The sequence below is a fragment of the Citrobacter amalonaticus Y19 genome (genome assembly GCF_000981805.1).
Classification (GTDB): domain Bacteria; phylum Pseudomonadota; class Gammaproteobacteria; order Enterobacterales; family Enterobacteriaceae; genus Citrobacter_A; species Citrobacter_A amalonaticus_C.
In genome coordinates, this window is record NZ_CP011132.1 from 2,531,546 (window position 1) to 2,589,216 (window position 57,671).

The following is a 57,671-nucleotide window of genomic DNA, read 5'->3' on the forward strand; positions in this document are numbered from 1 at the left end:
GAATTTGAGAGTATGGTGCGTAACCTCGATGTTAAGTCGCGGATTATGGATCAGTATGCTGACTGGAAAGGCGTGCGCTATCGTCTCGGCGGCAACTCCAAAAAAGGTATTGATTGTTCCAGCTTTGTACAACGTACATTCCGTGAACAATTCGGTTTAGAACTCCCACGTTCGACCTACGAACAACAGGAAACAGGTAAATCTGTTTCACGCACGAATCTGCGTACCGGCGATCTGGTTCTGTTTCGTGCAGGTTCGACGGGCCGTCATGTTGGTATCTACATTGGCAACAACCAGTTTGTTCATGCCTCTACCAGCAGCGGTGTCATTATCTCCAGCATGAACGAGCCATACTGGAAAAAGCGCTACAACGAAGCGCGTAGGGTTCTGAGCCGCAGTTAATCGTTTGGTTGCTATCCCTTGGCTACCCTGACGAGACAAACGAAAAGCATCGCTTCGGCGGTGTTTTTTTTTGGTTCCCCTCTACTCTCTGTGGAAAAGCATGACTCGCTGAATCAATCCAGGCTATAGTCTTGTTATTCCATCACATTTATCATCATCGTCAACCTCAGGGTAAAGCCAGGCATCATGTTCACACGCGCCTTAACGACTGGTCGAAAAATCGTGCTTACCTGCCTGATTACCGGGGTTGTCGTCGCTATTGTTATCAGTAGTCTACAGTTCGTAATGGCGTGGCATAAGCGGGAAGTCAAATACGACACGCTGGTTTTCGACATTCAACATTATCTGGTCAGCTATTTCGCCGATCTCAAAAGTACCACCGATATCCTCCAGCCGCTGACCTTAAATACCTGCCAACAAGTCGGCGCGGAACTCACTTCCCGTGCCGCGTTTAGCCTGAACGTTCGCGCTTTTTTGCTGGTTAAGGATAAGAAAGCCTTTTGCTCATCAGCAACTGGCGGAATGGATGCGCTACTGGCTGAACTGGTCCCCAGCCTCGATATCAGTAAAGATATCGATATGGCGATTATCCCGGGAACGCCGATGATGCCCAACAAACCGGCTATGGTAATCTGGTATCGCAATCCTCTGATGCTGAACAGCGGCGTTTTCACCTCCCTGAATATCAACCTCACGCCGTATCTGCTGTATACCGCCCGACAGGAAGACTTTGACGGGATCGCCATTATCGTTGGCAACACCGTGTTATCGACCTTTTCGGACCATCTGCTCACCGTTGGTGAACTCGACAGTTCGCCGGAGCGCGAAGCAAAAATTAGCGGTGTTCCGGTGACAATCAGGCTATACGCCACCAACTGGACCTGGCCCGACTTATGGTATGCCCTGCTTCTCGGCGGGATGGGAGGCATCATTGCAGGTTTACTCTGCTACTACATCATGTGCATCCGCTTGCGGCCTGGGAAAGAGATCCTCACCGGAATCAAACGCGATCAATTCTATGTCGTCTATCAACCCGTCGTGGATACGCAGTCGCTGAAAGTCACCGGGCTGGAGGTGCTGCTGCGCTGGAAACATCCAACAGCGGGGGAAATCCCGCCTGATGCGTTTATTCATTACGCTGAAGCCCAGCACATGATTGTGCCATTGACCCAGCATCTGTTTAAACTGCTGGCGCGAGATGCCCCTGAACTACAAAAAGTCCTCCCTGTTGGTGCAAAGTACGGTATCAATATTGCGCCTGACCACCTGCACAGCAGTAGTTTTAAAGACGACGTTCGCCAGTTAGTCGCCGCGATGCCTCCCAACCACTTCCAGATCGTGCTGGAAATTACCGAACGCGACATGATCCAGCAGCATGAAGCCTCACAGTTGTTTGAATGGTTGCACGCCGCAGGCTTCGAAATTGCAATAGATGACTTCGGTACCGGCCACAGCGCGCTGATCTATCTGGAGCGCTATACCCTGGATTATCTGAAAATCGATCGCGGTTTTATTCACGCCATTGGTACCGAAACCGTCACTTCACCGGTGCTGGATGCAGTACTAACGCTCGCTAAGCGCCTCAATATGATGACGGTGGCCGAAGGGGTGGAAACGCCTGAGCAGGCGAAATGGCTGCATGAACACGGGGTTCGCTTTCTTCAGGGCTATTGGGTCAGCCGCCCAATGCCGCTCGACGAGTTTGTCCAGTGGGTTTCGCAGCCACACACGCTGAAATGGTAAAGCGCCGACGCGTGGATTCACAACAGACGCCACCTGCCCTATTATTCAGGCATAAGTGTGACCTGCGCTGGCAGGTAAGCAAAAGAAGGAATCCCTTTGCAGATAATCGTTCGCATATTGCTGCTGTTTGTCATGTTGATGAGCGCGGGCGCCCAGGCGCAGGCAATCAAAGAGAGCTATGCCTTCGCCGTATTGGGAGAGCCTAAATACGCGTTCAATTTTGATCATTTCGATTATGCCAACCCCGCGGCCCCCAAAGGCGGTCAGATCACGCTTTCCGCCCTCGGCACATTCGATAATTTCAACCGCTATGCCCTGCGCGGTAATCCCGCCGCACGGACCGAACAACTCTACGACACCCTGTTTACCACGTCTGATGACGAACCCGGCAGCTATTATCCACTGATCGCCGAGAGCGCACGCTATGCGGAGGATTATTCGTGGGTTGAAATCACGATCAACCCTCGCGCCCGCTTTCATGATGGAAAGCCCATCATGGCAAAAGATGTCGCCTTTACCTTCAACAAATTTATGACTGAAGGCGTGCCGCAGTTTCGTCTGGTCTACAAAGGCACAACGGTCAAAGCCATTGCGCCGCTGACCGTACGTATGGAACTCGCGAAGCCGGGTAAAGAGGATATGCTCAGCCTGTTCTCGCTGCCCGTAATGCCACAAGCGTACTGGAAAGATCACAAACTCAGCGACCCGCTGTCCAGACCTCCACTGGGCAGCGGTCCTTATCGCATCAGTCAGTGGAAGATGGGCCAGTATATTGTCTATTCGCGCGTGAAGGATTACTGGGCCGCCAATCTGCCGGTCAATCGCGGCCGCTGGAATTTCGATGTCATTCGCTACGACTATTATCTCGACGACAACGTGGCTTTTGAGGCCTTTAAGGCTGGTGCGTTCGATTTGCGCCTGGAAAGCGACGCCAAAAACTGGGCGACACGCTATGTCGGTAAAAACTTTGATAATCAGTACATCATCAAAGATGAACAGAAAAATGAATCGGCGCAGGATACGCGCTGGCTGGCTTTCAACACTCAGCGCCCCGTTTTCAGCGACCGACGCGTCCGTGAAGCCGTTACGCTGGCGTTCGATTTTGAGTGGATGAATAAAGCGCTGTTCTACAACGCCTGGAGCCGGGCAAACAGCTATTTCCAGAACACCGAGTATGCCGCCAGAAACTACCCTGACGCGGCTGAACTGGTACTGCTGGCACCGATGAAAGAGGACCTGCCGCCGGAAGTCTTCAGCCAGATTTATCAGCCTCCCGTGTCTAAAGGTGACGGTTACGATCGGGAAAACCTGTTAAAAGCCGATAACTTACTGAAAGACGCGGGCTGGGAACTGAAAGGTCAGCAGCGGATTAACACCGCCACCGGTAAACCGTTGAGCTTTGAACTGCTCATTTCCGCCGCCAGTAACAGCCAGTGGGTCCTGCCCTTCCAGCATAATCTCCAGCGTCTGGGGATTACGATGAACATTCGCCAGGTGGATAACTCACAACTCACCAATCGCTTGCGCAGTCGGGATTACGACATGATGCCAACCCTGTGGCGCGCGATGCCGTGGCCCAGTTCCGATCTGCAAATCTCCTGGGCGTCCGAATACATCGACTCAAGCTATAATGCCCCCGGCGTGAAAAGTCCGGTGGTCGACAAACTCATCAATCAAATCATCGCGGCGCAAGGGGATAAAAACAAACTGCTGCCGCTTGGGCGCGCGCTGGACAGAGTGCTGACCTGGAATTACTACATGCTGCCGATGTGGTACATGGCGGAAGACCGACTGGCATGGTGGGATAAATTCTCTCGTCCTGCCATTCGTCCAATTTATACCCTCGGTCTGGATAACTGGTGGTATGACGTGAACCGGGCGGCGAAGTTGCCTGCCGCCAGACGACAGGGAGAATAAATGGGCGCGTACCTGATTCGCCGTTTGTTGCTGGTTATCCCGACGCTCTGGGCGATTATCACCATCAACTTTTTCATCGTGCAAATTGCCCCTGGCGGCCCGGTCGACCAGGCGATTGCCGCCATTGAATTTGGGCAGACGAGCGCACTGCCCGGTGCCGGAAGCGAAGGCATTCGCGCCAGCCACGCCCGGACCGGGGTGGGGAATATCAGCGACAGCAACTATCGCGGAGGGCGCGGCCTTGACCCTGAAGTGATTGCCGAAATCACCCAACGCTACGGTTTTGATAAGCCACTGCACGAGCGCTATTTCACCATGCTGTGGAATTACATTCGCTTCGATTTCGGCGACAGCCTGTTTCGTAGCGCCTCGGTGCTAACGCTCATCAAAGAGAGTCTGCCGGTGTCAGTTACCCTGGGGCTGTGGAGTACGCTTATCATCTATCTGGTGTCGATTCCGTTGGGGATCCGCAAGGCCGTGCATAACGGCAGCCGGTTCGACGTCTGGAGCAGCGCGTTTATTATCATCGGCTACGCTATCCCGGCGTTTCTGTTCGCAATACTGTTGATTGTCTTCTTTGCCGGCGGCAGCTATTACGATCTCTTCCCGCTGCGTGGTCTGGTCTCGGCGAATTTTGACTCCCTGCCCTGGTATCAGAAGATAACCGACTATCTGTGGCACATCACCTTACCCGTCCTTGCGACCGTCATTGGCGGGTTTGCCGCATTGACCATGCTGACCAAAAATTCCTTTCTCGATGAGGTCCGTAAACAGTACGTCGTCACCGCCCGAGCCAAAGGGGTGAGTGAGGGGAATATCCTGTGGAAGCACGTTTTTCGCAACGCCATGCTGCTGGTGATCGCCGGTTTTCCAGCCACGTTTATCAGTATGTTTTTCACCGGTTCGCTGCTGATTGAAGTGATGTTCTCACTCAATGGTCTGGGACTGTTGGGCTATGAGGCAACGGTTTCACGAGACTACCCGGTGATGTTTGGTACGCTGTACATCTTCACCCTGATTGGCCTGCTGCTGAATATTCTCAGTGATATCAGCTATACGCTGGTCGATCCGCGTATTGATTTTGAGGGACGCTGATGGCCCATTTAAGCCCCGTCAATCAGGCCCGCTGGGCACGTTTTCGCCATAATCGTCGTGGTTTCTGGTCGCTGTGGATTTTTCTCGTCTTGTTTGGTCTGAGCCTGTGCTCTGAGCTGATTGCTAACGACAAACCGTTACTGGTGCGCTACGACGGAAGCTGGTATTTCCCGCTGGTCAAAAACTACAGTGAGAGCGATTTCGGCGGCCCACTGGCAACGAGGGCGGATTACCAGGACCCGTGGCTGAAGCAACAACTGGAAAACCGCGGTTGGGTTCTCTGGGCACCGGTGCGCTTTGGGGCGAACAGCATCAACTTTGCGACCGACACCCCCTTCCCCTCTCCCCCTTCGGCGCAAAACTGGCTGGGTACCGATGCCAACGGCGGCGACGTGCTGGCGCGAGTGCTTTACGGCACGCGTATTTCCATTCTTTTTGGCCTGATGCTTACCCTGTGTTCAAGCGTCATGGGCGTGCTGGCCGGGGCGCTACAGGGCTATTACGGTGGCAAAGTGGATCTCTGGGGCCAGCGGTTTATTGAGGTCTGGTCGGGTATGCCGACGCTTTTCCTGATCATTTTGCTCTCCAGCGTTGTGCAACCCAATTTCTGGTGGCTGCTGGCAATTACCGTGCTGTTTGGCTGGATGAGCCTGGTGGGCGTGGTGCGCGCAGAGTTCTTACGCACGCGCAATTTTGACTATATCCGGGCCGCCCAGGCGCTCGGCGTCAGTGACCGCAGTATTATCTTTCGCCACATGCTACCCAACGCGATGGTTGCCACCCTGACCTTCTTACCGTTCATTTTATGCAGCTCTATCACCACCCTGACGTCGCTGGATTTCCTCGGCTTTGGTTTGCCGTTGGGCTCTCCTTCGCTGGGCGAGTTGCTCCTGCAAGGTAAAAATAACCTGCAAGCGCCGTGGCTGGGCATTACAGCCTTCCTGTCCGTGGCCATTTTACTCTCGCTACTGATCTTTATCGGCGAGGCCGTCCGTGACGCATTCGATCCCAACAAGGCGGTGTAACATGACGCAACCTTTGCTCGCCATTGACAATCTGACGCTGGGATTTCGCAAGCAGGAGACGGTCCGCACCGTGGTTAACGCGATTTCCTTGCGCGTGGAGGCCGGCGAAACGCTGGCGCTGGTGGGAGAATCCGGCTCCGGCAAGAGCGTTACCGCGCTGTCGATTCTGCGCCTGTTGCCTACCCCGCCCGCAGTGTATCTCGGCGGCGACATCCGTTTTCACGGGGAATCCTTACTGCATGCCAGTGAGCAGACCCTGCGCGGCGTACGCGGCAACAAAATCGCCATGATTTTCCAGGAGCCGATGGTGTCGCTGAACCCGCTTCACAATCTCGAAAAACAGCTCTATGAAGTGCTTTCCCTGCACCGGGGAATGCGTCGGGAAGCGGCACGTGCGGAGATATTGAGCTGTCTCGACCGGGTCGGCATTCGCCAGGCGGCAGCACGGCTGGGTGATTACCCGCACCAGCTTTCCGGCGGCGAACGCCAGCGGGTGATGATTGCAATGGCGCTGTTAACGCGACCCGAGTTGCTCATCGCTGATGAGCCAACCACCGCGCTGGATGTCTCGGTACAGGCGCAAATCCTGCAACTGCTGCGCGAACTCCAGCACGAGCTGAATATGGGGATGCTGTTCATCACCCATAACCTCAGTATTGTCAGGAAGCTCGCCGACTGCGTGGCGGTGATGCAAAACGGGCAATGCGTTGAGCAAAACCGCGCCGCTCCCCTTCTCCGCGCACCGACACATCCCTACACGCAGAAGTTGCTCAACAGCGAACCGGCAGGCGATCCGGTTCCATTGCCGCAGGGGCAGTCCCCCCTTCTCAGGGTTGAGGATTTGCGCGTCGCGTTCCCCATTCGTAAGGGTATCCTTAAGCGCGTGGTGGCGAACAATGAAGTGGTGAAAGGCATCAGTTTCAGTCTGCAACCGGGTGAAACGCTGGGGCTGGTGGGGGAATCAGGCTCGGGAAAAAGCACTACCGGGCTGGCGCTCCTGCGGCTTATTACCTCTCAGGGCAGCATAGAATTTGACGGTCAACAGTTACAACATCTTAAGCGCCGACAACTGCTGCCCGTGCGTCATCGTATCCAGGTGGTCTTCCAGGATCCCAACTCCTCGCTGAATCCGCGACTGAGCGTACTGCAAATCATTGAGGAGGGACTGCGCGTTCACCAGCCAGCGCTCTCAGCCGAACAGCGTGAGCAGCAGGTCATGGCCGTGATGGCCGAAGTGGGACTGGATGCCGACACGCGTCACCGCTATCCGGCGGAGTTTTCCGGCGGTCAGCGCCAGCGTATCGCGATTGCCAGAGCGCTGATCCTCAAGCCGTCATTGATTGTTCTTGATGAACCCACATCGTCTCTCGATCGAACCGTGCAGGCGCAAATTCTCGCGTTGTTGAAATCGTTGCAGCAAAAGCACCGCCTGGCCTATATCTTCATCAGCCACGATCTGCACGTGGTACGCGCGTTATGCCATCAGGTGATTGTGCTGAGACAGGGAGAGGTTATCGAGCAGGGGCAATGCGAGCACGTTTTTAGCGCACCGCAGCAGGCGTATACGCGTCAGCTTCTCACGCTAAGCTGACGCTCAAAATGGATTGTTGTTAGAAAATGGTTCGGCAATGGCCACGCCAAAGTTCTTCAGACGACAGGTCGCGGCAAACTCGTCCTGACGATTTACAAACAGGCACGGCTCGCCTTCACACTCCAGTACAGAGCAAGGGACTTCGATATCGCTGAGCGCCTGACTCAGTTTATGCATCACCGGCCAGGCGCTGTCGCCATCCGGACTCAGCAGTTTAAGTGCGACCAGACTGTTTTCGACGCTCTGGCCATTTTGCGGAATCGGTTCAACTTTCGAACCTGCGAAACCCGCTGACCAACGATAGTTCTGTGGTAAGCGATGAACGATTGAGAGCTGTAATGTTGTCACTTTCTTTCCCCGGAAGCACAATCACTTCACAATTTATTTACATCCATATTAACACATCATTGACAATCCGTCCTTAAACGGTTGCATAACGTGACGATCCTTATCCCGCGTGGCCTGTATAGTCGGTATGGCCTTTATTAAAATAGCGGTTTCCAGTCGGGACGGGAGCGCGGGCTATATGTACCCGTTTCTGCGATCTAACTCAACCTTTTTAACTACAATGATGTGACTTTTTACATAAATTGATTTTACATAAAATAAACATATATCGGGGAAATGATGGAATTGTCGTTGACGTACATCAACAAAGGAAGCCGAACGGCTCCCATGTTGTGTCTTTGATCACCGTTTTTTCGGGCGGCTCGCATAGAGATAGAACAAAATTGAACAACTTGCACAAAAAGCAATGGACCAAATCATCGGCCAGGCCGAGTTAAACGTCGCCAGTGAGAGCAACGCGCCGACGAGCGCGCCAATGCCAAAGCGGAAGGTGCCTGCCAGCGACGAGGCCGTTCCCGCCATATGGGGAAACTCATCGAGGATCACCGCCATCGCGTTGGAGGAGATCATCGACACGCAGCCGACAAAGACCGCCACACCCAGCACCAGCGCCCAGAAACCGACGCCAAACAGCGCGCTGAGCACCATCCACACCGCCATCACCAGTTGGATCCACAAGCCGGTACGGAACATGTTCAGCGCCCCGATCCGACGCACAAAGCGACTGTTAAAAATCGTCATAATGAACAAAAAGACGATGTTCAGGGCGAAATAGTAGCCAAAATCCTGCGGCGATACGTGGTTGATTTCGATATACACGAAAGGCCCGGCGCTGAGAAATGAGAACATCCCGGCAAAGCTAAAACCGCTGGCCAACATATAGCTCAACACCCGCTTATGGCGAAACAACGAGGCGAAGTTACCTATCGTCGTGCGAATATGAAACGGCTGGCGCTTTTCAACCGGCAGCGTCTCTTTAATGAGTGTCGCGATCATAACTGAGGCCAGCACCGCTGCGATCGCCAGGATCCAGAAGATGTAGTGCCAGCTCAGCCATACCAGCACCCAACCGCCGATAATCGGCGCCATCAGCGGCGCAATCGTGGTCACCAGCATGACGAATGACATCATGCGGGAGAACTCTTCTTTCGGGTACATATCGCGCATCAGCGCATTGATCACCACGCTGGCCGCGGCTGCCGCCAGGCCGTGAAAGAATCGCATGACAATCAGTTGATCGATGGTCTGCGCCAGCGCGCAGGCCACAGCCGCAGCGGCGAACACCAGCGTGCCGCCGAGGATCACCGGTTTGCGCCCGAGGCTATCCGCCATCGGTCCATACAGCAACTGCCCTACGGCGAAGCCCAGTATATAGGTGCTGAGTGTCATCTGCGCACTGCCTGCCGGCACGCCAAACTGCTCGGAGATCACCGGTAGCGCCGGAAGATACATATCGATCGACAGCGGCATCAGCATAGCCAGCAGACCGAGAATAAAAACAATGGCAAAAGACGAGTGCTGCCGGGTGGTCACAAAAAACTCCTGAATTTGTCAGAGGGAGGTTAAAAACCTGGCCTGTCTGGCTTAGCCAACGCTGGCAATTTCCGCGTCAGTCAATGGACGATACTCACCCGGTTCAAGGTCAGCATCGAGAGTAATGGCGCCGATTCGCTCGCGGTGCAGTCCGACAACATGGTTGCCCACGGCGGCAAACATTCGTTTCACCTGATGATAGCGCCCTTCGCTGATGGTCAGACGCACCTGCGTGGGAGTCATAACCTCAAGCACCGCCGGTTTCGTGAGATCTTTCTCGTTATGTAGCTGCACGCCTTTCGCAAACTGCGCGGCGGTATCATCAGCAACCGGCGACTCCAGCGTGACCAGATAGGTTTTCTCGCAGTGATGACGTGGCGAAGTGATACGATGCGACCACTGCCCATCGTCGGTCATCAGCACCAGACCGGTGGTGTCGATATCCAGGCGACCCGCAGCGTGTAATTTATGTGCGACCGGCTCATCCAGGAAGTAAAGGATCGTCGGATGATCCGGGTCATCGGTCGAACACACGTAGCCCTGGGGTTTATTAAGCATAAAGTAACGAGGGCCGTTTTGCTGAACCAGCGTGTTGCCATCATATTCTACGTCGTGTTCTGGCAGCAGTTTGAACGCGGTATTTCGGATGATTTCACCATCCACGGTAACACGGCTACCGCGGATCTCGCGCCCGGCAATAGCGCGGCTGACGCCGAGTTGCTGAGCGATAAATTTATCAAGTCGCATGAGTGTGATTTTGCCTGTAAAAATACGGGAATCGGGCCATTGCCCGAAAAGTGGAGCCGTTATCTGCCCAGTATAGCGGGCTAACAACATCCCTCAAGGGAAAACGATTCGTGGCATACTATACCCGAGTTCGTTACGTATTGTGAGACCATGATTTTTACACTTCGCCCCTACCAGCAAGAAGCTGTGGATGCCACGCTCAACCATTTCCGCCGCCATCGTACGCCTGCGGTGATTGTTCTCCCCACCGGCGCCGGTAAAAGCCTGGTGATTGCTGAACTGGCGCGCGTCGCCAGGGGGCGTGTGCTGGTGCTGGCACATGTGAAAGAGCTGGTGGCGCAAAACCATGCCAAATACTGCGCGCTGGGACTGGAGGCCGATATTTTTGCCGCCGGACTCAAGCGCAAAGAGAGCCACGGCAAAGTGGTGTTTGGCAGCGTCCAGTCCGTGGCCCGTAACCTGGACGCCTTCCAGAGCGAGTTTTCGCTGCTGATTGTCGATGAGTGCCATCGCATCGGCGATGACGAAGAGAGCCAGTATCAGCAGATCCTCACTCATCTGCGCAATGCCAATCCCCATATTCGCCTGCTGGGGCTGACCGCCACGCCTTTTCGTCTGGGTAAAGGCTGGATCTATCATTTCCACTACCACGGTATGGTACGCGGCGACGACAAGGCGCTGTTTCGCGACTGCATTTATGAGCTGCCGCTGCGCTATATGATTAAGCACGGCTATCTCACACCGCCGGAACGACTCGACATGCCAGTGGTTCAGTACGATTTCAGCCGCCTGCAGGTGCAGAGTAATGGTCTGTTTAGCGAAGCCGATCTGAACCGGGAGCTGAAAAGGCAGCAGCGCATCACGCCGCACATCATCAGCCAGATTGTCGAATTTGCCCAGACCCGCAAAGGGGTGATGATATTTGCCGCCACCGTCGAGCACGCCAAAGAGATTGCCGGACTGCTCCCCAAAGAGGATTCTGCGCTGATTACTGGCGACACTCCCGGCCCTGAACGCGACGAACTGATAGAGGCGTTCAAAGCCCAGCGTTTTCGCTATCTGGTCAACGTTTCCGTCTTAACCACCGGCTTCGATGCCCCGCACGTCGATCTCATCGCGATCCTGCGCCCCACGGAGTCGGTCAGTCTGTACCAACAAATTGTGGGCCGCGGCCTGCGCCTCGCGCCAGGAAAAACGGACTGTTTGATTCTCGATTACGCCGGTAATCCGCACGACCTCTATTCCCCGGAAGTGGGCAGTCCGAAAGGCAAGAGTGACAACGTGCCGGTACAGGTCTTTTGCCCGGCCTGCGGCTTCGCCAACACCTTCTGGGGAAAAACCACCGCTGACGGTACCCTGGTAGAACATTTCGGACGCCGCTGTCAGGGCTGGTTTGAAGATGATGAGGGACACCGCGAGCAGTGCGATTTTCGCTTTCGCTTTAAAAATTGCCCGCAGTGTAATGCCGAAAACGACATTGCCGCCCGCCGATGCCGGGAATGCGATACGATCCTCGTCGATCCGGACGACATGCTGAAAGACGCGCTGAAGCTGAAAGACGCGCTGGTGCTCCGTTGTAGCGGCATGACGTTGCAACACGGCCATGACGAGAAAGGTGAATGGCTGAAAATCACCTACTACGACGAAGACGGCGCGGATGTCAGCGAACGCTTTCGCTTACAAACCCCGGCCCAGCGTACCGCGTTTGAACAACTGTTTATTCGCCCGCATACCCGCACACCCGGCGTGCCGCTACGCTGGATTACGGCGGCGGATATCCTCGCGCAGCAGCCATTGTTACGTCATCCCGACTTTGTGGTGGCGCGAATGAAAGGTCAGTACTGGCAGGTGCGGGAAAAAGTGTTCGATTACGAGGGACGTTTCCGTCGGGCACATGAATTACGCGGTTAATCGTACTTTTGATTGATGTAACGGGCGTTTGAGGATAGAATCTCGCCCGCTTTTGCATACGCAAAGCAGATCACTTACCTGTTGCTGGGTCGCCTGTAACAGGAATTATTAAAGAGAGATTTAAATGTTTACTATCAACGCTGAAGTACGTAAAGAGCAGGGTAAGGGTGCGAGCCGCCGCCTGCGTGCCGCTAACAAGTTCCCGGCAATCATCTATGGTGGCAAAGAAGCCCCGATTGCTATCGAACTGGACCACGATTCCATCATGAACATGCAAGCTAAAGAAGGTTTCTATAGCGACGTTCTGACTATCGTTGTTGACGGTAAAGAAGTGAAAGTTAAAGCTCAGGCTGTACAGCGTCACGCGTTCAAGCCGAAGCTGACTCACATCGACTTCGTTCGCGCGTAATCGCCAACAGGTTGAAGAAAAACCCCGCTCCGGCGGGGTTTTTTTATGGCGCTTAGTTACCGCCTGAGGTGCGACGCTGAAGCTGATCGCGCAGGTTCGGCGGCGTGCCTTTAATGGTCAACGTATCGGTGGCTGGGTCCCAGAAAATGCGCTCGCCCAACAGCATCGCGTCAAAGTTAATGGTTAACCCACCGCCGCTACCGGCATATTTGGTCAGTTGACGCAGCGTGCTGCGATCGGCCGGGAAGCTCTCTTCCAGTTCATAGCCTTTCTCTGCCGTAAACTCGCTAAAGCTCACTTCACTGACGCCGGAAAGCTCTTTTGACAGCGACTCCAGCTCAATCTCTTCACCAGCCTGGAGCTGCTCGTTGCAGTAGCTGTACACCTGCTGACGCACGTTCTGACGCTCGGCCTTATCCAGTTGCGCCTCGGCGGTGAAGTCATCGACCGCCTGCAGCAGTCCGCGGTTTTGCGCCTTCGCGTTGAGACCTTCGCTGGCACCGAGGAAATCCATAAAGAAGTCAGCCACTTTGCGCCCTACCCGGCCTTTCAGGAAGGTCAGATAGCGAGTGGATTCCGGATTGGTTTCCCATTCAGTCAGATCGATACGCGCGACGATATCGGCATGGTTGATATCCAGATAGTGCGTCGGGTTGATATCCAGGTTTTCATTGACGCGCATGCTGCTTAAGTTGTTCAGCACCGCCACCAGTAAATACTCTACCGCCAGGTAGCGATAATGACAGAACAGCACAATGCCGCCGTCCGCGAACGGGTATTTAGCAAGTTCGTCACGCAAACGTCCGGTTGCCGCACGGCTAAAGGCGAGAAAATCCTCCTCACCCTGACGCTGCAAGCGCAGCGCTTGCGCCAGTTCACTCTCTTCGCTGAACAGGCCATACGCTTTGTTTTTCGCGCTATAGACCCGATGCAACTCAGCCATCATATCGACAACGGTGTTTGTCGGTTCCAGTAATGAATCGCGCAGGACCAGCTCAAGGTTTTGCTCATCACGCTTGATAAGCTGGTGCAGGGCAATCTGGTTGATATCCAGACTCATGATAAACTCTCCTTAAAGACCGGGCAGTATTCAACCACCACCGGCGAGGCGACGCAACAGAAGATGCAGCGCCATTTTACCTGTCGCACGGTAACGCGAATTATTGAGGATAAAAAAGCGGAAAAAAAACTGTTGCTACGGTAATATGTTGCCCTTTCATGAATAAACTGATTTCGATTTATGCCACAAATCTCCCGCTATAGTGACGAACACGTTGAACAACTGCTCACCGAGATGCTCAACGTACTTGAAAAACATAAGGCACCGACTGACCTTTCCCTGATGGTGTTGGGAAACATGGTCACCAACCTTATTAATACCAGCATTGCCCCGGCTCAGCGCCAGGCGATTGCGAACTCTTTTGCCCGCGCGTTGCAGTCCTCGGTAAACGACGACAAAGCGCACTAAAAGCCGACTTCGGGGAAACGAACGACAAGTTATGGTAACTCACCGTCAGCGCTACCGTGAAAAAGTCTCCCAGATGGTTAGCTGGGGGCACTGGTTTGCACTGTTCAACATTCTGCTGGCCATTGTGCTCGGCAGCCGTTACCTGTTTGTCGCCGACTGGCCGACAACGCTGGCAGGTCGCGTTTACTCTTATCTGAGTATCGTCGGTCATTTCAGCTTTCTGGTGTTTGCCACCTATCTGCTGATCCTGTTCCCGCTGACGTTCATTGTGATGTCCCAGAGGCTGATGCGTTTCCTGTCAGCCATTCTGGCGACGGCCGGAATGACGCTTCTGCTGATCGACAGCGAAGTGTTTACCCGTTTCCACCTGCATCTTAATCCCATCGTCTGGGAACTGGTGATTAACCCCGACCAGAATGAGATGGCGCGCGACTGGCAGCTGATGTTTATCAGCGTGCCGGTTATCCTGCTGATTGAAATGCTGTTTGCGACCTGGAGCTGGCAAAAACTGCGCAGCCTGACGCGGCGTCGCCACTTCGCCAAGCCGCTGGCCGCCTTCTTCTTTGTGTCATTTATTACCTCGCATGTGGTCTATATCTGGGCGGATGCCAATTTCTATCGCCCGATCACCATGCAGCGCGCCAATCTGCCGCTCTCTTATCCGATGACCGCGCGCCGGTTTCTGGAAAAACATGGCCTGCTGGATGCGCAGGAGTATCAGCGCCGTCTGGTTGAGCAGGGAAATCCGGAAGCCGTGTCTGTGCAGTATCCGCTGAGCGAGTTACGTTATCGCGATATGGGCACCGGGCAAAACGTCCTGCTGATCACCGTCGATGGCCTGAACTACTCGCGCTATGAAAAACAGATGCCTGCCCTCGCCGGATTTGCCGAGCAGAACATTGCCTTCACGCGCCACATGAGTTCCGGCAACACCACCGATAACGGCATTTTTGGCCTGTTCTACGGCGTGTCGCCGAGCTATATGGACGGTATTCTGTCCACCCGAACGCCTGCGGCACTGATTTCGGCGCTGAATCAACAAGGCTATCAGCTGGGGCTGTTCTCCTCCGATGGCTTTACCAGTCCGCTGTACCGCCAGGCACTGCTGTCTGACTTCTCGATGCCAAGCGTTCAAACGCAGTCCGACGAGCAGACCGCCAGCCAGTGGATCAACTGGCTGGGCCGTTACGCACAGGAAGATAACCGCTGGTTCTCGTGGGTTTCGTTTAACGGCACCAACCTTGACGACAGCAACCAGACGACTTTCACCCGCCGTTACGCCCGCGCGGCGGGGGATGTGGATAAACAGATCAACCGCGTGCTCGGTGCGCTGCGCGAGTCCGGCAAACTGGATAACACGGTGGTGATTATTACTGCCGGTCGCGGCGTCGCGCTAAGCGATGAAGAGAGAAACTTTGCCTGGTCACGCGGCCACCTGCAGGTTCCGCTCATCATTCACTGGCCGGGAACCCCCGCGCAGCGGATCAACAGCCTGACCGATCATACTGATGTCATGACCACGCTGATGCAGCGTCTGCTCCACGTCAGCACGCCTGCCAATGAGTATTCGCAAGGACAGGATCTGTTCAACGCCAATCGTCGCCACTACTGGGTGACGGCGGCCGATCTCAGTACGCTGGCGATCACTACGCCTGAGATGACGCTGGTGCTGAACAACAACGGCAAGTACCAGACTTACGATTTACGCGGTGAGAAGATTAAAGATCAGAAACCGCAGTTGAGTCTGCTGTTGCAGGTGTTGACAGACGAGAAGCGTTTTATCGCTAACTGATTTATTATTAATCAGTTAGCCAGATGTCCCCTTGCATTCGGTGCGGAAAGCGGTAGTATTACCTCCCACGAGTCGGCACGTAGCGCAGCCTGGTAGCGCACCGTCATGGGGTGTCGGGGGTCGGAGGTTCAAATCCTCTCGTGCCGACCAAAATTCCCCAAAAAAGCCACGCCCATCAGGGCTGGCTTTTTATTATTCCTTCTCATAAGCGTTGAATTCGATTCGAGTTAGGGAAAGGAATAATGTTACAATCCCGGTTTTTGCACAGCCGAACCTATTGCTTATGTGGCATCACTTCATTAAGTACACTTCCGTAGGCGTGATCAACACATTGATTCACTGGGTAGTTTTTGCTATCTGCATCTACGTTTTTCATACCCATCAGGCGCTGGCAAACTTCCTGGGCTTCAGCATTGCGGTGAGTTTTTCTTTTTATGCCAATGCCCGATTTACCTTCAAGCAATCGACCACAACGCGTCGCTATCTGCTGTATGTCGGTTTTATGGGCCTGCTCAGTATTCTGACGGGCTGGGGGGCTGAGAAGTGCGGTTTCCCGCCGCTGGTGACGCTGGTCGCGTTCTCAGCCATTAGCCTCATTTGTGGATTTATCTATTCCAGATTCATTGTATTCAAGGACGCACGATGAAAATTTCACTGGTCGTTCCTGTCTTCAACGAAGAAGAAACCATTGGTCTCTTTTACAAAACGGTGCGCGAATACGACGCGCTAAAAGAGCATGACATCGAAATTGTGTTCATTAACGATGGCAGTACCGATGCGACGGAATCCATCGTTAACGCCCTCGCCGTTGCCGACCCACTCGTTGTCCCGCTTTCGTTTACGCGAAATTTTGGCAAAGAACCGGCGCTGCTTGCCGGACTCGACAACGCCAGTGGCGACGCCGTGATTCCGATGGATGTCGATCTCCAGGACCCTGTCGAAGTCCTCCCTCACCTGATTCAAAAATGGCAGGAAGGGGCGGACATTGTGCTGGCTAAACGTTCCGATCGCTCCGTCGATGGCCGCCTGAAGCGTAAAACCGCCGAGTGGTTCTACAAACTGCACAATAAAATCAGTACACCGCATATCGAAGAAAACGTCGGCGATTTTCGGCTAATGAGTCGTGAAGTGGTGGACAACATTAAACAAATGCCAGAACGCAATTTGTTCATGAAAGGGATTTTGTCCTGGGTTGGCGGCAAAACTGACATCGTCCTCTACGCGCGCGCCACTCGCTGTGCCGGGAAGAGTAAATTTAACGGCTGGAAGCTGTGGAACCTGGCGCTGGAAGGGATCACCTCTTTTTCCACCTTTCCTCTGCGTATCTGGACCTACATTGGCCTCGCGGTTGCCCTGTTTTCTTTCACCTACGGCGCGGGAATGGTAATAGATACGCTTCTGTGGGGAAATCCCGTGCGTGGCTATTCTTCCCTGATTGTGTCAATCCTGTTTCTGGGAGGCGTTCAACTTATTGGTATCGGCGTACTGGGTGAGTACATCGGGCGAATCTATGTCGAAACCAAGAAGCGGCCCCGATACATCCTGAAAAAACGTAAAACGATGGACCACGATTCAGACAAGGATAACTGATGTTAAAGCATGTTAATAAAAGCATTCTTTTAATTGCCTTTTTTGCCGTATTTGTTCTGGAGTGGTTCACCCCCATTCACTCCGATGATTACCGTTATGCCCTGCTGGGCATCTCGTTTGATGCGCACCTGCATCACTACCTGACCTGGAGCGGGCGCGTGGTGGCTGATTTTGTCAGCGCGCTGTTACTCGCCACCGGGTCTCGTGGTTTCGTCTCGACCATGACGGGTCTTGTCGTTGTCGCGTTCTGCTATTTCATTGTGAAAACACCGACGGGCACGCTGAAATGGCAAAAGCATGATGCGCTGATTTTTACCCTTGTTTTTCTGACCTTTTGGGTCGCTAACCCGAATATTGGACAAACGGTTTTCTGGATCGTTGGCAGCGCAAACTACCTGTGGACGAATCTGTTCGTCGCCGCATGGATATGGAATCTGTACCGCATACAACGACAGCGCGAAGAGCGTATGCATGTTGGTATGCTGTTGCTCGGACTGCTGGCGGGCTGTTCCAATGAAAGCGTCGCACCTTTTGTCGTTGGCCTCGCCCTTCTGGCTATCGTGTACGATTACTGGCAAGAGAAACGCGTCATTGCGAATAAAATTGCTTACTTTTTGTCCGCACTGGTAGGTGCCAGTATTTTGATTTTCTCACCCGGCAATTTTATTCGCGCCCAAGGCGCGCATACCGTCTGGTACGATAAATCGATCGTTGAAAGAATCACGATTCATCTGAGCGATCGCTTCTTTAGCCACCTGGCGCTGGTCTGGATTTCGTATGTGGTGCTGGTTTTACTGGCGATTCTTTTGTTCGTAGCGAAACGACAGGGACATCGCATTAAAAGTGCGAATCTCAGCATGGTCGGGTTAATGCTGCTGGTGGGACTGGGGACCTCGTTTATCATGGTGGCCTCTCCGTCGTATCCCGACCGGGTCATGCTGTCGACATTTTTATTCTTCCTGCTGGCCCTCTCTTTCCTCGCGAGGGAAGTCGTCACGGTAGCCGGCCCGGGCGTCATGAAGGGTGTCTATGCCGTTACAGGCCTGATGGCCACGGTATTCCTCTGGTCATACGCCTTAATGTTTGCCGCTTATACGCGCGTTTATCAGCAAGATTTTGTTCGTGTGAGTATCGTTAAGAACCAACTCAGTCAGGGGCACAAGGACTTTACCGTGCCTGATTTCCACTTTTTGAAAATGCAAAACAGCGGCGGGCATTTCGGTTTCTTTCACGATCCGCAGGTCTATGGCCGTTATTTTGGCGCAGGGAATGTGGAAAAGGAAAAGGTCAACTTCGATTACTCCGTGCGGGCAAACGGTAAGCAGCAAGCGCTCGGTGACGATGCCACGGCCTGGTTCAATAACCGTGGCGATTTAATGCTGGTGAGCAAACGTCCGTTAGCCGGCACCGTGCAGGTGAAGAGCGCATCGTCCGACTCGTCGCTCTCGCTTGCGCGCTTTAGCGCCGCCAAAATTAACGATGAATACTGGTATTTCAGCGCGATACCAAAGGAAGACGTGACTCACGTCGCGCTACACCCTTAAATCGCATAGCCTCTCATGACGATGAGAGGCTCCCTCTCCCCCCTTTTCCCGACAGGTTTTACTTCTTACCCATGCGTAATCTGGGGTAATATTTCACCCTCTTATCGATGCGGTGAATCTGGACGATTCGTGATCGAATAACAATAATGATTCTACTAAAATCTCGGGAGATAATTATGCCTGAATCACTGCCTTTTCAGGTGCTGGTGGTAGATGACCACCCTCTTATGCGTCGTGGTATCCGTCAGTTACTGGAACTGGATCCGACATTTGAGGTGGTTGCCGAAGCGGGCGATGGCGCAACAGCGATTGATCTGGCAAACCGTCTCGATCTGGATTTGATTCTGCTTGATCTGAATATGAAAGGATTGAGCGGTCTGGATACGTTGAACGCCCTTCGCCGCGATGGGATCACGGCGCAGATCATTATTCTCACCGTTTCGGATTCAGCCAGCGACATTTATGCCCTGATTGATGCTGGCGCGGATGGCTATCTGTTAAAAGACAGCGATCCGGAAGTCCTGCTGGACGCCATTCGCACAGGTGCCAATGGCGGTAAGGTGTTCAGCGAACGCGTCAGTGACTATCTGCGTGAGCGTGAAATGTTTGGTGAGGAGGACGATCCGTTCAGCATGCTGACCGAGCGTGAGCTGGATGTCCTGCACGAACTGGCACAGGGACTGTCCAACAAGCAGATTGCCTCGGTCCTCAACATTTCCGAACAAACCGTGAAGGTGCATATCCGCAACCTGTTACGCAAGCTCAACGTACGCTCGCGCGTTGCCGCCACCATTCTGTTTTTACAAACCCGAGGGCTACAGTAATTCAGCAACACCCGGCCAGAGCGTTCAATCCAGCCGGGTGGTGGTTACTCACTCTTTGGTGATAAGTGCTGCATTGCCTGCGCGATACTGCGCTCAATCACCGCACGACGCGTATCGTTCGCTGGCAGCATCTTCAGCATCATCTCCCAGGCGGCAACCGCATCGCCAAAACGTTCCTGCTCGTAGGCATTGAAAGCGTACATGCTCAGGACCCGCACATTGGCGTGATCGCTACGGACCAGCTCTCGCAGCAGCTCCCCTCCCCGACGGTTATCATCAGGATCGGAAGAGCGGGTCAGCGCCTCAGCATAGCCCAGCGCCGCATCGCTGTTCTTCGGATCGAGTCGATAGGCGTTGGCATACGCCTCGGTAGCGGTACTGGCATTGCCGAGCACCATGCCTATCCGCCCGAGCATTATCCAGCCTTCAACGTTTGTCGCATCACTTTGCAGACGGGTGCGCAGCCCCAGCGCCAGACGCGTCATCTCTTCCTCATCCAGCGGCTGCGCTTTGGGATCCAGCGCGCGCTCCAGCAAGGCCGGGCTTTGCGCCGTCGCCTGCTGCCAGATTGCCACCTGTTTATAGCTCCCGGTCTGGTAATAACTGACGGCACTCACGATGACGGCAATCACAATTCCCGGCAGATAAACCGCCAGCCCGGCGCGTTTGCCCTCCGCTAACGTCATCTCATCCGGGAACACCTCCCGTTTCAGACGTACCCGTCGACGCGAGCGGGCAACGATAATCCAGCCGCCCGCCCCAATTGCCGCTACCGGGAGCACCCACAGCAGGACAGTCAGCGGTGTCAGCGGCGGATCATAGGTGACGAAGTTGCCATAGCGCGCCACCATGTAGTCGACAATCTCTTTCTGACTTTTCCCTTCCTGCATCAGTTCATAGACTTTCTGCCGCAGGTCGGTCGCAATCATTGAGTTGGAATCCGCAATGCTGTTGTTCTGGCACTTCGGGCAGCGCAGTTGTTCAGTCAACTGGCGGAACTGTTGCTCCTGGGTTTCATCTTTAAACTGCATCACGTCAATGGTGGCCAGCGCGTTGGCAGAAAGCAGCAGCATCAGCACACTCAGCAAAATTCTCATTGCGCGGCCTCCTTGCCGTATTTCTCCCACAGCGGCTTGATCTCATTCTCCCAGACGCGGGCGTTCAGATCCCCGGCATGGCGATAGCGAATAATGCCTTTACCGTCGATCAGGAAGGTTTCCGGCGCGCCATAGACCCCGAGATCGAGGCCCAGCATGCCGTCGCCGTCAAACAGGCTCAGCGCATAGGGATTGCCCAACTCTTTCAGCCAGACGATCGCTTTCTGGCGGTCGTCCTTATAGTTCAGTCCCACCACGCGAATCCCCTGCGCCGACAGCTGGTTCAGATACTGATGCTCAGCGCGGCAGGTCGGGCACCACGTCGCCCAGACGTTAAGTAAGACCGGTTTGCCCTGCGTCAGCACGTCCGCCTCATAATGCTTACCGGGGTTCTCCAGCGACTCGAGTCGAAAGGTCGGTACCGGTTTACCAATCAGCGCCGACTCCAGGTTCGTCGGCGTGTCGCCTTCTGCATTACGCGCCAGTTGCCACAACAGCGCCGCGGCAATCACGAGGAAAATCACAAAGGGAATCAAAAGTACGTTGCGCTTCATACCGCCTCCGACGCCGATTTTTGCGGTTGTACGCGTTTGCGATAACGTGGGTCAAACAGACACAGCAGCCCACCCAGCGCCATCAATATTCCACCCGCCCAGATCCAGCGAATAAACGGTTTATAATACAGACGAACGGCCCACGCGCCGTTATCCAGCTCTTCGCCGAGCGCCGCGTACAGATCGCGGGTGATCCCGCCGTCAATCGCCGCTTCCGTCATCATCGAACTGGTGCTGTTATAAAACCGTTTCTCGGCATGCAGCGTCGCTTCCATCTTGCCATCACGGGTGACGTCGATGATCCCCACCCCGCCGCGATAGTTGGGGCCGGTGACCTCTTTCACATCGCGGAAGGTAAAGCGATATTCATGAATATCGACGCTATCGCCCGCTTTCATGCGGACATCGCGCTCGACGCTGTAGTTCTGGCTGAAGGCGATCCCGACAATGGTCACCGCCAGGCCGACGTGCCCGGCCACCATCCCCCAATAGCTGAGCGTCATTTTCGTGCCACGCGAAATTCGCTGTGCAAGCTCCGCCATCGCCAGCACAAACACCCAGCAGGCCATTGCCAGCCCGACCACCGTCATGGCGACAATCTTGTTCTCAAACAGCCACGGCAACAGCAGAGAGAGCACAAAAGTGCTGACCAGCGCGATGACCAGTAACCGTTGCAGTTTACGCGGTCGATCGCGTCCCCAGCGCACCAGCGGGCCAATGCCCAGCAGCAGGGCAAACGGCGCCATTAGCCAGGTAAACATAGTATTAAAGAACGGTTCGCCGATGGAGATACTGCCCAGCCCAAGCTGCTTATGCACCAGCGGCAGCAGCGTTCCCAGCAGCACCACCAGCATGGCGGCAATCAACAGCACGTTGTTACCGAGCAGCAGCGATTCGCGTGACCAGAGGGCGTTATTCACCCTCGAGCGAACCTTATGCCCGCGCGTGGCAAACAGCAGCAGCGAGCCGCCGATCACCAGTACCATGAAGGCCAGAATAAACATCCCGCGAGACGGGTCGGAAGCAAACGCATGCACCGACACCAGCACGCCCGAGCGCACAAGGAATGTCCCGAGCAGACAGAGCGAGAACGCGCAAATGGAGAGCAGCAGCGTCCACGCTTTGAAACTACCACGCTGTTCAGTGACCGCCAGCGAGTGCATCAGCGCGGTTCCCACCAGCCACGGCATAAACGAGGCGTTCTCTACCGGGTCCCAGAACCACCAGCCACCCCAGCCGAGTTCATAGTAAGCCCATGCCGAGCCCAGCACGATCCCCAGCGTCAGGAAAACCCACGCCGCCAGCGTCCACGGACGCGAAAAACGGGCGAAGGTGCTGTCCAGACGACCGCTCATCAGCGCCGCAATAGCGAACGCGAAGGCGACTGAGAAACCGACATAGCCCATGTACAGCAGCGGCGGATGGAAGATCAGTCCCGGATCCTGTAACAACGGATTCAGATCGCGCCCTTCAATCGGAAAATCCGGCAGCGTGCGGGTAAAGGGATTAGAGGTAAACAGGATAAATAACAGGAAACCGACGCTGACCATCCCCATCACCGCGAGCACGCGGGCAACGATATCCAGCGGCATCCGCTGAGAAAACAGCGCGACGGCAAACGTCCAGCCGCTCATCAGCAACACCCAGAGCAGTAGCGAGCCTTCGTGCGCGCCCCAGGTGGCGGCGACACGATACCAGACGGGCAGTTGCGTATTGGAGTTACTGGCGACATAGAGCACGGTAAAATCATTCACCACAAAGGCGTTGATCAGCACCATAAAGGCACCCATCACCAGGATGAACAACAGCCAGGCGAAAGGTCTTGCCGATGCCATCATCCGCGCGTCGCCGCGTGCCACGCCCCACAGCGGATAGACCGAGAGTAACAACGCAACGCCCAGTGCCAGGCATAACAGCGCATTGCCAATTTCAGGCATCATGGTGTCGTATCCTTATTGACGCTTGCCGGGCGACGATGGTTTTCCTGCATCGCTTTTTCGACTTCCGGCGGCGTGTAGTTCTCATCATGCTTGGCGAGAACCTCTTTCGCGAGGATGTGATTTTTCTCGCCGAGCTCTCCCTGCACCACCACGCCCTGCCCTTCACGGAACAGGTCCGGCAGAATGCCTTCGTAGGTGACATCCACCACCCCTTCGGCGTCGTAGATGCTGAAATTCACCTTCAGCGAATTCGCATCACGCTTCACGCTGCCGGGCATGACCATGCCACCCACCCGCAGCCGTTGCCCCACTTCCGGCATCTGCTGCGTCTCACGTTTACCGTAGATAATCTCACCCGGCGTATAGAACAGGTCGATGTTGGCGCGCAGGGCGTAAAGCACCAGCGTAATCGTCAGCGCTAACCCGACGAGCACGCCGCAGGCAATCCATAAACGGTTTTTACGTCGTATATTCACGCCGCCTCCCGTTGTGTCTGCGCCGCTTGCAGGCGGGCTTCACGCGCCCGTTGTCGGGAAACATCACGCAAGATGGCGCGATGCTGCGTCACGGTATGAATAACCAGTACCGCCAGCGGGATGACGCTCAGCGCCACGGCCAGCCAGACGTAAAAGGCGTAGCCGCCCATCGCAAAAAATTCACTCCAGGATGCAAATGCAGTGGTCATTGGCGGCCCCTTTTTAAAATCAGTTCACTCACCCACGGGCGACGTTTTTCCATCATCAGAATCAGGTTACGCATGCGCATCAGCGACAGCGTGATGAACAGCAGCAGGTAGCCGACAATCGCCAGCCGCAGCGGCGTGCGCATGGCCGGGTCGATGCTTTGCTGCATGCGGGTGGAACCCTGATGCAGCGTGTTCCACCACTCTACCGAATAGTGAATAATCGGCAGGTTCACCACGCCAATCAGCACCAGGATCCCTGCTGCGCGCCCCGCCATTTTACGGTCGTCAAAGGCATGCCACAGGGCAATCGCGCCGACGTAGAGAAACAGCAGCACCAGTTCCGAAGTCAACCGCGCATCCCACACCCACCAGGTGCCCCACATCGGTTTGCCCCAGGTGGAGCCGGTGACCAGTGCGATAAACGTAAACACCGCGCCAATCGGTGCCATCGCGGCCAACGCCAGGTTCGCCATCTTCATCTGCCAGACCAGGCCAATAAACGCCGCCACCGCCATCGAGGCATAAATCCCCATTGACCAGATCGCCGCCGGGACGTGCAGATAAATAATGCGGTAGCTCTGCCCCTGCTGGTAATCCGCTGGCGCAAAACCGAATCCCCAGATCCAGCCTGTTGCCAGCACCACTGCACTGGCAATCGCCAGCCATGGGACAAACCAGCCGCAGATCTGATACAGCCGCGGCGGCATCGCCAGTTGATGAAGTGTTTTCCACATAATTCAGTCACCAGACTCAAACGAATAAAGTTACCGTCATGCCGGATGGCGGCTGACGCCTTATCCGGCCTACATACTGCATACTCTGCCCCTGTAGGCCTGATAAGCGCAGCGCCATCAGGCAACAGGTGGATGGCGGCTGATGCCTTATCCGGCCTACCTTCTTGCTCTTGTAGGCCTGATAAGCACAGCGCCATCAGGCAACGCATTACTGCAAACTAATGCGTAACGCCGCCGCCGTCGCAAAAGGACTCAACGTCGCGCTACCCGCCAGCAGCGCGCCTAAAATCGCCATGTATCCATCCACAGGAAGATGCATGGATGCCGCATCCATTGCGGCGGTCGCAAAAATCAACAACGGGATAGTCAACGGCAGCACCAGTACGCTCAGCAGCACGCCACCGCGCTTTAGCCCAACCGTTAAACCCACCCCCGGCGCACCGAGAAAGCTCAGCGTCGGCGTCCCCAGCAGCAAGGTCAGCGCCATAATTTTCCAGCCGTAGATGTCCATCCCCAGCAGCAACGCCACCAGCGGAGAGAGGATTAACAGCGGCAAACCGGTGACCATCCAGTGGGCCATGACTTTTGCCAGCACCACCATCGGCAAAGGGATCGGCAGCAACATCAGTTGCTCAAGACTGCCGTCCTGCAGGTCATCGCGAAACAGTCGCTCCAGCGCCAGCAGCGAAGCCAGCAGCGCAGCGACCCAGATAATGCCCGGCGCAATACGCGCCAGCAGTTGCGGTTCCGGCCCAATGCTCAGCGGGAACAGCGTAATGACAATCAGAAAGAACCACAGCGGATTAGCAATTTCCGCGCTATGGCGAAAGGCAACGCGCAGTTCGAGACGAAAGATACGCCACATCATTGCCCGCCCCTCTCGTGAGTCAGCGCAATCCGGCGAATGCGGTCCGTGGCGACGTTCATTGGCTGGTGGGTGGTGAGGATAACAATCCCCCCCTCTTCGGTATGCTGCGCCATTCGCTGCGTCAGGCGTTCTACGCCGTTCACATCAATGGCGGTAAAGGGTTCGTCGAGGATCCACAGCGTGGCGTGGGTCAGCCAGAGACGCGCTAACGCCACCCGGCGCTGCTGTCCGGCAGAAAGTTGGTTAACAGGGATATCTTCATATCCGGCAAGGCCGGCCTGCGCCAGCGCCGCGAGACATTGCGCACTGTCACCGTCCTGGTGGAAAAAACGCAGGTTCTCCAACGCCGTCAGCCGGGTTTTGATCCCCGGCTGATGTCCAATCCACAACAGATTTTGATGGTAGCTGTCCCGCACCCGATGCAGCGGTTGCTCCCGCCAGCACACCTCCCCGGCATCAGGACGAGAGAGTCCTGTCAGCAACCGCAACAGGGTCGTTTTCCCTGCGCCGTTGCCGCCGGTGACCTGTATCCACTCCCCTGCGTTGACCTGGAACGACAAATCACTAAACAGGACTCGTTCATCCCGCTCGCAGAGGAGCTTTCTGGCTTCAAGCATACTACCCACTCATTACCACCCCGTCAGAAGCCCGGTTTGACTTCGCGCATATCAGGAAGCTTGTGCGCAATCCCTTTATGGCAATCAATACAGGTTTGCCCGTCTTTCACCGCCTGATCGTGCATTTTCGCGGCGACACTCTTCTGGGCGGTTAAGTCCATGAACTCAAAGTTGTGACAGTTACGACACTCCTGAGAATTGTTATCTTTCATTCTTCGCCATTCATTCTGTGCCATCGTCAGACGATGTGCTTCGAACTTCTGCGGGGTATCAATGAGCCCCAACGCTTTGGCATATAGCTCTTTGCTGGCTTTGATCTTACGGATCATTTTCGGCACAAATTCGTGCGGTACGTGGCAGTCAGGACAGGTCGCGCGTACACCGCTGCGGTTGTTGTAGTGCACGGTTTCCATGTACTCCTGATACACCGTATTGCGCATTTCATGACAGCTAATGCAGAACTCTTCGGTGTTGGCTTTTTCCATCCCGGTGTTAAATCCACCCCAGAAAATAATCCCGCCGACGAACCCGATTAACAGCAGCGTACCCAGCGCCAGGCGACTGGGGCGACGCCACCATTGCCAGAGGCGCTTAATCCGGCCTGGTTTACGGTTAGAATTTTCCATAATGACCTCTTATTTCCCGTAACCTTTCGATGGGGTAAAGGTGTTACCCACAATCGGCGGGGCGTCAGTCTGTGGCACATGACACTGCAAACAGAAATAACGACGCGGCGCCACTTCGGCCAGTACTTTGCCGTCGCTGTCCATAAAGTGAGTTGGACTAATACGCGGCGCACCGGTGGTGCGATAGCTTTCGACACCGTGGCATTGCAGGCAGCGGTTGGTGTTGGTGGTCACCTGGTAACCATCGACGCTATGGGGAATCATCGGCGGCTGATTCACGTAGTTCAGCGGCATACGCTCCTGCTCTTTTTGCATGCGAATCGCCCCTTCCTGTGTTCCCGACACTTCCGGGGACTGGCTAAGATCCACTCCGTTTGCCGCCCAAACCGCACCGCTCACCACCAGGGCCAGCAGGGCTGTCCATTGACACAGCGCTTTCTTCAGGTCATGGCTTTTCATGATTTCGCTCCCGAACTCCATCGTGTAGTTATTGTAAATACGTCCTCAGAACAGACATCCACGCAGCGACCGCAGGCCATGCAATCGCGGCTGGTGACCTGCACCGGGCTTTGCTCATCCAGCACCGGTGCACGTAATACATGCGGTTCCGGGCAAACATGAAAACAGTCCATACAGCGGTTACATTTCTGTCGGTCTTTTGCCGCAACGGTTAACACGCCCTGGCTACCCAGCACGCCATACAGTGCGCCTAAAGGACAAAGATGCCCGCACCAGCCGTGTTCAACGACCAGCAAATCAAATAAAAACAGAGCGATAATCAGCAGTGCGCCGCTACCGAATCCTATCACCAGGCTACGCCCCAGCAGTGAAACAGGGTTAATCCATTCCCACAGTAGCGTCCCGGTCAGCGCTGAACCCACCAGCACGACAACCAGAAGTACGTACCGTATATGACGCGGAATGGTTGCGGACTGATTCAGGTCAAACCTTCTACGTAGCCAGGCCGCAAAATCGGTAATCGGGTTCAGTGGGCAGACCCAACTGCAAAACAATCGCTTTCCTGCCAGGACGTACAGCACCGTAATAATCGCTGCGCCCGTGAGCCCCACTGCAGCGGGCAGATGACCGCTCGCCAGGCTTTGCAGAGTAATCAACGGATCCGTCAGCGGGATCGTATCCAGCAGCACGCTACTGCTGTAGTTCCCGTGCAGGATCCACACGCCAAACCACGGACCACTCAGAAACATTCCCAGCACAATAAGCTGGCTAAGACGGCGGAAAATCAGCCAGCGGTGACTCCGCCACACGCCTTTTTTCGCCTGCGCTTCGCGCCCGGCGTCACGCTTACGATTTGCCATCGTTCCCCTCCAGCCAGCCGAAGCGGTAATGGTGACCTAACTCCCCTTTCGCCAGCGTCAGCGGCAACACTTTGATTGCCGGCTGTTCCAGCACGCAGACTTTTTCACATTTACCGCAGCCCGTGCAGGCGTCGCTGTGAACGGTCGGGATAAATCGCGCATGTTTGCCGGTTCGCATATTGCGATCCAGTTCCAGCGTGATGGCCTCATCGATTTTCGGGCACTCGCGGTAGCAGACGTCACAGCGTAAGCCCTGGAAGTTCAGGCAGTTTTCCTGATCCAGCAAAACCGCCAGCCCCATTCGCGAATCATCAATGGAGGCAATCTCCCGGTCGAGCGCCCCGCTGGGGCACACTTTGGCGCACGGAATGTCTTCGCACATTTCGCAAGGGATATCGCGGGCAACAAAATACGGCGTACCGGCCGACAAACCCGACGCGAGCGTCGCCAGTTTTAAGGTGTCATACGGACATGCCTGAACGCACTGCCCGCAGCGCACACAGGCGCTGGCAAAGGCGTTCTCGTTCACGGCCCCAGGCGGGCGCAACCGCACGCCTGTAGCGCGTGCGGTTTGCTGCTGTAACCCCAGCGCCACGCCAACGGCAGCCAGTCCACCCGCTGTGCGTACAATATCGCGCAGAAAGCGGCGGCGGCCGTTTTGGGGTTTCGCTGACCGGGACATGGCGTGTTACACCTTCGCCAGTTTCACGGCGCACTTCTTGAAATCCGTCTCTTTAGAGAGCGGATCCGTCGCATCCAGCGTCAGGTTATTCACCAGCTGTGCGGCATCGAAGAACGCCATGTAAACCAGCCCCTCTGGCGGACGGTTACGTCCACGGGTTTCCACAATGGAAACCATCTCGCCACGACGTGAGATCACTTTGACTTTATCGCCACGGCGCATGTCGCGTTTTTTCGCATCCAGCGGATGAATAAACAGAACCCCTTCCGGGAAGGCGCGGTGCAGTTCAGGCACGCGGCGCGTCATACTGCCGGTATGCCAGTGCTCCAGCACACGCCCCGTGGAAAGCCACAGATCATATTCTGCATCCGGGGCTTCAGCGGCGGGTTCAAACGGCAGCGCGAAAATCACCGCTTTACCGTCTGGTTTACCGTAGAACTTGTAGCCTTCGCCCGCTTTGACGTACGGATCGTTACCTTCGCTGTAGCGCCACTGCGTCTCTTTCCCGTCAACTACCGGCCAGCGCAGACCGCGCGCCTTGTGGTAATCATCGAACGGTGCCAGATCGTGACCGTGGCCGCGACCAAACCAGGCGTACTCTTCAAACAGCCCTTTTTGCAGGTAGAAGCCCAGATCGCGGGATTCGTCGTTAAGCTGATCCTCTTTCAACTCGGTCAGCGGGAACTTGCTCACCGCAGGCGTGGCAAACAGTACGTCATACAGCGTTTTGCCACGCAGTTCCGGTTTTTGCGCCAGCAGTTCTTCAGGCCAGACCTCTTCCGTTTTGAAACGACGTGAGAACTGAACCAGTTGCCACAGGTCGGATTTCGATTCGCCCGGCGCTTTAATCTGCTGACGCCAGAACTGGGTACGGCGCTCGGCGTTACCGTAAGCCCCTTCCTTCTCCACCCACATCGCGGTTGGCAGGATCAGGTCCGCTGCCAGCGCGCTGACGGTCGGATACGGATCGGAGACAATGATAAAGTTGCGCGGATCGCGCCAGCCCGGCAGACGATCGGCGTTGATGTTCGGACCGGCCTGCATGTTGTTGGTACACATCGTCCAGTAGACGTTCAGCTTGCCGTCTTTCAGCGCCCGGTCCTGGGCCACCGCGTGAAGACCGATTTTCGCCGGAATAGTCCCTGCCGGGATATTCCAGTGCTTTTCGCAGATCTCACGGTGTTTTTCGTTGGTGACCACCATGTCCGCTGGCAGACGGTGAGCAAAGGTACCCACTTCACGCGCAGTGCCACAGGCGGAAGGTTGACCGGTCAGCGAGAACGGTCCGCAGCCCGGTTGTGCGATTTTGCCGGTCAGCAGGTGAATGTTGTAGATCAGGTTGTTGGCCCACACGCCGCGCGTATGCTGGTTGAAGCCCATCGTCCAGTAGGAGATGACCTTCTTGTTCGGGTCGGCGTACAGCTTCGCCAGTTGTTCCAGTTGATCTTTCGGCACGCTGGTCATTTCAGCGGTTTTTTCCAGCGTGTACTCGGCAACAAACGCTTTGTAATCTTCAAAGCTCATCGGCTCAGAGGCGTCAGAACCTGGGTTTTTCGCCGCTTTTTCCAACGGATGCGTCGGACGCAGGCCATAGCCGATATCCGTTGCCCCTTTGCGGACGTTGACGTGCTTGCTGAAGAAGTCCTGGTTAATCGCGTTATTCTGAATGATGTAGTTGGCGATGTAGTTGAGGATCACCAGGTCAGACTGCGGCGTAAAGATCATCCCGTTGTCCGCCAGCTCAAAGCTACGGTGCTGGAAGGTGGACAGCACGGAGACGTTAACATTCGGATCGGAGAGACGACGGTTGGTGATGCGCGACCAGAGGATCGGGTGCATTTCCGCCATATTGGCGCCCCACAGAACAAACGCATCGGTATGCTCGATATCGTCGTAGCAGCCCATCGGTTCGTCCATACCAAAGGTTCGCATGAAGCCAACTACCGCTGACGCCATGCAGTGACGCGCGTTTGGATCGAGGTTGTTCGAGCGGAAACCGGCTTTAAACAGTTTGGAGGCGGCGTACCCTTCCCAGATGGTCCACTGACCGGAACCAAACATGCCGACAGACTCCGGACCTTTCTCTTTCAGTGAGGTTTTGAATTTCTCTTCCATCACGTCGAAGGCCTGCTCCCAGCTGATCGGCGTAAATTCGCCGTCTTTGCTGTACTTACCGTCTCTCATACGCAGCAGCGGCTGCGTTAAACGGTCATCTCCGTACATAATTTTCGGCAGGAAGTAGCCCTTGATGCAGTTCAGACCCCGGTTAACCGGGGCTTCCGGATCGCCCTGACAGGCGACAATACGCCCCTGTTGAGTTCCGACCAGTACGCCACAGCCCGTACCACAAAAACGGCACGGGGCTTTATCCCACTTGATGGCTTCCTGTTGACCAACCACTGCGCGGGCAACGCCCGGCACGCTTAGCCCGGCAGCCGCCGCAGCGGCCGCAACGGCGTTAGCTTTCATAAAGCTACGACGACTGAGTTTCATGGTGTTTCCTCACCTTGTTCTTCCTGCTGGTGATAAACCAGCGACACCGCCAGCACGCCCGCTACGTTGCGTACTGACTCAATTGTTTGCATCAGCGTTTCGCTGTGTTCTGCCTCAACCACGGCAATCATCTGACCGCTTTGCGAATCGCTTACGGCCACTTCGCAGCCCGGCAATGCGTTTAACTGCGTGCTGATATCCTGTACATGTTCGCCTTTGGCCTGGACAATTAGGCTGCAGACCTGCCAGTTATTGTGCATGGTTATACTCCGCGGTAATGGCTGACACCGGGCAACTGGCGACACACGCGCCGCATCCGTTACAGTTCTGGTTATCGAGTTGTGGCTGATAAATGCCGGACCGCGTTGGGCGAAACATAATCGCCTGCGGCTCACAGCTATCCTGACAGCGGCGGCACTCTACAGACTGAAACGCCAGACACGCTTGCCCAAGGGTAAAAATCAGATCCCATGCCCTGGTGTGGCGCGGAGAAAAGAGAGATTCGGGGCAAGCCTGCGCACAGGCGTAGCAGAAGGTACATTCGCTTTGTTGGAAATTAACGCTCGGATAGCCACCCGTGCCACGCTGCAAAACATCGTGTTCACAAGCCTGGATACAGGCGTCGCAACGGGTGCACTGGGACAGAAACTGAGAGGCTTCCATGCTCCATGGCGGACGGATCCCACGGTTAGCATTACGCCAACTGCCAGTCAGTATGCCTCGACGGGATAGATCAACCATGGCATCGCCCTTCCATAAACGACGCTCCCCCGGCTGGGTGAACGACAATAAAAACCGTGTTACTACTAAGTCATTATTATGATCGGTAAGATAGTAAAGGATGTGTTCCAGGAGCATACCCCAATCGGGGTAAAACCAGTGGTTGGATCAAAAGAGTGTGAATGAAGCTTGTCGGAATGTGCTTCTCCGCACATATCAAAGGGTTATGTAGTTATTTATATATCGAAATTATTTTTAGGATAATTACCCAATAAAAAATAAAATATAAGCATAATAAACCAGTCAACTTACACATAAGCAGTTATCACACTTAAAATATACGTAAAGACAGATCAATAACTCTGGTGAATATGCTAATCTGCCGTGAATCGTTCATAAGATAAAAAAGGAAAACCTGTGAACTCTAAAATGAAGACAATGGTCCCTGCCGTTTTGTTCGCTGCGTTCGCCAGCACCTCTGCGTGGGCGGCATCCGCTGAGACTACTCCGCAACCGCTGGAAAAAATCGCCCCTTATCCGCAGGCGGAAAAAGGGATGAAGCGCCAGGTCATTCAGTTACCCCATCAGGAAGATGAATCTACTCTGAAAGTGGAACTGATGATCGGCCAGACGCTGGAAGTCGACTGCAACCAGCATCGCCTGGGCGGTAAGCTGGAAAGCAAAACGCTGGAAGGCTGGGGTTATGACTACTATGTCTTTGACAAAGTCACCTCCCCGGTATCGACCATGATGGCCTGCCCGGACGGCAAGAAAGAGCCGAAGTTTGTGACCGCGTATCTGGGTGATGACGCAATGCTGCGTTACAACAGCAAGTTGCCGATCGTGGTGTATACCCCGGCAAATGTCGATGTGAAATTCCGCATCTGGAAAGCGGAAGATAACGTGCAGAACGCGGTAACGCGTTAAGTCCCTGATGATGCCGGATGGCGGCGTACCGCCTTATCCGGCCTACAACAACCTGAAGTAGGCCTGATAAGCGCAGCGCCATCCGGCAATACCGTTACAGCGCGATATCCGCGACGGCTTTACGCTCTGGCTGCGCCTGAGGTTTCAGTTGCGGTGCGGGCAGCGAGTCTGCCACCTGCTGTTTGTCATATTTCAGACCCAGCACGTCACTGGTGTATTGCAACTCCTGCTGCGTCGCCTCAACGTTGCCGTTCAGTTTTGTACCGTAAGACGGAATAATCGTTTTCAGCTTCTCCTGCCATTGCGGCGTGCTCACTTTATCTTTGAAAACCGTTTCCATCAGGTGGAGCATGATCGGTGCGGCGGTGGATGCGCCCGGTGACGCGCCCAGCAGGGCGGCAACGGTCCCTTCTTTGTCGCTCACCACTTCCGTTCCCAGACGCAGTACGCCCCCTTTGTCTTCATCACGCTTGATGATCTGTACGCGCTGACCCGCTTGCCACAAACGCCAGTCCGCTTTCTTCGCCTGCGGGTAGTACGCTTTCAGCGCGTCGAAGCGGTCGTCATCGCTCAGCATGACCTGGCTAATCAGGTATTTCACCAGATCGAAGTTATCGAGCCCCACGTTGACCATCGGCATAAAGTTGGAAGGCGTGGTTGAACCCAGCAGATCCCACAACGAACCGTTTTTCAGGAATTTGGTGGAGAAGGTGGCGAACGGCCCAAACAGCACGACGCGTTTGCCGTCCAGAATACGGGTATCAATGTGCGGGACCGACATCGGCGGTGCGCCCACGGAAGCCTGGCCGTAGACTTTAGCCAGATGGCGATTCACCACGTCCGGGTTTTCTGCGACCAGGAACTGACCGCCGACCGGGAAGCCCGCATACTCTTTGGCTTCAGGAATACCGGTTTCCTGCAGCAGTTTCAGCGCTGCGCCGCCTGCGCCGATAAAGACGAATTTTGCTTTGATGTTATGTTCCGCCTCACCGTTTTTCAGATCGGCGACGGTCACCGTCCAGGTATTATCGTCGTTACGTTTAAACCCGCGGACTTCGGTGCTCAGTTCCAGCGCAAAGTTGGGCTTTTTCTGTAACGAGGCAATCAGCTGGCGTGTAATTTCGCCGTAGTTCACATCCGTTCCCATTTCGGTACGCGTGGCGGCGACTTTCTGTTTCGGATCGCGCCCTTCCATCACCAGCGGCGCCCACGCTTTAATTTGCGCGTGGTCTTCAGAGTAGCGCATGCCACGGAACAGCGTGCTCTGTTGCAGTGCCGCATAGCGGGCGCGCAGGAAGTTGACGTTCTCATCCCCCCAGACGAAGCTCATGTGCGGAACGGTGGTGATGAAGGAGTGCGGGTCATGCATCACACCGCGATTGACCTGATGCGCCCAGAACTGGCGGGAAATCTGGAAGGCTTCGTTAATTTCGACTGCCTTTTCGGTGCTGATACTCCCGTCGGCTTTCTGTGGCGTGTAGTTCAGTTCCATCAGCGCGGAGTGCCCTGTACCGGCGTTGTTCCAGCCGTTTGAACTCTCTTGTGCAACACCGTCCAGGCGCTCCACCATCGTCATCGACCAGCCGGGTTCCAGTTCCTGTAAATACGTTCCCAGTGTCGCGCTCATGATGCCGCCGCCGATCAACAGCACGTCCGTTTCCTGCTCTTCCGTCGCTTTCGCTTTTGCCGCCATCGAGACAGCATTCAGCCCTACGGCCATCGAGAAGAGCATGGCAGTCACTTTTTTCATATTGTTAATGCCTTACTTTTAGTATCGTTTTTTGCTTTTTTGCAGGTGAAAATCGAGCGGCATCAACGTTAACATTTCAGTAATAACATTTAAATATTGTTTATAAATTATATTTAGATTTTAAAAATGTTAAAAATACGTTGAATCTTTATAGGGTTATTCGCAATATTTTCTGGAAACTGACGCTCCAGAAAGGTACTATGCGGCGCGCTGTTATTCACCGCACGGACGCCTGCCGGTCTGCTGTTATCAGGCCCTTTCCGACCTGAGAGTAAATATGTCTGTAACCCCTTCGTCTCCTGCCCTGGCTGCGGAACACACCGTCAGCGGCGTTCTTCGCACTCCCCATCTGCTGGTACGCGAAACGCTGGCGGGTGTCATCACCGCGCTGGCGCTGATCCCGGAAGTGATTTCCTTTTCAGTGATTGCTGGCGTTGACCCGAAAGTCAGCCTGATTGCCTCAGTGGTTCTCTGTCTGGCCATGTCTTTCATGGGCGGTCGTCCCGCGATGGTCACGGCGGCAGCGGGTTCCGTTGCGCTGGTGATTGGCCCGATGGTGCATCAGCATGGCGTACAGTACATCCTGCCTGCGGTGGTACTGGCCGGATTCATTCAGATTCTGTTTGGCGTCACCGGGATGGCGCGCCTGATGCGTTTTATTCCCACCGCCGTCATGACCGGGTTTGTGAACGCCCTCGGCATTCTGATTTTCTTCGCCCAGGTTCCCCATTTCTGGAGCAAAAGCCCGCTCATCTGGGGACTGTTTGCCTTAACGCTGCTGATTGTGCTGTGGGTGCCGCGGGTGATTAAAAGCATCCCTGCGCCGCTGATTGCCATTGTCTTGCTGACGTTGTTTACCGCGACCACCGGGCAACTGCTGCCGACCGTCGGCGATGAAGGCGCAATGAGCGGTGGCCTGCCAGGACTGACGCAACTGTTGGTGCCGCTGAATTTGCACACACTGGCGATTATCTGGCCCTGCGCACTGAGTATCGCTTTCGTCGGCCTGATGGAATCGCTGCTGACGGCGAAACTGGTTGATGACCTGACGGTTACGCCGTCGAATAAAAATCGTGAAAGCACGGGTCTGGGACTTGCCAACATTCTGGCGGGTTTTTATGGCGGCATTGCCGGTTGTGCGATGATCGGGCAGACCATCGTGAACGTGGAGATGGGGAAAGGCCGCAGCCGCGTATCGACGATCGCCGCCGGGCTGGTTTTACTGCTGCTGGTGACCGCGCTGAGCGACGTGATGGCGAAAATCCCGATGTCGGTTCTGGCCGGGATCATGGTGATTGTGGCAGTGAAAACATTCAGTTGGCACAGCATTCAGCCTGCCACCCTGACGACACTGCCCGTGGTGGAGACGCTGGTGATGGTCATTACCGTTGGCGCAACGGTCTCCACCGGCAACCTGGCGATTGGCGTGGTTGCCGGGGTGGTGGCAATGGGATTACTGCCCCGCATCGTGAAGCGTAAACGACGCACTACATCAGAAACAGCGTCGCCAGCCCAAGAAAAATAAAGAACCCGCCGGTATCAGTAATCGCGGTGATCATCACGCTCGAACCGACCGCCGGGTCGCGTCCGAGCTTCACCATCGTCATTGGGATGATCACCCCCATCAGCGCCGCCATTAACAGGTTCAGCATCATTGCCAGGGTCATCACCCCGCCGAGCGCCATGTCGTCGTACAGCCACCAGGTGATCCCGCCCATAATCCCGCCCCAGACAAGGCCATTGACCAGCGCCACGCCCATCTCGCGCAGAATAAGAAACGTCAGGTTACCCGGCTGGATGTTTTGTAGCGCCAGCGCCCGGACAATCATGGTGATGGTCTGATTACCGGTATTTCCGCCGATCCCGGCGACAATGGGCATCAGCGACGCTAACGCCACCAGTTGTGAAATGGTGTGCTCAAAGCCATCAATCACACGCGAGGCGATGAACGCGGTACACAGGTTGATAGCCAGCCACGCCCAGCGCGTTTTCACCGCTTTGGGAACGGGCGCAAAAACGTCCTCTTCAGCGCTCAACCCGCCCATCCGACGCAGATCAGTGTCGGTTTCTTCATAGACCACGTCGACTATCTCGTCGATCGTCAGGCGTCCCATCAGTTTGCCGGATGAATCAACCACCGCGGCGCTGACCAGGTTGTCACGTTCGAAGGTACGCGCCGCGTTTTCCGCTTTGTCTTCCGGGGCGAAGGTCAGCGGATCGTCATCCATCACCTCGCTGACTTTGCGCTGCACGTCGTTGAGCAAAATACAGGTCAGGGTAAGCTCCCCGACCAGCGTTTTGTCACGGCGGGTGACGAACAGTTTATCGGTGTTTTCCGGCATCTTGCCCAGACGGCGCAGATAGCGCTGTACGACTTCCAGCGTCACGTCCGGGCGGACGGTAATGACCTCGAACTCCATAATCGCACCGACGCGATTCTTTTCGTAATGCATGACCTGACGCACGCGGGCCCGTTCTTCGGGCGGTAGCGTCGCCAGCAACCGGCCGGTGAGGTTACGCGGCAGGTGTTGAACCAGGTAAATCTGTTCGTCGATATCGAGATATTGCAGCGCCTCGAGCAACTCCCGGTCGGTCATTTCATCGATCAGGTCGTCCCAGACGTTTTCCGAGGCTTCGAGCAGCACATAGCCGCGCTTTTCGCTTTCGATCAGCCGCCAGAGGGCGTGACGCTCTTCCGACGGGAGCGCTTCAAGGGTATCCGCGAGATCGGGCGGCGGAAGATGGTCGACCAGCGCGCCTACCTCAGCAATATCGTCGGATAACGTTCCGACATCATATTGCTCAGCCAGGGTGAGCTTGCCTAACAGGGTGGAAACAATGGCTTTATCGGTAGTGAGCAGCCAGATCAGCCGCGCACGTTCTTCATCGCGCAGCCTTGCGCTGTTTTGGTGTTTAGCGAACATTAATCATAAATCCATGATATGAGATGCCATTAAGCATGGCGCGAGGTTATGTAAATAACAATAAACGGGGGCGTCAGATGGATAAAAAAAGAGCCGTTGCCCCGAAAAGCGTTGCGCCATCGGGACAACGGTCAGATAAATCAGGCCGTGCGCGCGACCGCATCGCGCGACGCGGCGTCACGTTCATCGCCCACCAGTTCACTCAGTTGTCCGTTACGCATTTCCAGCAGACGGTCGGCGTGAATAAAATAGTGGTCGTCGTGGCTGATGGCGAAAATGGTTTTCCCCATCTCCTGCATCAGCGGCAGTAGCACCTGGTAAAACTCGCGGCGAAAGTGCGGATCCTGATCGGCGGCCCATTCATCGAGCAGAATAATGTCGCGATCTTCCGCCAGCGCCAGCAGCAGCGCCACGCGCTTTTTCTGCCCCTTCGACAGCTTCAGATTCAGGATCCGGCCATCGCTCAGTTCCAGCTTGTGCGCCATTTTCAGGTGCGCCAGCCACTTCTCAACCAGTGCAGGATCGGCCGGTTTACCTTCCGGCCCCAGCAGTCGGTCAAACAGCCAGACGTCGGTAAACACTGCCGAAAAGAGCTTGCGATAATCTTCCGGCTTTTCGGCGCTGACAGGTTTTCCGTCCAGCAGGATCTCCCCGGACTGTGGCTGATATAGCCCCGTCAGCAGCATCGCCAGCGTCGATTTCCCGCTGCCGTTGCCGCCGATTAAGAACAGCAGTTCACCCCGGTTAATCGTCAGATTCACTGGTCCCACGGAGAATGCGTTGTCCTGATAGTGGAACATGACGTTACGCAGTTCGAGGGTTTTCCATCCCGGGAACGCCTGCGGGCGCGGGAATTGTGCCTTAAACGGCGCCAGCGCGAATGTGTTCAGCTTGTTGAATGCAACCTGCGCCGTCAGCAGCGTGGGTAATGCTCCCACCGCCGACAGCAGCGGTGTCCGCAGGAACAACAGCGTTAACGAGTAAGTCGCCGCGACGTTGGTATCCGCCCAGCCGAGGCTGTTTGCCATCCAGAACACCAGGCCAATCGCGCCGAGCATCATGATATTTGACCAGTTTACGGCGCTGAGGTGGAAGGTATCGGCACGAATAATATGGTGGCGATACGCTTTGGCATCCGGAATATAGAGGTTGTTGAAGATATGCTCCGCCCGCTCGCGGTTGAGCGTCAGCTCTTTGCGCCCTTCCAGCACTGTCTGATAATCGTTATACAGCTTATCCTCGGTTTCACGCAGCGTCGCCATATGCCGGTAAACCCGCGACACCAGCATAAAACCGCCCCAGATGGTAATAATCATCCAGATAGCCGTCACCAGCAGCATTTTGGTCGACAGCATCGCCAGATACGCCGCCGAACCGACGGTCAGGATGATCCCCTGTACCAGTTCAGGCAGACGGACAAAGGCAATGGTGATGTTGCGCACGTCGCTGGTCAATCCGGCCAGCAGAGAGGCGCTGCCCAGTTGCTCAATACGTTCAACGTGGGTATCAAGAATACGTTTGATGAATTCACTGCGCAGGCGGAAGACAAAGTGGTGTCCCAGCGTGGTGAGCGCCAGTTGTGAGCCCAGCGTCACCGCCATCAACAGTAACAGCAACCCGAGAAATTCCGGTAAAACCAGCAAAGAGGGATCCGCGGTCTCAATAAGACGCTGGTTGATAAAGGCGATAAGACCAATCCCCAGCGCCGCGCTGACGAGGCTGAGCGCCATCACGCTAATAAATGGCCAGCGATACTGCCGCCAGACAAGAAGAAGTAGTTCCATTCATACAACCCGGACAAGGAATAACAGCCCGCAGTTTAAACGTCTCAACGCGTTCAGCAATAATAATTCTTATTTTTATTCTTTTTTACCCGCCTGACGAAAAGTCAGATTGTAGCGACAATCCGCGGTCGCCGGATGGAACCCGGCCTTCAGCGGCTGAATACCGTGGTAAAACAGACGTGATTCTCCGCCCCAGACCACCACATCACCATGTTCCAGCAGAATGCGCGTCAGCGGATCGCTACGCTTCAGGCCGCCAAACTGAAAGACAGCCGGTAAGCCCAGCGAGACAGAGACAATTGGCGCGCGCAGATCCGGCTCGTCTTTATCCTGATGCAAAGAAAGCTTTGCGCCAGGCACATAGCGGTTGATCAGACAGGCGTCCGGCTGATAATCCGCGTAGCCCGCCGCCGTTGCCGCCTGCTGACTCAGACGCAGAAAGGACGGCGGAAAGTCTGGCCAGGCGAGGCCCGTCAGCGGATCGACAGGCGAATAGAGGTAGCCGTGGCTGTCGGTCGTCCAGCCCAGCCGTCCACAGTTGGTCATCGCCACCGACATCGTGTAACCGCCGGGGGTGACCATCTGCCGAAACGGCGACCGGTGGGCGACCGTCTCAATCTCCTGCACCAGTTGCGGCGCCGCGCTGAAGGCAAAGCGGCGCAAAATGACGGCGCCGGGTGCCAGCGGTTCCTGCCAGGGCTGCGAATCGGCAAACAGATCGAGCATTATGTTCCCTCATCAGGCGATTCACGCCGCAGGATCTGCGCCTTGCGCGACACGCCCCAGCGATAACCGGAAAGAGAACCATCGCCGCGGACAACGCGGTGACAGGGGATCACGATCGCCAGTTTGTTCGCGCCACAGGCGCTGGCAACCGCACGAACCGCTTTCGGCTTGCCGATCGCTTTTGCCAGTTGCTGATAGCTGACGGTCTCGCCGTAGGGAATCGTGCGTAGCGCCTGCCAGACCTGCTGCTGAAACGCGGTGCCCTGTATATCCAGCGGCAACGACAGTGCGGCGTCGCGCCCGTCAATACTGGCAATCACACGGTGAATGCGCTGCTGAAAATGAACGTCAGCGGGGCTATCCTGAGCGGCCGGGAACAAGGTCTGCAGTTCAGCAATCAGCGCCGCATCGTCATCGCCTAACAAAATGGCGCAAATTCCCCGCTCGCTCTCCGCCACCAGACAGCGTCCAAGTGAGCAATCAGCCAGCGCATAGCGCACGGCCAGTTTGTCACCGCCACGGCGGAACTGTTTTGCCGTCATCCCAAGCGCCGCATCGGCGTTACGATAATAGCTGCTGCTGTCAGGAAAACCGGCATTCAGAATCGCCTGGGTCACGCTTTCGCCGTGACTCAGAGCGTCACGCAGGCGGCGGGCGCGATACGACTGCTGCCAGGCTTTTGGCGTCATCCCGGTTGTGGCTTTGAACAAGCGATGCAGATGATACGGGCTCATCGCCACCTTCTCAGCCAGAACCGTGAGCGTTATTGGGTTCTCCTGCTCCAGAAGCTGGCAGGCATGCGTGATTTTATCCAGCCGGTGCTGCTGGGCGTTAGCTTTATCCGGCTGACAGCGTTTACATGGGCGAAACCCTGCCATCAGCGCGGCCTGCGCATCGGGAAAGAAGCGGACATTTTTACGCAGCGCATGTTTGGCCGTACAGGAGGGTCGACAAAAGATCCCGGTCGTTTGCACGGCAAACACAAACTGACCGTCGACGTCAGAATCGCGTTCTAACACCGACTGCCAGCGTTGATCGTCATTTACGCGTTGATAATTTTTCATTCTGGACTCCTTCATTAAGCATAGTGCCTGCTTAGCTGCAGTGTGTCCGAAACCCGTCACCCGAAAACCCGCAATCTTGCTTTTTAATTTTGTTCACGGATGAGGAAGCTTTCAAACTGCGGAGACATCCAGGTTTTGAATCCCTCCCCCTCTTTGGTGATCATATACACCGCCAGCCCTTCCTGGCGTACGACCTCTTTGGCTTTCTCCGTACCGAGCACCATCAGCCCGGTATCCCAGCCATCCGCCTCCAGCGCCGTTGGCGCAATCACCGTCACCGACACCAGATTATGCTCGATGGGACGACCCGTTTGCGGATCGATAACATGAGTGAGGCGCTTGCCGTTCAGCTCGTAGTAGTTGCGGTAACTGCCGGAGGTACTGATGCCGTGTCCGTTAATATCCACCACCGCCTGAACGGCATTCTCACGGTCGGTGGGTTTCTGGATAGCCACCCGCCACGGATGCCCTTCGGCATTCATCCCGCGACTGTTCAGCGCCCCGCCGACCGAAACCAGATAGCGGGCGATACCTTCCCGCTCCATCAACTGTGCCAGGTGATCGGCGGCGTAGCCTTCACCGACGGTGGAGAGATCGACAAACAAATCCGGCAGATCTTTTTGCAGATATTGCTGTTTCGCCTGGTTGATCACCGTCAGGTGCTGCAACCCGCTGTTAGCTTTTGCCGCGTCAATTTGCGCCTGCGTCGGGATCTGGACCGGCTGTTTGTCGGGACCAAATCCCCACAAATTCACCAACGGCCCGACGGTGATGTCCATCGCGCCCTGCGTTTTTTGCCCAATACGCAGCGCTGAGGTAACAATATCCGCCATCGCCTCGCTGACAGGCCAGGGAGAAAGACTTTTCGACAGGTTAAAGCGCATCAGCGCCGAATCATTTTTATAGGTTGAGAGCAGTTGGTCGTCGGCATCCAGTTGCGTCTGAATTTTTGTTTGTAGCGCCGCTGCCGATTTAGCATTGACCCCGACCACGCTTACACGCCAGAAGGTGCCCATCGTTTTCCCTTCCAACACGACCGGAGCCACCGCCGGCGTTTGCGCCGCGTCTGGTGCGTTATCGCACCCGGTAAAAAAGACGGTCACAGCCAGTAAGGCCACGCGAGCAATGTTCATTTCCATACGTGATTGTCCTCCTGCGAAAGAAGCGCAAGAGTACACCAAAAACCAGCAGTTGTGCGCCGTAAAACCGCATAAAAAAAGGCCCCGAAGGGCCTTTTATCGACATTAAGCAAACTTAGAACTGGTAAACCAGACCCAGTGCAACGATGTCGTCGGTGCTGATACCCGTGCTACGGGTAAAGGCGTTGTCATCCAGCAGGTTGATTTTGTAATCAACGTAGGTGGACATGTTTTTGTTGAAGTAGTAGGTTGCGCCAACATCAACATATTTCAGCAGATCTTCGTCGTTGTAGGTACGACCGTTAACCGTTGCGCCGAGGTCTTTACCTTTGGACTGCAGGTAAGCAACGGACGGACGCAGACCGAAGTCGAACTGGTACTGAGCAACCACTTCGAAGTTCTGTGCTTTGTTAGCCCAGCCCTGGCCGCCTACGCGTGTTGCGTTGTAGGTCTGGGTGTACTGTGCTGCCAGGTAAACGTTGTTAGCGTCGTATTTCAGGCCGCCAGTGTAGGTTTCAGCACGGTCGCCGTTACCGAGGTTCAGCTTGTTCTGCTCATCAGTACGTTTGGAGCTGCTCACTGCCGCACCCAGACCGAAGCCTTCGCCGATGTTATAGGTTACGGAACCGCCGACACCGTCGCCGTTCTGACGCAGTGCTTCACGACCGTTGTTCGTTACGCCGGTGTAATCAAGGCCATCAGGACCTTCGCCAGACGGGCTACCGTTTTTACCCTGATACTGCAGGGCAAAGTTCAGGCCATCCACCAGACCGAAGAAATCCGCGTTACGGTAAGTCGCAAAGCCGTTACCACGCTGCTGCATGAAGTTGTCAGAACCGTAGGTGTCGCCACCGAATTCTGGCAGGACGTCGGTCCAGGACGTAACGTCATACACAACGCCGTAGTTACGACCGTAGTCGAAAGAACCCGCGTCGCCGAATTTCAGACCCGCGAATGCGACACGAGTCCAGGAGTTGTTTTCGGATTCAGGTGCGTTACCCTGGATCTGATACTCCCACTGGCCGTAACCGGTGATCTGATCGTTAACCTGGGTTTCGCCTTTGAAGCCGATACGCATATAGGTCTGATCGCCGTCAGCGCTCTTATCATCGGAGAAATAATGCAGACCGTCGACTTTACCGAACAGGTCTAATTTGTTGCCGTCTTTGTTGTAAATTTCAGCCGCATTTGCTGCGCCTGCTACCAGCAGTGCTGGTACCAGGAGGGACAGTACTTTAACTTTCATTTTATTAACCCTCTGTTATATGCCTTTATTTGCTTTTTTATGCCACTGCATACTGATTAACCCTCATTAACCAGTCGGCAAGTTCATTCTCCTCAAAATTGCAGAATAATCCAACACGAATATGATACTAAAACTTTTAAGATGTTTCATTTATCCACATAGGTGTTTCAAAATGTAAATATGAGGGAACTTTTTTTTTGCTTCAAAAAGACAAAAAATAAGCACAATCACTCAAGAAATATAAAAATAACAACAAAAACAATAAGTTATTTAAATAAATTTCATAGCACTGAATGACAAAACAAAATCGTCACGCATCATTAAAATATCTCTTGCTATCATCATTAACTTTATTTATTACCGTCATTCATTTCTGAATGTCTGTTTACCCCTATTTCAACCGGATGCGATGCGTCCGGTTTTTTTTTACCCTTCTTTACACTTGTTTTCTCTTTATGTGCTACCGCACAAAAATAATAACAACTATTAACTATTTACCTTCATTCAGTCACTGGCTGATATCAGAAACCGATTTCTTGTTATTTCGTGCTATTTGACATCACACGTCGGGTAATATTTGTACGCAGGCGGCGGGTCTGTACACTTTTACATCATCTAGCTGATGAATTCTTTTTGGCAAAAAATGCAGAACATCAATGAGTAGAGAATGTGGAAATTCACACCGTACCCTTTATACTGCCCTTTCACCTTCGGCGTTGTTTTACAGGTCATAACCACGAATGAGTCAGTCTGATACAACGGCTACGTCCCGATTCTCCCTCCTGCCGGGAAGCATTACCCGTTTCTTTTTATTACTGATAATCGTGTTGCTGGTAACGATGGGCGTGATGGTGCAGAGCGCGGTTAACGCATGGTTGAAAGATAAGAGCTATCAAATCGTCGATATCACACATGCTATCCATAAGCGTATCGATACCTGGCGTTACGCGACCTGGCAAATCTATGACAACATCGCAGCGACCACGAACCCGTCGAGCAGCGAAGGATTACAGGAAACGCGCCTGAAGCAGGACGTTTACTATCTCGAAAAACCGCGTCGTAAAACTGAAGCGCTGATCTTTGGCTCGCATGACAGTTCAACGCTGGAAATGACGCAGCGGATCTCGACCTATCTCGATACCCTGTGGGGTGCCGAAACAGTGCCGTGGTCCATGTATTATCTCAACGGCCAGGACAACAGTCTGACCCTCATCTCGACGCTGCCGTTGAAAGATCTCTCGTCGGGATTTAAAGAGTCGACCATCGGCAGCATTGTCGATTCACGCCGGGCAGAGATGCTTCAGCAGGCCAATGCGCTGGATGAACGGGAAAGCTTTTCGTCGCTGCGTCGTCTGGCTTGGCAAAATGGCCACTACTTTACCCTGCGGACCACCTTTAACCAGCCGGGACATCTGGCGACCGTTGTCGCATTTGATCTGCCCATCAATGACTTAATTCCCCCCGGCATGCCGCTGGACAGCTTCCGCCTTGAACCTGACACCACGCCGGTCAGTACACGCAATCCGGATAAAGAATCGCCAGATAGCGTAAACATCAGCTTTAACAGTTCGAAAATTGAAATCTCTTCGGTGCTGAACTCGACGGGAATGCGACTGGTCTGGCAGGTGCCGTTCGGAACCCTGCTGCTCGACACGCTGCAAAACATCCTGTTGCCGCTGTTGCTGAATATCGGCCTGCTGGCCCTCGCGTTGTTTGGCTACACCACCTTCCGTCACCAACCCGGACGCACAACCGAAGTCGCGCCGAATACCGCAGCCAATAATGAGCTACGTATTCTGCGCGCCATTAATGAAGAAATTGTCTCCCTGCTGCCGCTGGGTCTGCTGGTGCATGACCAGGAGGCGAACCGCACGGTGATGAGCAACAAAATTGCCGACCATCTGTTACCGCATCTGAATCTGCAAAACATCACCAGCATGGCGGAACAGCATCAGGGCGTTATCCAGGCGACCGTCAATAATGAGTTGTATGAGATACGCCTGTTCCGCAGTCAGGTTGCTCCGCGTACCCAGATCTTTATTATCCGCGACCAGGATCGTGAAGTACTGGTGAACAAAAAGCTCAAACAGGCGCAGCGGTTATACGAAAAAAATCAGCAGGGCCGCGCTGCCTTTATGCAAAACATCAGCGAGACGTTAAAAGACCCGGTTAAAAAGTTGGCGGCCGAGGTTGCCCAAGTGCAAACACCTGATGCGCAGCAACTGGCGAATCATGCCGACGTATTGGTACGCATGATCGATGAAATTCAACTGGCGAATATGCTGGAAAGCGATACCTGGAAGAGCGAACCGACCCTCTTCTCGGTTCAGGCGCTGATTGACGAAGTCGTGCCACACGTGCTGCCGGCCATGAAACGCAAAGGGCTGCAGTTGCTCATCAACAACCATCTGAAGGCAAACGATGAGCGGCATGGCGATCGCGATGCGCTGCGGCGGATCTTACTGTTGCTGATGCAGTACGCGGTGACAACCACCCAGATTGGTAAAATCACGCTTGAGGTAAGTCAGGATGAATCGGTGGCCGAACGCCTGACATTCCGCATTCTGGATACCGGTGAAGGCGTGACGTTGAGCGAAATCGACAACCTGCATTTCCCGTTCATCAGCGAGACGCAGAAAGATCGTTACGGCAAAGCCAATCCGCTGGCCTTCTGGTTATGCGATCAGCTGGCGCGTAAACTCGGCGGACATTTGAACATAAAAGCGCGAGAAGCACTGGGTACACGCTACACAGTCCATGTTAAAATGACGCCGCTCGACCAGCATAGAGAAGACGAAGAGCGTCTGCTGGATGATGTCAGCGTCATGATCGACGTGACCTCTAACGAGGTTCGCAACATCGTGCTTCGTCAGTTGGAAAACTGGGGAGCGACCTGCATTACCCCGGATGAGAGACTCATAAGTCAAGAATATGATCTCTTTTTAACGGATAATCCGTCTAATCTTACTGCCTCCGGCTTGCTTTTAAGCGATGATGAGTCAGGCGTGCGGAAAATTGGTCCTGGCCAGCTTCGCGTCAACTTTAATATGAGCAACGCTATGCAGGAAGCTGTACTACAACTAATTGAAGAACAACTGGCGCAGGAGGCTATCCCGGAATCCCCTCTGGGAGGTAATGAAAACGCCGAACTTCATGCCAGCGGCTATTACGCGCTATTTGTAGACACAGTACCGGATGATGTTAAGAGGTTGTATACTGAGGCAGCAACCAGCGATTTTGCTGCGCTAGCCCAAACGGCTCACCGCCTGAAAGGCGTGTTTGCCATGCTAAATCTGGTACCCGGCAAGCAGTTATGTGAAACGCTGGAACATCTGATTCGCGAGAAAGATGCTCTAGGAATAGAAAAATACATCAGCGACATTGACGCTTACGTCAAGAGCTTGCTGTAGCAAGGTAGCCTTTACATGAACAATATGAACGTAATTATTGCCGATGACCATCCGATTGTACTGTTCGGTATTCGCAAATCACTTGAGCAAATCGAGTGGGTGAATGTTGTTGGCGAATTTGAAGACTCCACAGCACTGATCAACAACCTGCCAAAATTAGATGCGCACGTGTTGATTACCGATCTCTCCATGCCGGGCGATAAGTACGGCGATGGGATCACGCTGATCAAATATATCAAGCGCCACTTCCCGAGCCTGTCGATCATTGTTCTGACCATGAACAATAACCCTGCCATCCTGAGCGCGGTTCTTGATCTTGATATCGAAGGGATTGTCCTGAAACAGGGCGCGCCAACAGATCTGCCGAAAGCGCTCGCGGCGCTGCAAAAAGGCAAAAAGTTCACCCCGGAAAGCGTCTCTCGCCTGCTGGAAAAAATCAGTGCGGGTGGCTACGGCGACAAGCGGCTCTCTCCGAAAGAAAGCGAAGTTCTGCGTCTGTTTGCTGAAGGTTTCCTGGTGACTGAAATCGCCAAGAAGCTGAACCGCAGTATCAAGACCATCAGCAGCCAGAAGAAATCCGCGATGATGAAACTGGGCGTTGAGAACGATATCGCACTGCTGAACTATCTCTCTTCCGTGACCCTGAGCCCGGCAGATAAAGACTAATTTCTCTTTCCGTTGCAAAATGCCTGATGGCGCTCCGCTTATCAGGCCTACTCCTTACGGAAAACATCCCCGTTCTGTAGGCCGGATAAGGCAAAGCCGCCATCCGGCATTTTTAACCTCGCGTTTTCCTGACCCGATCCGCATACACCGCCAGCGTCTGCCTGATAACGTCCAGCGTGACCGGTTTCGACAGGCAGCTGTCCATCCCCGACTCCAGACAGCGCTGCTTCTCTTCGGCTAAGGCATTTGCCGTCACCCCAACCACCGGCAGAGTCAGCCCCAGTTGACGAATACGCTGCGTCAGACGATAGCCATCCATATTCGGCATGTTAACGTCGCTCAGCACGATATCGATGTGGTTTTTGCTCAGCACGTTCAGGGCGTCCACGCCGTCATTCGCCGTCTTGCACTGATACCCCAGCGATCCCAACTGATCGGCCAACAGGCGACGGTTGATAGGATGATCGTCAACCACCAGGATCATCATGTCATCATTGGTGGCCGCCGCTTTTTCCGGGGCCGGTAACGCGGAAGAGAGCGCGCCATCGTCCAGCTCAATACGGTAGATCCGGGCCAGCAGCGCCGGCAGTTCATGCGGCGACGCGACGCTGTGCACCCATTCCCCCGGCACCCTTTCCAGCGGAATACCAATATGGCGACGACAGAAAATGACCGCCGCACGCCCCTGCCACGGCTGTTCCAGCGCATCGTCAGTGATCAATACGTCGTCACTCGACGGAGGCTGGCCTTCATAACGCATCACCTCGACGCCGCTGCGCGTCAGGCTGTTTTCAACAAATTGACACAGCGAGGCATTACGCACCGCCAGCCAACAGCGTGTTCTGGCGAGTCCATCGAGACCTTTTTTCGCCGGATACTGCGCGCCATACAGCGGAATACGCACCGTAAACTGGCTGCCCATCCCCGGTTCGGAATCGACCGAAATGTCGCCGTCCATCATGCTGATCAGCTTTTCGCAAATCGCCAGTCCGAGCCCCGTTCCCTGGAAATTGCGCTGCACGCCAGTACCGACCTGGAAGAATGGGTCGAACAAGCGCACCACCTCTTTCGCCGGGATCCCAACGCCGGTATCCCGCACCCGAATACTAAGGTAATCATCGTCACGGCTGACATGCAGTACGATGCAGCCAATGTCAGTGAATTTAATCGCATTGCTCAGCAGGTTAGAAATCACCTGCTGCAGGCGCATCGGATCGCCATTGAGCGCCACCGGCACATCCGGTTCGATAAAGCAGTACAGTCCTATTTGCTTGCGCACCACCAGCGGCAAATAGTTCGCCGTAATATGGCTCATCACCTCTCGCGGTGAGAATTCACGCGGCTCAATTTTCAACTGCTCAGATTCAATTTTCGAGAAGTCGAGAATATCGCTGATGATTTTCAGCAGCAGACTGGAGGAGTTATTCATCGCCGTCACCAGACGATCGACCCCTTTTGGCAACGCTTTGGTTTGCAGCAGATCAAGGTTACCGATGATGCCGTACAGCGGGGTGCGCAGCTCGTGGCTGACGGTCGCCAGGAACATCGATTTCGACTGACTCGCCTGCTCAGCCGCCTGCGCCATCTCCTGCAATGACTCCTCCATTTTGACGCGGGCGGAGACATCCACCAGCACGCAGATCGCCACGTTTTCATTGCGATAACGGGAATGGACGAAGCTGATCTGCAGGTTGGTGTTATTGCTGGTCAGCACATCGACAAAGTTCACTTGCTGTCCGCAGATGATTTGCGTCAGCCGCTGTCGATCCTCATGGGTGAGCATGTTCAGATAGGTGTGCGCCAGTTCGTTACTGAGAATGTTAATACCGTCAACAGTGCGCAGAATACAGATCCCGACCGGCGCGGAAGCGACAATCTTACGGTTAAACTGCTCATGCTCTTCCAGACGCTGGGCGTCGCTTTCCGCCGGAATAAAGATCCGCCGTTCGTACATCCGCGCGAGGGTAAACAGTGCCGCGCCCACCAGCACGTTCAGCAAAATAGCATTCAGGATCAGCATCCGGATCCGTTCCAGCACCAGATCAACCGGGACGGAATAGACAATGCTCAGCGAGGACGGCGGCAGGTTTTTCTTCAGCACCAGCTCACGAAAGCCCGGCGTATAGCCAAACCAGGAACGCTCCTGCATCCAGCGAGGCTCCGCCTTAATAGTGCCTTCCGGCCCGGTCAGTGAAATCAGCGCATGACCATTTTCATCCAGAATGGTCACCCCCATCGGCAGACTGCCCGGCGTAAAGAAGTTTTCCATCCGAATGGACTGTTCGACGCCTAACAGCGCCTGCAAGCGGTTTGCCAGATAGACCGGCGTCAGCGCGTAGAAATAACCAATCCCCGGACGCGGTCCCTGCCCCACCCAGTAAAGATTGCTTCCGGACTCATCCTTCGACGCATTGCGGTACTTCATAATCCGCTCGTGCAGCGTTTTCAGCGCGTTATCGCGCTCGACGGACATATCGCGCAGGCCGAAATTCGCCATGCAGAGATTATCGCTACCAATGAGAAAAACGCGATTCAGGTCGTATGCCGCAGAGAAGTTGTCGCGCCAGTAGCGCATAAACCACGCCAGCGACTCCAGCGATCCGCGCCAGGCGTTGCCCATTGCCGCACAGTCCGAATCCGCAAACAGCGGCTGAAAGGTCGGGACCACGGTTTTATCGTCACGCGCCCGCGACGTCAGCACGCCGTTCTCCGCCGTCAGGCGATTCTCCGCAATATACTTGAGCTCTTTCATCACATCCGCCGTGCGCTGAATATAGCGCTGGGCCTGATCGGAACTGAGATTAAACTCCTGGCGAATCTCTGATTCCCGCTGATGCAGGGCGTTCACGATGTAGAACACCGAAGCAAAGGCAATGAGCAGCCAAATCAACAGCGCCAACGCTCTGAACAGGTAGCGCGAGATTTTCAGGGTTGTGCGAAAGGAAGCAAGGTATTTCAAAAGGGCGAAGCTCCGCCTCAGGCGATAAATGGAGTGTGGTTAAGGTAGCGGTAAATGCGCGGCGTCGCAATGCCCGCGCCTCTGTTTGCGGGAATATGATACACCGCTGAGAAACCATTGCCGCAACCATCGATAATCAGCATTTGCCGTACAGAGCCACAGGGAAGTCAGCATGCGCTTTTTGAGAGGGTTATACCCGCGACGCTTACGCAATCAAATGATACTGATGGCGATCCTGATGGTCATTGTGCCGACGCTGTCGATTGGTTATATCGTAGAAACCGAAGGACGGTCAGCAGTCTTATCCGAAAAAGAGAAAAAATTATCTGCCGTCGTTCACCTGCTCGATCAGGCGTTGGGCGAACGCTTTGACGATTTCACGACGTTGCCGCGGGAGGAGCGGATCCGGGCGCTGAATGCCGAACTCGGCCCCATCACCGAACAGATAACCCTGGCGTTTCCGGGCATTGGCGCAGGCTACTATAACAAAGCGCTGGATGCGATTGTGACCTACGCCCCTTCCGCGCTGTACCAAAATAACGTCGGCGTGACGATTGCCGCCGATCACCCCGGACGTGAAGTGATGCGCAACAATGCTCCGGTGGTTTTTTCCGGTCGCCAGGTGCGCGGCGATATTCTCAACTCGATGATCCCCATCACCCGCAACGGCGAGGTGATGGGTTACATCTGGGCAAATGAGCTAACGGAAGATATTCAGCGTCAGGCCTGGAAGATGGACGTGCGCATTATTGCGGTACTGGCGGCGGGCCTGCTCTGTAGCCTGTTACTGATTGTGCTGTTTTCCCGACGTCTTGGTGCCAATATCGACATTATCACGGACGGTCTGTCGACGCTGGCGCAGAAAACGCCGGCGCAACTTCCCAATCTTCCCGGTGAACTGGGGCAAATCAGTCGCAGCGTCAACGCCCTGGCGCAAACGCTGCGTGAAACCAAAACCCTTAACGACCTGATCATTGAAAACGCCGCTGACGGCGTGATTGCGATCGACAGACAGGGCGACGTCACCACCATGAATCCCGCTGCGGAAATGATTACCGGCTACACGCTGAATGAACTGGTCGGTCAGCCTTATGCCACGCTGTTTTCCGACCCTCATTTTTCCAGCCCGGTTCTCGATACCCTGGCGCACGGTACGGAACATCTGGCGCAAGAAGTCAGTTTTCCGGCGCGCGATCGCACCATCGAACTCAGCGTCACCACCAGTCGTATTCATAACCCCAATGGCGAATTGATCGGCGCACTGGTGATTTTTTCCGACCTGACCGCCCGTAAAGAAACACAACGTCGCCTGGCGCAGACGGAGAGACTGGCCACGCTAGGTGAACTGATGGCCGGGGTAGCGCATGAGGTGCGTAATCCGCTTACCGCCATCCGCGGCTATGTGCAGATCATTCGTCAGCAAACCAGTCTGCCAGTACATCAGGAATATCTGTCCGTGGTACTGAAAGAAATTGACTCCATCAACAGAGTCATTCAGCAGTTGCTGGATTTTTCCCGTCCGCGACAAAGCCAGTGGCAGCAAGTGCTGCTCAACTCGCTGATCGAAGAGACGCTGATTCTGGTGCAAACCTCCGGCGTACAGGCGCGGATCGCGTTTAACGTCGAACAGGATAAGGGACTGCCTGCCATCGTTGCCGATCGCGAACTGTTGAAGCAGGTGATCCTCAATATTCTGATTAATGCCGTGCAGGCCATCAACGCGCGCGGTGAAATTCGCATTCGCACCTGGCAATACTCAACCACACAACAAGCGGTGACGATTGAAGATAACGGCTGTGGGATTGATATCACGCTACAGAAAAAGATCTTTGATCCCTTTTTCACCACCAAAGCCTCGGGAACGGGGCTTGGACTCGCGCTCAGCCAGCGCATCATCAATGCCCACCAGGGCGATATTCGCGTCACCAGCATGCCCGGATGCGGCGCGACCTTTACCCTTATTTTGCCCATTAACCCGCAGGGAAACGTGTCAGTATGAAAACCCGCTATCGTATCCTCATCGTGGATGACGAAGACAACGTTCGTCGCATGCTCACTACCGCATTCTCGCTACAGGGACATGAAACGCACTGCGCCAGTAATGGTGAAGAAGCCTTGCAGCGCTTTGCCGACACCCCGCCGGATGTGGTGCTGATGGATATCCGTATGCCGGAAATGAACGGGATTGACGCACTGAAAGTCATGCGCACCCAGCAGCCGCGCATCCCCGTGATCCTGATGACCGCTTACGCCGAAGTCGAAACCGCCGTCGAAGCGTTACGCAGCGGTGCGTTTGATTACGTGATCAAACCCTTCGATCTCGATGAACTCAATTTACTGATCCAACGTGCACTGCAATTGCAGGCGATGAAACAGGAGATCCGCAGCCTGCATCAGGCACTGAGTACCAGTTGGCAGTGGGGGCATATCCTGACCAACAGTCCACGGATGATGGATATCTGCAAAGACACGGCGAAAATTGCCCTGTCGCAGGCCAACGTCTTGATCAGTGGCGAAAGCGGCACCGGTAAAGAGTTGATTGCGCGGGCCATTCACTACAACTCGCGCCGGGCAAACGGTCCGTTTATCAAAATCAACTGTGCCGCGCTGCCGGAGTCGCTGCTGGAAAGCGAGCTGTTTGGTCATGAAAAAGGCGCTTTCACCGGGGCACAGACTCAGCGTCAGGGGCTGTTTGAACGCGCCCATCAGGGAACGCTGCTGCTCGATGAAATTGGCGAAATGCCGCTGGTGCTGCAGGCGAAGCTGCTGCGCATCCTGCAGGAAAGAGAGTTCGAACGCGTGGGCGGACACCAGACCATTCAGGTGGATATCCGCATCGTCGCCGCCACCAACCGGGATCTCCATACGATGGTGAAAGAAGGCGCCTTCCGTGAAGATCTGTTTTACCGTCTGAATGTCATTCATCTGCAACTTCCCCCGCTGCGCGAACGACGGGAAGACATTGCGCTGCTTGCTAACCACTTCTTACAGAAATTCAGTTCGGAAAATCAGCGCGATATTATTGAGATCGATCCTGCGGCCATGTCGATGCTCGTCACCTGGCCCTGGCCCGGCAACATCCGGGAGCTGTCGAACGTCATTGAGCGGGCGGTCGTAATGAATACCGGGGCGGTTATTTTTGCTGACGATCTGCCCGCCCCGCTCCGCCAACCTGCCAGTGGCGGCAGCGAGATAAAAGCCACGCAGCCCGGTGAACGCAATCTGAAAGAAGAAATTAAACGTGAGGAGAAGCGGATCATTATCGAGGTGCTCGAGCAACATGATGGAAACCGCACCCACGCCGCGTTGATGTTAGGCATCAGTCGACGCGCTCTGATGTACAAACTGCAGGAATACGGTATCGATACGACAGGGTTGTAGAACCAGAATCTGCTATGCAGAATTTTGCACAGTGCGCAAAATTCTGCATAGCATCCGCACGGAGATCACACAACGCAAGATTAAATAAACCTTCTTATTCAACATCTTAATTAATTCCCCTACCTGTTAGCCATTCTGGCATCCCAATTGCTATTCCCTTTGCGTACCCAAAATGGAGTATGCACAAGGGAAACATAATGAAAACAAAACTGATTACCTTACAAAACGCTGCCGGGTTCTTTCGTGACGGCATGACCATCATGGTTGGCGGTTTTATGGGGGTAGGGACCCCGCCCCGTCTTGTCGAAGCTTTGCTTGAATCCGGCGTCAGAGACCTGACCCTGATCGCCAACGATACCGCCTTTGTCGATACCGGTATCGGCCCTCTGATCGTCAATGGCCGGGTGAACAAAGTCATTGCGTCCCATATCGGCACCAACCCGGAAACCGGGCGTCGAATGATTGCCAAAGAGATGGAGGTTCAACTGGTGCCGCAAGGTACGCTGATTGAACAGATCCGCTGCGGCGGCGCAGGACTCGGCGGGTTCCTGACCCCCACCGGCGTCGGCACCATCGTGGAAGATGGCAAACAAACCCTGACGCTCGACGGAAAAACCTGGCTGCTGGAGCGCCCGTTGCGTGCCGATCTGGCACTCATCCGCGCGCACCGTGCCGACCCTCTCGGCAACCTGACCTACCAGCTCAGCGCCCGCAACTTTAACCCACTTATTGCCCTCGCCGCCGATATCACCCTGGTGGAACCTGACGAACTCGTTGAGACAGGCGATCTGCTGCCTGACCAGATAGTCACCCCCGGTGCGGTAATCGACCATATCGTCATTCCACAGGAGAGCAAATAATGGATGCGAAACAACGTATTGCGCGCCGCGTGGCGCAAGAACTTCGTGATGGCGACGTCGTGAACTTAGGTATTGGCCTGCCGACGATGGTCGCCAACTACCTACCCGATGACATTCATATCACTCTGCAATCGGAAAACGGATTTCTCGGACTGGGGCCGGTCACCACCGCGCATCCCGATCTGGTGAACGCCGGTGGACAACCCTGTGGGATTTTGCCGGGCGCGGCGATGTTCGATAGCGCGATGTCATTCGCCCTGATCCGTGGCGGCCATGTGGACGCCTGCGTTCTGGGCGGGTTGCAGGTCGATGAACAGGCCAACCTCGCAAACTGGGTGGTGCCCGGCAAAATGGTCCCCGGTATGGGTGGCGCAATGGATCTGGTGACCGGCGCGCGCAAAGTCATTATTGCGATGGAGCACTGCGCGAAAGACGGCTCGGCGAAAATCCTCCGCCACTGCACCATGCCCCTGACGGCTCAGCATGCGGTGCATGTGCTGGTCACCGAACTCGCGGTGTTCCGCTTTATCGACGGCAAAATGTGGCTGACGGAAATCGTCGACGGGTGCGACCTTGATACCCTGCGCGCAAAAACCGAAGCGCACTTTGAGGTTGCCGCCGATCTGGTCGTTCAGCGAGGTGACGCATGATTGGCCGTATTTCGCGTTTCATGACGCGCTTCGTCAGTCGCTGGCTGCCCGACCCCCTGATTTTCGCCATGCTGTTGACGCTGCTGACGTTCGGCATCGCGCTGTGGTTAACACCGCAAACGCCCGTCGCCATGGTGCGTTTCTGGGGGGATGGTTTCTGGAACCTGCTGGCCTTCGGGATGCAGATGGCGTTGATCATCGTGACAGGCCACGCTCTGGCCAGTTCCGGTCCGGTGAAAAACCTGCTGCGTACCGCCGCGTCTGCCGCTAAAACGCCCGCTCAGGGCGTAATGCTGGTGACCTTCTTTGGATCCGTCGCCTGCGTCATCAACTGGGGTTTCGGCCTGGTGGTAGGGGCGATGTTTGCCCGTGAAGTTGCTCGTCGCGTGCCAGGTTCCGATTATCCGCTGCTGATTGCCTGCGCCTATATCGGTTTTCTGACCTGGGGCGGCGGCTTCTCCGGGTCGATGCCTTTGCTTGCGGCAACGCCGGGTAACCCGGTTGAACACATTGCAGGCCTGATTCCAGTCAGCGATACCCTGTTCACCGGTTTCAACATCTTCATCACCGTCGGGCTGATTGTGGTCATGCCGTTTATCACCCGCATGATGACGCCAAAACCGTCAGATGTGGTCAGCGTCGATCCGAAACTGCTGATGGAAGAACCTGATTTCCAGAAGACCTTGCCGGCAGATGCGCCTCCGTCAGAAAAACTGGAAGAGAGCCGTATCCTAGCGCTGATCATTGGGGCGTTAGGCGTCGCCTACCTCGGGATCTACTTCGCTGAGAAAGGGTTCAACATCACCATCAACACCGTCAACCTGATGTTCATGATTGCCGGTCTGCTGCTGCACAAAACGCCGATGGCCTATATGCGTGCCATCAGCGCCGCCGCGCGCAGCACCGCCGGTATCCTGGTGCAGTTCCCGTTCTATGCCGGGATCCAGTTGATGATGGAACACTCCGGTCTCGGGGGGCTTATCACCGAATTCTTCATCAACGTCGCCAATAAAGACACCTTCCCGGTCATGACCTTCTTCAGCTCCGCGCTGATCAACTTTGCCGTGCCGTCAGGCGGCGGTCACTGGGTTATTCAGGGACCGTTCGTGATGCCCGCCGCGCAGGCGTTAGGGGCCGATCTCGGTAAATCCGTCATGGCGATCGCCTACGGCGAGCAGTGGATGAACATGGCGCAACCCTTCTGGGCGCTTCCCGCACTGGCCATCGCCGGACTGGGGGTTCGCGACATCATGGGTTACTGCATCACAGCCCTGCTTTTCTCCGGCGTCATTTTTGTTGTCGGCCTGACCTTTTTCTGACGGCAGCCGCTTACTTTTAAGGAACAGAAGATGAAAAATTGTGTCATCGTCAGCGCAGCACGTACCGCCATCGGCAGCTTCAACGGCGCACTGGCAACGACCAGCGCCATCGATCTTGGCGCGACCGTGATTAACGCCGCGCTGGAGCGCGCGCAACTCGATCCGCAGCGCGTGGATGAAGTGATCATGGGCAACGTGTTACAGGCAGGTCTGGGACAAAACCCGGCGCGCCAGGCACTGCTAAAGAGCGGCCTTAGTGAGACGGTCTGTGGCTTTACCGTCAACAAAGTCTGCGGTTCAGGGCTCAAAAGCGTCGCGCTGGCCGCCCAGGCGATTCAGGCCGGTCAGGCGCAGGCACTGGTCGCCGGCGGCATGGAAAACATGAGTCTGGCGCCATATCTGCTGGATGCGAAAGCCCGCTGGGGCTATCGCCTCGGCGACGGTCAGCTATCAGATGTGATTTTGCGTGACGGCCTGCTCTGCGCTACTCACGGCTATCACATGGGGATCACCGCCGAGAACGTCGCCCGCGAATACGGTATCAGCCGCGAAATGCAGGATGAGCTGGCGTTGCTCTCCCAGCAAAAAGCGG

General features: G+C 55.0%; 51 protein-coding genes and 1 tRNA gene (2 of these 52 running past the window's edge). 25 read left to right on the forward strand and 27 right to left on the reverse strand.

From position 1 onward, the window contains the following. The 6 genes from mepS to yejF all read left to right on the forward strand — a co-directional run. On the forward strand, positions 1-402 hold the 3' portion of the coding sequence (gene mepS / locus F384_RS11680) for a bifunctional murein DD-endopeptidase/murein LD-carboxypeptidase (RefSeq protein WP_046481674.1). 168 nt of this gene lie to the left of the window's left edge; the window shows 402 of its 570 coding nt (coding positions 169-570); the start codon falls outside the window, past its left edge; the stop codon is at positions 400-402. A gap of 186 nt (positions 403-588) precedes the next feature. Then, positions 589-2,145 carry a cyclic di-GMP phosphodiesterase gene (locus F384_RS11685; RefSeq protein WP_046481676.1) on the forward strand — a complete coding sequence of 519 codons (1,557 nt, stop codon included), beginning with the start codon at positions 589-591 and terminating at the stop codon, positions 2,143-2,145. Positions 2,146-2,247: 102 nt separating this feature from the next. Then, positions 2,248-4,062 (forward strand): extracellular solute-binding protein, encoded by a 1,815-nt coding sequence (locus F384_RS11690; protein ID WP_046498084.1) that lies wholly within the window; start codon positions 2,248-2,250, stop codon positions 4,060-4,062. Then, the gene (locus tag F384_RS11695) at positions 4,063-5,157 is read left to right on the forward strand and encodes a microcin C ABC transporter permease YejB (RefSeq protein WP_046481678.1); all 1,095 of its coding nucleotides are present in this window, start codon (positions 4,063-4,065) and stop codon (positions 5,155-5,157) included. It abuts the gene before it with no gap. After that, a complete protein-coding gene (locus F384_RS11700; protein ID WP_046481680.1) occupies positions 5,157-6,182 on the forward strand; it encodes an ABC transporter permease in 1,026 nt (341 codons plus the stop codon). Before F384_RS11695 ends, F384_RS11700 begins: the two co-directional genes overlap by 1 nt. Position 6,183: 1 nt before the next feature. Further along, positions 6,184-7,773, forward strand: a complete 1,590-nt coding sequence (gene yejF / locus F384_RS11705) for a microcin C ABC transporter ATP-binding protein YejF (RefSeq protein ID WP_046481681.1) — start codon at positions 6,184-6,186, stop codon at positions 7,771-7,773. 3 nt (positions 7,774-7,776) lie between these two features. Here the strand turns inward: yejF and F384_RS11710 are convergent, their stop codons facing one another. The 3 genes from F384_RS11710 to rsuA form a co-directional block, all read right to left on the reverse strand. After that, positions 7,777-8,121 carry a YejG family protein gene (locus F384_RS11710; protein ID WP_043000099.1) on the reverse strand — a complete coding sequence of 115 codons (345 nt, stop codon included), beginning with the start codon at positions 8,119-8,121 and terminating at the stop codon, positions 7,777-7,779. Positions 8,122-8,463: 342 nt separating this feature from the next. Next, a complete protein-coding gene (locus tag F384_RS11715) occupies positions 8,464-9,654 on the reverse strand; it encodes a Bcr/CflA family multidrug efflux MFS transporter (protein WP_046481682.1) in 1,191 nt (396 codons plus the stop codon). 51 nt (positions 9,655-9,705) lie between these two features. Next, positions 9,706-10,401 carry a 16S rRNA pseudouridine(516) synthase RsuA gene (gene rsuA, locus F384_RS11720; protein WP_046481684.1) on the reverse strand — a complete coding sequence of 232 codons (696 nt, stop codon included), beginning with the start codon at positions 10,399-10,401 and terminating at the stop codon, positions 9,706-9,708. A 150-nt stretch (positions 10,402-10,551) separates the two neighbouring features. On the opposite strand from rsuA, the gene F384_RS11725 reads away from it, so the two are divergent. Both F384_RS11725 and rplY read left to right on the forward strand, forming a co-directional pair. After that, positions 10,552-12,312, forward strand: a complete 1,761-nt coding sequence (locus tag F384_RS11725) for a DEAD/DEAH box helicase (RefSeq protein ID WP_046481686.1) — start codon at positions 10,552-10,554, stop codon at positions 12,310-12,312. A gap of 124 nt (positions 12,313-12,436) precedes the next feature. Next, entirely contained in the window at positions 12,437-12,721 is a 285-nt protein-coding gene (gene rplY, locus F384_RS11730) for a 50S ribosomal protein L25 (RefSeq protein WP_043000095.1), read from the forward strand. Positions 12,722-12,773: 52 nt separating this feature from the next. On the opposite strand, the gene yejK is transcribed toward rplY, so the two are convergent. Beyond that, the gene (gene yejK, locus F384_RS11735; RefSeq protein ID WP_044268661.1) at positions 12,774-13,781 is read right to left on the reverse strand and encodes a nucleoid-associated protein YejK; all 1,008 of its coding nucleotides are present in this window, start codon (positions 13,779-13,781) and stop codon (positions 12,774-12,776) included. Between the two features lie 180 nt (positions 13,782-13,961). Here yejK and F384_RS11740 point away from each other — a divergent pair, with 180 nt between their 5' ends. The 7 genes from F384_RS11740 to narP all read left to right on the forward strand — a co-directional run bounded on the left by F384_RS11740 (position 13,962) and on the right by narP (position 19,939). Next, entirely contained in the window at positions 13,962-14,189 is a 228-nt protein-coding gene (locus tag F384_RS11740) for a YejL family protein (protein WP_042317936.1), read from the forward strand. 31 nt (positions 14,190-14,220) lie between these two features. Further along, positions 14,221-15,981, forward strand: a complete 1,761-nt coding sequence (gene yejM, locus F384_RS11745) for an LPS biosynthesis-modulating metalloenzyme YejM (protein WP_046481688.1) — start codon at positions 14,221-14,223, stop codon at positions 15,979-15,981. Between the two features lie 73 nt (positions 15,982-16,054). After that, positions 16,055-16,131, forward strand: a tRNA-Pro gene (locus tag F384_RS11750). Positions 16,132-16,264: 133 nt separating this feature from the next. Next, entirely contained in the window at positions 16,265-16,627 is a 363-nt protein-coding gene (locus F384_RS11755; protein ID WP_046481690.1) for a GtrA family protein, read from the forward strand. Beyond that, positions 16,624-17,571: a glycosyltransferase family 2 protein gene (locus F384_RS11760; protein ID WP_046481691.1), complete on the forward strand. Its 948-nt coding sequence runs from the start codon at positions 16,624-16,626 to the stop codon at positions 17,569-17,571. The genes F384_RS11755 and F384_RS11760 overlap by 4 nt, the downstream gene beginning before the upstream one ends. Beyond that, a complete protein-coding gene (locus F384_RS11765; protein WP_046481692.1) occupies positions 17,571-19,115 on the forward strand; it encodes a DUF6056 family protein in 1,545 nt (514 codons plus the stop codon). The genes F384_RS11760 and F384_RS11765 overlap by 1 nt, the downstream gene beginning before the upstream one ends. 176 nt (positions 19,116-19,291) lie before the next feature. Then, positions 19,292-19,939, forward strand: coding sequence for a nitrate/nitrite response regulator protein NarP (narP, locus tag F384_RS11770; RefSeq protein WP_046481694.1), 648 nt, complete (start codon positions 19,292-19,294; stop codon positions 19,937-19,939). A gap of 44 nt (positions 19,940-19,983) precedes the next feature. On the opposite strand, the gene F384_RS11775 is transcribed toward narP, so the two are convergent. The 15 genes from F384_RS11775 to napF form a co-directional block, all read right to left on the reverse strand. Beyond that, positions 19,984-21,036, reverse strand: coding sequence for a cytochrome c-type biogenesis protein CcmH (locus F384_RS11775; protein WP_046481695.1), 1,053 nt, complete (start codon positions 21,034-21,036; stop codon positions 19,984-19,986). After that, positions 21,033-21,590 (reverse strand): thiol:disulfide interchange protein DsbE, encoded by a 558-nt coding sequence (dsbE, locus tag F384_RS11780; RefSeq protein WP_046481697.1) that lies wholly within the window; start codon positions 21,588-21,590, stop codon positions 21,033-21,035. Before dsbE ends, F384_RS11775 begins: the two co-directional genes overlap by 4 nt. Beyond that, positions 21,587-23,530: a heme lyase CcmF/NrfE family subunit gene (locus F384_RS11785; protein ID WP_046481698.1), complete on the reverse strand. Its 1,944-nt coding sequence runs from the start codon at positions 23,528-23,530 to the stop codon at positions 21,587-21,589. The genes dsbE and F384_RS11785 overlap by 4 nt, the downstream gene beginning before the upstream one ends. Next, the gene (gene ccmE / locus F384_RS11790; RefSeq protein WP_046481700.1) at positions 23,527-24,006 is read right to left on the reverse strand and encodes a cytochrome c maturation protein CcmE; all 480 of its coding nucleotides are present in this window, start codon (positions 24,004-24,006) and stop codon (positions 23,527-23,529) included. Before ccmE ends, F384_RS11785 begins: the two co-directional genes overlap by 4 nt. Further along, a complete protein-coding gene (gene ccmD / locus F384_RS11795; RefSeq protein WP_046481701.1) occupies positions 24,003-24,215 on the reverse strand; it encodes a heme exporter protein CcmD in 213 nt (70 codons plus the stop codon). The genes ccmE and ccmD overlap by 4 nt, the downstream gene beginning before the upstream one ends. Continuing rightward, positions 24,212-24,949: a heme ABC transporter permease gene (locus F384_RS11800; RefSeq protein ID WP_046481703.1), complete on the reverse strand. Its 738-nt coding sequence runs from the start codon at positions 24,947-24,949 to the stop codon at positions 24,212-24,214. Before F384_RS11800 ends, ccmD begins: the two co-directional genes overlap by 4 nt. Positions 24,950-25,157: 208 nt before the next feature. Then, the gene (ccmB, locus tag F384_RS11805) at positions 25,158-25,817 is read right to left on the reverse strand and encodes a heme exporter protein CcmB (RefSeq protein WP_042317911.1); all 660 of its coding nucleotides are present in this window, start codon (positions 25,815-25,817) and stop codon (positions 25,158-25,160) included. Then, positions 25,814-26,434: a cytochrome c biogenesis heme-transporting ATPase CcmA gene (gene ccmA, locus F384_RS11810; protein WP_046481704.1), complete on the reverse strand. Its 621-nt coding sequence runs from the start codon at positions 26,432-26,434 to the stop codon at positions 25,814-25,816. Before ccmA ends, ccmB begins: the two co-directional genes overlap by 4 nt. Positions 26,435-26,457: 23 nt before the next feature. Continuing rightward, entirely contained in the window at positions 26,458-27,060 is a 603-nt protein-coding gene (gene napC, locus F384_RS11815; protein ID WP_046481706.1) for a cytochrome c-type protein NapC, read from the reverse strand. 9 nt (positions 27,061-27,069) lie between these two features. Next, entirely contained in the window at positions 27,070-27,519 is a 450-nt protein-coding gene (gene napB / locus F384_RS11820; protein ID WP_046481707.1) for a nitrate reductase cytochrome c-type subunit, read from the reverse strand. Then, a complete protein-coding gene (gene napH, locus F384_RS11825) occupies positions 27,516-28,379 on the reverse strand; it encodes a quinol dehydrogenase ferredoxin subunit NapH (protein ID WP_046481709.1) in 864 nt (287 codons plus the stop codon). Before napH ends, napB begins: the two co-directional genes overlap by 4 nt. Next, entirely contained in the window at positions 28,366-29,061 is a 696-nt protein-coding gene (gene napG, locus F384_RS11830) for a ferredoxin-type protein NapG (RefSeq protein WP_046481711.1), read from the reverse strand. Before napG ends, napH begins: the two co-directional genes overlap by 14 nt. Positions 29,062-29,067: 6 nt before the next feature. Continuing rightward, positions 29,068-31,554 carry a nitrate reductase catalytic subunit NapA gene (napA, locus tag F384_RS11835; protein ID WP_046481713.1) on the reverse strand — a complete coding sequence of 829 codons (2,487 nt, stop codon included), beginning with the start codon at positions 31,552-31,554 and terminating at the stop codon, positions 29,068-29,070. Further along, positions 31,551-31,814 carry a chaperone NapD gene (napD, locus tag F384_RS11840; protein WP_046481714.1) on the reverse strand — a complete coding sequence of 88 codons (264 nt, stop codon included), beginning with the start codon at positions 31,812-31,814 and terminating at the stop codon, positions 31,551-31,553. Before napD ends, napA begins: the two co-directional genes overlap by 4 nt. Further along, complete coding sequence (napF, locus tag F384_RS11845) at positions 31,804-32,295, reverse strand: ferredoxin-type protein NapF (protein ID WP_046481716.1); 492 nt, start codon at positions 32,293-32,295, stop codon at positions 31,804-31,806. The genes napD and napF overlap by 11 nt, the downstream gene beginning before the upstream one ends. 408 nt (positions 32,296-32,703) lie before the next feature. Between napF and eco the strand changes: the two genes are divergently transcribed. Further along, complete coding sequence (eco, locus tag F384_RS11850) at positions 32,704-33,201, forward strand: serine protease inhibitor ecotin (RefSeq protein WP_046498086.1); 498 nt, start codon at positions 32,704-32,706, stop codon at positions 33,199-33,201. A 94-nt stretch (positions 33,202-33,295) separates the two neighbouring features. On the opposite strand, the gene mqo is transcribed toward eco, so the two are convergent. Next, the gene (mqo, locus tag F384_RS11855) at positions 33,296-34,951 is read right to left on the reverse strand and encodes a malate dehydrogenase (quinone) (RefSeq protein ID WP_046481718.1); all 1,656 of its coding nucleotides are present in this window, start codon (positions 34,949-34,951) and stop codon (positions 33,296-33,298) included. Between the two features lie 277 nt (positions 34,952-35,228). On the opposite strand from mqo, the gene F384_RS11860 reads away from it, so the two are divergent. Further along, positions 35,229-36,476 (forward strand): SulP family inorganic anion transporter, encoded by a 1,248-nt coding sequence (locus F384_RS11860; RefSeq protein WP_046481719.1) that lies wholly within the window; start codon positions 35,229-35,231, stop codon positions 36,474-36,476. Here F384_RS11860 and mgtE read toward each other — a convergent pair. The 6 genes from mgtE to F384_RS11890 all read right to left on the reverse strand — a co-directional run bounded on the left by mgtE (position 36,439) and on the right by F384_RS11890 (position 43,834). Next, positions 36,439-37,875 (reverse strand): magnesium transporter, encoded by a 1,437-nt coding sequence (mgtE, locus tag F384_RS11865; RefSeq protein ID WP_046481721.1) that lies wholly within the window; start codon positions 37,873-37,875, stop codon positions 36,439-36,441. The genes F384_RS11860 and mgtE overlap by 38 nt on opposite strands. 140 nt (positions 37,876-38,015) lie before the next feature. Beyond that, positions 38,016-39,659 (reverse strand): multidrug ABC transporter permease/ATP-binding protein, encoded by a 1,644-nt coding sequence (locus F384_RS11870; protein ID WP_046481722.1) that lies wholly within the window; start codon positions 39,657-39,659, stop codon positions 38,016-38,018. 75 nt (positions 39,660-39,734) lie between these two features. Then, complete coding sequence (alkB, locus tag F384_RS11875) at positions 39,735-40,385, reverse strand: DNA oxidative demethylase AlkB (RefSeq protein ID WP_046481724.1); 651 nt, start codon at positions 40,383-40,385, stop codon at positions 39,735-39,737. Beyond that, positions 40,385-41,449 (reverse strand): bifunctional DNA-binding transcriptional regulator/O6-methylguanine-DNA methyltransferase Ada, encoded by a 1,065-nt coding sequence (gene ada, locus F384_RS11880; RefSeq protein ID WP_046481726.1) that lies wholly within the window; start codon positions 41,447-41,449, stop codon positions 40,385-40,387. Before ada ends, alkB begins: the two co-directional genes overlap by 1 nt. Before the next feature lie 83 nt (positions 41,450-41,532). Continuing rightward, on the reverse strand, positions 41,533-42,588 hold the full coding sequence (gene apbE, locus F384_RS11885) for an FAD:protein FMN transferase ApbE (RefSeq protein WP_046481728.1): 1,056 nt from the start codon (positions 42,586-42,588) through the stop codon (positions 41,533-41,535). A gap of 115 nt (positions 42,589-42,703) precedes the next feature. Continuing rightward, positions 42,704-43,834, reverse strand: a complete 1,131-nt coding sequence (locus F384_RS11890; RefSeq protein ID WP_046481730.1) for a porin OmpC — start codon at positions 43,832-43,834, stop codon at positions 42,704-42,706. 740 nt (positions 43,835-44,574) lie between these two features. On the opposite strand from F384_RS11890, the gene rcsD reads away from it, so the two are divergent. Then, positions 44,575-47,244: a phosphotransferase RcsD gene (rcsD, locus tag F384_RS11895; RefSeq protein ID WP_046481732.1), complete on the forward strand. Its 2,670-nt coding sequence runs from the start codon at positions 44,575-44,577 to the stop codon at positions 47,242-47,244. Between the two features lie 15 nt (positions 47,245-47,259). Next, the gene (rcsB, locus tag F384_RS11900) at positions 47,260-47,910 is read left to right on the forward strand and encodes a response regulator transcription factor RcsB (protein WP_001061917.1); all 651 of its coding nucleotides are present in this window, start codon (positions 47,260-47,262) and stop codon (positions 47,908-47,910) included. Between the two features lie 112 nt (positions 47,911-48,022). On the opposite strand, the gene rcsC is transcribed toward rcsB, so the two are convergent. Next, on the reverse strand, positions 48,023-50,869 hold the full coding sequence (gene rcsC, locus F384_RS11905) for a two-component system sensor histidine kinase RcsC (protein ID WP_046482665.1): 2,847 nt from the start codon (positions 50,867-50,869) through the stop codon (positions 48,023-48,025). 172 nt (positions 50,870-51,041) lie between these two features. On the opposite strand from rcsC, the gene atoS reads away from it, so the two are divergent. The 6 genes from atoS to F384_RS11935 form a co-directional block, all read left to right on the forward strand. Continuing rightward, positions 51,042-52,868, forward strand: coding sequence for a two-component system sensor histidine kinase AtoS (atoS, locus tag F384_RS11910; RefSeq protein ID WP_046482667.1), 1,827 nt, complete (start codon positions 51,042-51,044; stop codon positions 52,866-52,868). Next, positions 52,865-54,250, forward strand: a complete 1,386-nt coding sequence (gene atoC, locus F384_RS11915) for an acetoacetate metabolism transcriptional regulator AtoC (RefSeq protein ID WP_046482670.1) — start codon at positions 52,865-52,867, stop codon at positions 54,248-54,250. Before atoS ends, atoC begins: the two co-directional genes overlap by 4 nt. A 197-nt stretch (positions 54,251-54,447) precedes the next feature. Next, positions 54,448-55,110 (forward strand): acetate CoA-transferase subunit alpha, encoded by a 663-nt coding sequence (gene atoD / locus F384_RS11920; protein WP_046482674.1) that lies wholly within the window; start codon positions 54,448-54,450, stop codon positions 55,108-55,110. Continuing rightward, a complete protein-coding gene (locus F384_RS11925) occupies positions 55,110-55,760 on the forward strand; it encodes a 3-oxoacid CoA-transferase subunit B (protein ID WP_046482676.1) in 651 nt (216 codons plus the stop codon). Before atoD ends, F384_RS11925 begins: the two co-directional genes overlap by 1 nt. Further along, entirely contained in the window at positions 55,757-57,079 is a 1,323-nt protein-coding gene (locus tag F384_RS11930) for a TIGR00366 family protein (protein WP_046482678.1), read from the forward strand. The genes F384_RS11925 and F384_RS11930 overlap by 4 nt, the downstream gene beginning before the upstream one ends. Positions 57,080-57,109: 30 nt before the next feature. Then, positions 57,110-57,671: the 5' end (the start) of an acetyl-CoA C-acetyltransferase gene (locus tag F384_RS11935; protein WP_046482681.1), read on the forward strand. It continues 623 nt past the right edge of the window; only the first 562 of its 1,185 coding nucleotides appear in the window; its start codon is at positions 57,110-57,112; its stop codon lies beyond the right edge, outside the window.

Bases quoted from the DNA above. Each gene is read 5' to 3' on its own strand.
- F384_RS11740 (WP_042317936.1), top strand. From the start codon at position 13,962: ATGCCACAAATCTCCCGCTATAGTGACGAACACGTTGAACAACTGCTC.
- F384_RS11760 (WP_046481691.1), top strand. From the start codon at position 16,624: ATGAAAATTTCACTGGTCGTTCCTGTCTTCAACGAAGAAGAAACCATT.
- yejF (WP_046481681.1), top strand. From the start codon at position 6,184: ATGACGCAACCTTTGCTCGCCATTGACAATCTGACGCTGGGATTTCGC.
- napA (WP_046481713.1), bottom strand. From the start codon at position 31,554: ATGAAACTCAGTCGTCGTAGCTTTATGAAAGCTAACGCCGTTGCGGCC.
- F384_RS11775 (WP_046481695.1), bottom strand. From the start codon at position 21,036: ATGAGAATTTTGCTGAGTGTGCTGATGCTGCTGCTTTCTGCCAACGCG.
- F384_RS11800 (WP_046481703.1), bottom strand. From the start codon at position 24,949: ATGTGGAAAACACTTCATCAACTGGCGATGCCGCCGCGGCTGTATCAG.
- napB (WP_046481707.1), bottom strand. From the start codon at position 27,519: ATGAAAAGCCATGACCTGAAGAAAGCGCTGTGTCAATGGACAGCCCTG.
- ccmD (WP_046481701.1), bottom strand. From the start codon at position 24,215: ATGACCACTGCATTTGCATCCTGGAGTGAATTTTTTGCGATGGGCGGC.
- F384_RS11685 (WP_046481676.1), top strand. From the start codon at position 589: ATGTTCACACGCGCCTTAACGACTGGTCGAAAAATCGTGCTTACCTGC.
- F384_RS11930 (WP_046482678.1), top strand. From the start codon at position 55,757: ATGATTGGCCGTATTTCGCGTTTCATGACGCGCTTCGTCAGTCGCTGG.
- napF (WP_046481716.1), bottom strand. From the start codon at position 32,295: ATGGTTGATCTATCCCGTCGAGGCATACTGACTGGCAGTTGGCGTAAT.
- napG (WP_046481711.1), bottom strand. From the start codon at position 29,061: ATGTCCCGGTCAGCGAAACCCCAAAACGGCCGCCGCCGCTTTCTGCGC.
- rsuA (WP_046481684.1), bottom strand. From the start codon at position 10,401: ATGCGACTTGATAAATTTATCGCTCAGCAACTCGGCGTCAGCCGCGCT.
- napC (WP_046481706.1), bottom strand. From the start codon at position 27,060: ATGGAAAATTCTAACCGTAAACCAGGCCGGATTAAGCGCCTCTGGCAA.
- F384_RS11725 (WP_046481686.1), top strand. From the start codon at position 10,552: ATGATTTTTACACTTCGCCCCTACCAGCAAGAAGCTGTGGATGCCACG.
- eco (WP_046498086.1), top strand. From the start codon at position 32,704: ATGAAGACAATGGTCCCTGCCGTTTTGTTCGCTGCGTTCGCCAGCACC.
- F384_RS11925 (WP_046482676.1), top strand. From the start codon at position 55,110: ATGGATGCGAAACAACGTATTGCGCGCCGCGTGGCGCAAGAACTTCGT.
- atoD (WP_046482674.1), top strand. From the start codon at position 54,448: ATGAAAACAAAACTGATTACCTTACAAAACGCTGCCGGGTTCTTTCGT.
- rplY (WP_043000095.1), top strand. From the start codon at position 12,437: ATGTTTACTATCAACGCTGAAGTACGTAAAGAGCAGGGTAAGGGTGCG.
- atoS (WP_046482667.1), top strand. From the start codon at position 51,042: ATGCGCTTTTTGAGAGGGTTATACCCGCGACGCTTACGCAATCAAATG.
- mqo (WP_046481718.1), bottom strand. From the start codon at position 34,951: ATGAAAAAAGTGACTGCCATGCTCTTCTCGATGGCCGTAGGGCTGAAT.
- ccmB (WP_042317911.1), bottom strand. From the start codon at position 25,817: ATGATGTGGCGTATCTTTCGTCTCGAACTGCGCGTTGCCTTTCGCCAT.
- yejM (WP_046481688.1), top strand. From the start codon at position 14,221: ATGGTAACTCACCGTCAGCGCTACCGTGAAAAAGTCTCCCAGATGGTT.
- ada (WP_046481726.1), bottom strand. From the start codon at position 41,449: ATGAAAAATTATCAACGCGTAAATGACGATCAACGCTGGCAGTCGGTG.
- yejK (WP_044268661.1), bottom strand. From the start codon at position 13,781: ATGAGTCTGGATATCAACCAGATTGCCCTGCACCAGCTTATCAAGCGT.
- F384_RS11860 (WP_046481719.1), top strand. From the start codon at position 35,229: ATGTCTGTAACCCCTTCGTCTCCTGCCCTGGCTGCGGAACACACCGTC.
- F384_RS11890 (WP_046481730.1), bottom strand. From the start codon at position 43,834: ATGAAAGTTAAAGTACTGTCCCTCCTGGTACCAGCACTGCTGGTAGCA.
- apbE (WP_046481728.1), bottom strand. From the start codon at position 42,588: ATGGAAATGAACATTGCTCGCGTGGCCTTACTGGCTGTGACCGTCTTT.
- narP (WP_046481694.1), top strand. From the start codon at position 19,292: ATGCCTGAATCACTGCCTTTTCAGGTGCTGGTGGTAGATGACCACCCT.
- F384_RS11700 (WP_046481680.1), top strand. From the start codon at position 5,157: ATGGCCCATTTAAGCCCCGTCAATCAGGCCCGCTGGGCACGTTTTCGC.
- F384_RS11870 (WP_046481722.1), bottom strand. From the start codon at position 39,659: ATGGAACTACTTCTTCTTGTCTGGCGGCAGTATCGCTGGCCATTTATT.
- napH (WP_046481709.1), bottom strand. From the start codon at position 28,379: ATGGCAAATCGTAAGCGTGACGCCGGGCGCGAAGCGCAGGCGAAAAAA.
- F384_RS11755 (WP_046481690.1), top strand. From the start codon at position 16,265: ATGTGGCATCACTTCATTAAGTACACTTCCGTAGGCGTGATCAACACA.
- alkB (WP_046481724.1), bottom strand. From the start codon at position 40,385: ATGCTCGATCTGTTTGCCGATTCGCAGCCCTGGCAGGAACCGCTGGCA.
- ccmA (WP_046481704.1), bottom strand. From the start codon at position 26,434: ATGCTTGAAGCCAGAAAGCTCCTCTGCGAGCGGGATGAACGAGTCCTG.
- rcsD (WP_046481732.1), top strand. From the start codon at position 44,575: ATGAGTCAGTCTGATACAACGGCTACGTCCCGATTCTCCCTCCTGCCG.
- F384_RS11765 (WP_046481692.1), top strand. From the start codon at position 17,571: ATGTTAAAGCATGTTAATAAAAGCATTCTTTTAATTGCCTTTTTTGCC.
- F384_RS11695 (WP_046481678.1), top strand. From the start codon at position 4,063: ATGGGCGCGTACCTGATTCGCCGTTTGTTGCTGGTTATCCCGACGCTC.
- rcsB (WP_001061917.1), top strand. From the start codon at position 47,260: ATGAACAATATGAACGTAATTATTGCCGATGACCATCCGATTGTACTG.
- napD (WP_046481714.1), bottom strand. From the start codon at position 31,814: ATGCACAATAACTGGCAGGTCTGCAGCCTAATTGTCCAGGCCAAAGGC.
- mgtE (WP_046481721.1), bottom strand. From the start codon at position 37,875: ATGTTCGCTAAACACCAAAACAGCGCAAGGCTGCGCGATGAAGAACGT.
- dsbE (WP_046481697.1), bottom strand. From the start codon at position 21,590: ATGAAGCGCAACGTACTTTTGATTCCCTTTGTGATTTTCCTCGTGATT.
- atoC (WP_046482670.1), top strand. From the start codon at position 52,865: ATGAAAACCCGCTATCGTATCCTCATCGTGGATGACGAAGACAACGTT.
- F384_RS11785 (WP_046481698.1), bottom strand. From the start codon at position 23,530: ATGATGCCTGAAATTGGCAATGCGCTGTTATGCCTGGCACTGGGCGTT.